This window comes from Streptomyces hilarionis (assembly GCF_024539675.1).
In the GTDB taxonomy this organism is placed as follows: domain Bacteria; phylum Actinomycetota; class Actinomycetes; order Streptomycetales; family Streptomycetaceae; genus Streptomyces; species Streptomyces hilarionis.
Window position 1 is genome coordinate 1 of sequence record NZ_JAHHIT010000064.1, and the last position, 55860, is coordinate 55860.

At 70.6% G+C, this 55860-nt stretch carries 51 protein-coding genes, 1 tRNA gene and 3 pseudogenes (1 of these 55 only partly in view); 19 read left to right on the forward strand and 36 right to left on the reverse strand.

What is annotated here, in order from left to right; all coding sequences use genetic code 11:
• Positions 1-152 precede the first annotated feature (152 nt).
• On the reverse strand, positions 153-1193 hold the full coding sequence (nth, locus tag KMS84_RS16695) for an endonuclease III (RefSeq protein WP_256917018.1): 1041 nt from the start codon (positions 1191-1193) through the stop codon (positions 153-155).
• Positions 1194-1521: 328 nt separating this feature from the next.
• Here nth and KMS84_RS16700 point away from each other — a divergent pair, with 328 nt between their 5' ends.
• Positions 1522-2196, forward strand: a complete 675-nt coding sequence (locus KMS84_RS16700; RefSeq protein WP_020129286.1) for a Crp/Fnr family transcriptional regulator — start codon at positions 1522-1524, stop codon at positions 2194-2196.
• 26 nt (positions 2197-2222) lie between these two features.
• Complete coding sequence (locus KMS84_RS16705) at positions 2223-3050, forward strand: nucleotidyltransferase (protein ID WP_256917019.1); 828 nt, start codon at positions 2223-2225, stop codon at positions 3048-3050.
• Positions 3051-3100: 50 nt separating this feature from the next.
• Here the strand turns inward: KMS84_RS16705 and KMS84_RS16710 are convergent, their stop codons facing one another.
• The 4 genes from KMS84_RS16710 to sp36 all read right to left on the reverse strand — a co-directional run bounded on the left by KMS84_RS16710 (position 3101) and on the right by sp36 (position 5763).
• Complete coding sequence (locus KMS84_RS16710; protein ID WP_256917020.1) at positions 3101-3931, reverse strand: MBL fold metallo-hydrolase; 831 nt, start codon at positions 3929-3931, stop codon at positions 3101-3103.
• Between the two features lie 97 nt (positions 3932-4028).
• Positions 4029-4907: an NUDIX hydrolase gene (locus tag KMS84_RS16715; protein ID WP_256917021.1), complete on the reverse strand. Its 879-nt coding sequence runs from the start codon at positions 4905-4907 to the stop codon at positions 4029-4031.
• A gap of 236 nt (positions 4908-5143) precedes the next feature.
• On the reverse strand, positions 5144-5608 hold the full coding sequence (locus KMS84_RS16720; RefSeq protein ID WP_256917022.1) for a RidA family protein: 465 nt from the start codon (positions 5606-5608) through the stop codon (positions 5144-5146).
• The gene (sp36, locus tag KMS84_RS16725; protein WP_020129281.1) at positions 5605-5763 is read right to left on the reverse strand and encodes a Sp36 family protein; all 159 of its coding nucleotides are present in this window, start codon (positions 5761-5763) and stop codon (positions 5605-5607) included. Before sp36 ends, KMS84_RS16720 begins: the two co-directional genes overlap by 4 nt.
• 120 nt (positions 5764-5883) lie before the next feature.
• On the opposite strand from sp36, the gene bagA reads away from it, so the two are divergent.
• Entirely contained in the window at positions 5884-6861 is a 978-nt protein-coding gene (gene bagA, locus KMS84_RS16730) for an ATPase BagA (protein WP_256917023.1), read from the forward strand.
• A complete protein-coding gene (bagB, locus tag KMS84_RS16735; protein ID WP_256917024.1) occupies positions 6858-8333 on the forward strand; it encodes an ATPase BagB in 1476 nt (491 codons plus the stop codon). Before bagA ends, bagB begins: the two co-directional genes overlap by 4 nt.
• Before the next feature lie 75 nt (positions 8334-8408).
• On the opposite strand, the gene wblA is transcribed toward bagB, so the two are convergent.
• Positions 8409-8747: a transcriptional regulator WblA gene (wblA, locus tag KMS84_RS16740; protein ID WP_069768403.1), complete on the reverse strand. Its 339-nt coding sequence runs from the start codon at positions 8745-8747 to the stop codon at positions 8409-8411.
• 407 nt (positions 8748-9154) lie between these two features.
• On the opposite strand from wblA, the gene KMS84_RS16745 reads away from it, so the two are divergent.
• Positions 9155-11428 carry a transglycosylase domain-containing protein gene (locus tag KMS84_RS16745; protein ID WP_256917025.1) on the forward strand — a complete coding sequence of 758 codons (2274 nt, stop codon included), beginning with the start codon at positions 9155-9157 and terminating at the stop codon, positions 11426-11428.
• Positions 11429-11641: 213 nt separating this feature from the next.
• Here KMS84_RS16745 and KMS84_RS16750 read toward each other — a convergent pair whose 3' ends face one another.
• Positions 11642-12106 (reverse strand): GatB/YqeY domain-containing protein, encoded by a 465-nt coding sequence (locus KMS84_RS16750; RefSeq protein WP_256917026.1) that lies wholly within the window; start codon positions 12104-12106, stop codon positions 11642-11644.
• Positions 12107-12200: 94 nt separating this feature from the next.
• On the opposite strand from KMS84_RS16750, the gene KMS84_RS16755 reads away from it, so the two are divergent.
• From KMS84_RS16755 to KMS84_RS16765, 3 genes are all read left to right on the forward strand, one after another.
• The gene (locus tag KMS84_RS16755) at positions 12201-13127 is read left to right on the forward strand and encodes a metallophosphoesterase (RefSeq protein WP_256917027.1); all 927 of its coding nucleotides are present in this window, start codon (positions 12201-12203) and stop codon (positions 13125-13127) included.
• 272 nt (positions 13128-13399) lie between these two features.
• Positions 13400-14185 carry a Pr6Pr family membrane protein gene (locus KMS84_RS16760; protein ID WP_256917028.1) on the forward strand — a complete coding sequence of 262 codons (786 nt, stop codon included), beginning with the start codon at positions 13400-13402 and terminating at the stop codon, positions 14183-14185.
• Positions 14186-14218: 33 nt separating this feature from the next.
• Positions 14219-14292, forward strand: a tRNA-Pro gene (locus tag KMS84_RS16765).
• A gap of 116 nt (positions 14293-14408) precedes the next feature.
• On the opposite strand, the gene KMS84_RS16770 is transcribed toward KMS84_RS16765, so the two are convergent.
• From KMS84_RS16770 to KMS84_RS16780, 3 genes and pseudogenes are all read right to left on the reverse strand, one after another.
• Positions 14409-15578: a site-specific integrase gene (locus KMS84_RS16770; RefSeq protein WP_256917029.1), complete on the reverse strand. Its 1170-nt coding sequence runs from the start codon at positions 15576-15578 to the stop codon at positions 14409-14411.
• Positions 15578-15760, reverse strand: a complete 183-nt coding sequence (locus KMS84_RS16775; protein ID WP_256917030.1) for a helix-turn-helix domain-containing protein — start codon at positions 15758-15760, stop codon at positions 15578-15580. The genes KMS84_RS16770 and KMS84_RS16775 overlap by 1 nt, the downstream gene beginning before the upstream one ends.
• Positions 15753-16226 (reverse strand): annotated as a pseudogene (locus KMS84_RS16780) (replication initiator); the annotation flags it as partial. The gene KMS84_RS16775 and the pseudogene KMS84_RS16780, both read right to left, overlap by 8 nt.
• A 337-nt stretch (positions 16227-16563) precedes the next feature.
• Between KMS84_RS16780 and KMS84_RS16785 the strand changes: the two are divergent.
• Together KMS84_RS16785 and KMS84_RS16790 are read left to right on the forward strand one after the other, a co-directional pair.
• Positions 16564-17319, forward strand: a complete 756-nt coding sequence (locus KMS84_RS16785; protein ID WP_256917031.1) for a sigma-70 family RNA polymerase sigma factor — start codon at positions 16564-16566, stop codon at positions 17317-17319.
• Positions 17319-17996 (forward strand): hypothetical protein, encoded by a 678-nt coding sequence (locus tag KMS84_RS16790; protein WP_256917032.1) that lies wholly within the window; start codon positions 17319-17321, stop codon positions 17994-17996. The genes KMS84_RS16785 and KMS84_RS16790 overlap by 1 nt, the downstream gene beginning before the upstream one ends.
• Before the next feature lie 595 nt (positions 17997-18591).
• Here the strand turns inward: KMS84_RS16790 and KMS84_RS16795 are convergent.
• The 7 genes and pseudogenes from KMS84_RS16795 to KMS84_RS16825 form a co-directional block, all read right to left on the reverse strand.
• A pseudogene (locus tag KMS84_RS16795) lies at positions 18592-19412 on the reverse strand (integrase).
• Positions 19409-20260, reverse strand: a complete 852-nt coding sequence (locus KMS84_RS16800) for a sigma factor-like helix-turn-helix DNA-binding protein (RefSeq protein WP_256917033.1) — start codon at positions 20258-20260, stop codon at positions 19409-19411. Before KMS84_RS16800 ends, KMS84_RS16795 begins: the two are co-directional and overlap by 4 nt.
• Positions 20261-20435: 175 nt before the next feature.
• Positions 20436-20822 (reverse strand): ATP-binding protein, encoded by a 387-nt coding sequence (locus tag KMS84_RS16805; RefSeq protein WP_308287970.1) that lies wholly within the window; start codon positions 20820-20822, stop codon positions 20436-20438.
• A gap of 111 nt (positions 20823-20933) precedes the next feature.
• Positions 20934-21782, reverse strand: coding sequence for a helix-turn-helix domain-containing protein (locus KMS84_RS16810; protein WP_256917035.1), 849 nt, complete (start codon positions 21780-21782; stop codon positions 20934-20936).
• 436 nt (positions 21783-22218) lie between these two features.
• The gene (locus KMS84_RS16815; RefSeq protein WP_256917036.1) at positions 22219-23925 is read right to left on the reverse strand and encodes an AIPR family protein; all 1707 of its coding nucleotides are present in this window, start codon (positions 23923-23925) and stop codon (positions 22219-22221) included.
• 550 nt (positions 23926-24475) lie between these two features.
• The gene (locus tag KMS84_RS16820) at positions 24476-25276 is read right to left on the reverse strand and encodes an ETEC_3214 domain-containing protein (RefSeq protein WP_256917037.1); all 801 of its coding nucleotides are present in this window, start codon (positions 25274-25276) and stop codon (positions 24476-24478) included.
• 454 nt (positions 25277-25730) lie between these two features.
• Positions 25731-26309, reverse strand: coding sequence for a hypothetical protein (locus tag KMS84_RS16825; RefSeq protein ID WP_256917038.1), 579 nt, complete (start codon positions 26307-26309; stop codon positions 25731-25733).
• A gap of 149 nt (positions 26310-26458) precedes the next feature.
• On the opposite strand from KMS84_RS16825, the gene KMS84_RS16830 reads away from it, so the two are divergent.
• Positions 26459-26854 carry a protein NO VEIN domain-containing protein gene (locus tag KMS84_RS16830; RefSeq protein ID WP_256917039.1) on the forward strand — a complete coding sequence of 132 codons (396 nt, stop codon included), beginning with the start codon at positions 26459-26461 and terminating at the stop codon, positions 26852-26854.
• A 332-nt stretch (positions 26855-27186) separates the two neighbouring features.
• The gene (locus tag KMS84_RS16835) at positions 27187-27573 is read left to right on the forward strand and encodes a hypothetical protein (protein ID WP_256917040.1); all 387 of its coding nucleotides are present in this window, start codon (positions 27187-27189) and stop codon (positions 27571-27573) included.
• A 662-nt stretch (positions 27574-28235) separates the two neighbouring features.
• Here KMS84_RS16835 and KMS84_RS16840 read toward each other — a convergent pair.
• The gene (locus KMS84_RS16840; protein WP_256917041.1) at positions 28236-29861 is read right to left on the reverse strand and encodes an RICIN domain-containing protein; all 1626 of its coding nucleotides are present in this window, start codon (positions 29859-29861) and stop codon (positions 28236-28238) included.
• A 545-nt stretch (positions 29862-30406) separates the two neighbouring features.
• On the opposite strand from KMS84_RS16840, the pseudogene KMS84_RS16845 reads away from it, so the two are divergent.
• Positions 30407-30703 (forward strand): annotated as a pseudogene (locus KMS84_RS16845) (phosphorothioated DNA-binding restriction endonuclease family protein); the annotation flags it as partial.
• A 100-nt stretch (positions 30704-30803) separates the two neighbouring features.
• Here the strand turns inward: KMS84_RS16845 and KMS84_RS16850 are convergent.
• Positions 30804-31586 carry a TIM barrel protein gene (locus tag KMS84_RS16850; RefSeq protein ID WP_256917042.1) on the reverse strand — a complete coding sequence of 261 codons (783 nt, stop codon included), beginning with the start codon at positions 31584-31586 and terminating at the stop codon, positions 30804-30806.
• A gap of 196 nt (positions 31587-31782) precedes the next feature.
• Positions 31783-33060, reverse strand: a complete 1278-nt coding sequence (locus tag KMS84_RS16855; protein WP_256917043.1) for a hypothetical protein — start codon at positions 33058-33060, stop codon at positions 31783-31785.
• 311 nt (positions 33061-33371) lie between these two features.
• Between KMS84_RS16855 and KMS84_RS16860 the strand changes: the two genes are divergently transcribed.
• The gene (locus KMS84_RS16860) at positions 33372-33593 is read left to right on the forward strand and encodes a hypothetical protein (RefSeq protein ID WP_190149351.1); all 222 of its coding nucleotides are present in this window, start codon (positions 33372-33374) and stop codon (positions 33591-33593) included.
• 846 nt (positions 33594-34439) lie between these two features.
• On the opposite strand, the gene KMS84_RS16865 is transcribed toward KMS84_RS16860, so the two are convergent.
• The 5 genes from KMS84_RS16865 to KMS84_RS16885 form a co-directional block, all read right to left on the reverse strand.
• Positions 34440-34625 carry a ferredoxin gene (locus tag KMS84_RS16865; protein ID WP_256917046.1) on the reverse strand — a complete coding sequence of 62 codons (186 nt, stop codon included), beginning with the start codon at positions 34623-34625 and terminating at the stop codon, positions 34440-34442.
• A 25-nt stretch (positions 34626-34650) separates the two neighbouring features.
• Entirely contained in the window at positions 34651-35166 is a 516-nt protein-coding gene (locus KMS84_RS16870; RefSeq protein WP_256917047.1) for a hypothetical protein, read from the reverse strand.
• Between the two features lie 309 nt (positions 35167-35475).
• Positions 35476-35871 (reverse strand): luciferase domain-containing protein, encoded by a 396-nt coding sequence (locus KMS84_RS16875; protein WP_256917048.1) that lies wholly within the window; start codon positions 35869-35871, stop codon positions 35476-35478.
• A 112-nt stretch (positions 35872-35983) separates the two neighbouring features.
• Positions 35984-36826, reverse strand: coding sequence for a TIGR03943 family putative permease subunit (locus KMS84_RS16880; protein WP_256917049.1), 843 nt, complete (start codon positions 36824-36826; stop codon positions 35984-35986).
• Entirely contained in the window at positions 36823-38007 is a 1185-nt protein-coding gene (locus KMS84_RS16885; protein WP_256917050.1) for a permease, read from the reverse strand. Before KMS84_RS16885 ends, KMS84_RS16880 begins: the two co-directional genes overlap by 4 nt.
• A 188-nt stretch (positions 38008-38195) precedes the next feature.
• Between KMS84_RS16885 and KMS84_RS16890 the strand changes: the two genes are divergently transcribed.
• Positions 38196-40079 carry an NAD-binding protein gene (locus tag KMS84_RS16890; protein ID WP_256917068.1) on the forward strand — a complete coding sequence of 628 codons (1884 nt, stop codon included), beginning with the start codon at positions 38196-38198 and terminating at the stop codon, positions 40077-40079.
• Between the two features lie 322 nt (positions 40080-40401).
• Here KMS84_RS16890 and KMS84_RS16895 read toward each other — a convergent pair whose 3' ends face one another.
• Entirely contained in the window at positions 40402-42219 is a 1818-nt protein-coding gene (locus KMS84_RS16895) for a S9 family peptidase (protein WP_256917052.1), read from the reverse strand.
• 147 nt (positions 42220-42366) lie between these two features.
• Between KMS84_RS16895 and KMS84_RS16900 the strand changes: the two genes are divergently transcribed.
• Complete coding sequence (locus tag KMS84_RS16900) at positions 42367-43206, forward strand: SURF1 family protein (protein ID WP_256917053.1); 840 nt, start codon at positions 42367-42369, stop codon at positions 43204-43206.
• On the opposite strand, the gene KMS84_RS16905 is transcribed toward KMS84_RS16900, so the two are convergent.
• The 4 genes from KMS84_RS16905 to KMS84_RS16920 form a co-directional block, all read right to left on the reverse strand.
• The gene (locus KMS84_RS16905) at positions 43176-44204 is read right to left on the reverse strand and encodes a hypothetical protein (protein WP_256917054.1); all 1029 of its coding nucleotides are present in this window, start codon (positions 44202-44204) and stop codon (positions 43176-43178) included. The genes KMS84_RS16900 and KMS84_RS16905 overlap by 31 nt on opposite strands.
• Before the next feature lie 128 nt (positions 44205-44332).
• Positions 44333-45025: a SigE family RNA polymerase sigma factor gene (locus tag KMS84_RS16910; RefSeq protein WP_256917055.1), complete on the reverse strand. Its 693-nt coding sequence runs from the start codon at positions 45023-45025 to the stop codon at positions 44333-44335.
• 354 nt (positions 45026-45379) lie between these two features.
• A complete protein-coding gene (locus KMS84_RS16915; RefSeq protein ID WP_256917069.1) occupies positions 45380-46438 on the reverse strand; it encodes an aspartate-semialdehyde dehydrogenase in 1059 nt (352 codons plus the stop codon).
• Positions 46438-47715, reverse strand: coding sequence for an aspartate kinase (locus KMS84_RS16920; protein WP_256917056.1), 1278 nt, complete (start codon positions 47713-47715; stop codon positions 46438-46440). The genes KMS84_RS16915 and KMS84_RS16920 overlap by 1 nt, the downstream gene beginning before the upstream one ends.
• Before the next feature lie 334 nt (positions 47716-48049).
• On the opposite strand from KMS84_RS16920, the gene KMS84_RS16925 reads away from it, so the two are divergent.
• Positions 48050-48778 carry a sulfite exporter TauE/SafE family protein gene (locus tag KMS84_RS16925; RefSeq protein WP_256917071.1) on the forward strand — a complete coding sequence of 243 codons (729 nt, stop codon included), beginning with the start codon at positions 48050-48052 and terminating at the stop codon, positions 48776-48778.
• Positions 48779-48791: 13 nt separating this feature from the next.
• Here the strand turns inward: KMS84_RS16925 and KMS84_RS16930 are convergent, their stop codons facing one another.
• From KMS84_RS16930 to KMS84_RS16940, 3 genes are all read right to left on the reverse strand, one after another.
• Positions 48792-49457 carry a DUF5063 domain-containing protein gene (locus tag KMS84_RS16930; protein WP_256917057.1) on the reverse strand — a complete coding sequence of 222 codons (666 nt, stop codon included), beginning with the start codon at positions 49455-49457 and terminating at the stop codon, positions 48792-48794.
• Positions 49450-50049 (reverse strand): recombination mediator RecR, encoded by a 600-nt coding sequence (gene recR, locus KMS84_RS16935; RefSeq protein ID WP_256917058.1) that lies wholly within the window; start codon positions 50047-50049, stop codon positions 49450-49452. Before recR ends, KMS84_RS16930 begins: the two co-directional genes overlap by 8 nt.
• Before the next feature lie 91 nt (positions 50050-50140).
• A complete protein-coding gene (locus KMS84_RS16940) occupies positions 50141-50482 on the reverse strand; it encodes a YbaB/EbfC family nucleoid-associated protein (protein ID WP_256917059.1) in 342 nt (113 codons plus the stop codon).
• Between the two features lie 354 nt (positions 50483-50836).
• Here KMS84_RS16940 and KMS84_RS16945 point away from each other — a divergent pair, with 354 nt between their 5' ends.
• Entirely contained in the window at positions 50837-51574 is a 738-nt protein-coding gene (locus KMS84_RS16945) for an SLATT domain-containing protein (protein ID WP_256917072.1), read from the forward strand.
• Positions 51575-51604: 30 nt separating this feature from the next.
• Here the strand turns inward: KMS84_RS16945 and KMS84_RS16950 are convergent, their stop codons facing one another.
• From KMS84_RS16950 to KMS84_RS16960, 3 genes are all read right to left on the reverse strand, one after another.
• Positions 51605-53542, reverse strand: a complete 1938-nt coding sequence (locus tag KMS84_RS16950) for a serine/threonine-protein kinase (RefSeq protein ID WP_256917060.1) — start codon at positions 53540-53542, stop codon at positions 51605-51607.
• A 92-nt stretch (positions 53543-53634) separates the two neighbouring features.
• On the reverse strand, positions 53635-54093 hold the full coding sequence (locus KMS84_RS16955; RefSeq protein WP_256917061.1) for a MarR family winged helix-turn-helix transcriptional regulator: 459 nt from the start codon (positions 54091-54093) through the stop codon (positions 53635-53637).
• On the reverse strand, positions 54090-54770 hold the full coding sequence (locus KMS84_RS16960) for a DJ-1/PfpI family protein (protein ID WP_256917063.1): 681 nt from the start codon (positions 54768-54770) through the stop codon (positions 54090-54092). The genes KMS84_RS16955 and KMS84_RS16960 overlap by 4 nt, the downstream gene beginning before the upstream one ends.
• A 192-nt stretch (positions 54771-54962) precedes the next feature.
• On the opposite strand from KMS84_RS16960, the gene KMS84_RS16965 reads away from it, so the two are divergent.
• A protein-coding gene (locus KMS84_RS16965; protein WP_256917065.1) for an aspartate aminotransferase family protein crosses the window boundary here: on the forward strand, positions 54963-55860 show its 5' portion. The gene runs 458 nt beyond the window's last position; the window shows 898 of its 1356 coding nt (coding positions 1-898); the start codon lies at positions 54963-54965; its stop codon lies off the right edge, out of view.

Sequence of the window (55860 nt, forward strand, 5' to 3'; positions counted from 1 at the left end):
TCGTCGGACGCTGCCGACCCCGCCGGACCCGCCGGCCCCGCCGCCCTCGGCGTGGTCGGCAGCGTCCGACGACGTCCCTCGCATCGGCAGCCCCGCCGGCCGTCCGGCGGCGGCCCGGGGCACGGTCGCCCCCGCCGCCGGCCGCCCTGCCCTCACTCGGCCCCCAGCGGCGGCGCCGGGCGGCCGCCCGCGTCCAGGTAGGCCTGGGGCGGGTTCAGCCGCTGGCCGGGGAAGCCGCCCTTCTCGTACTTCAGCAGCTTCCTCGCCTTCTCGGGGTCCGTCTCGCCCTCGCCGTACGCGGGGCAGAGCGGCGCGATCGGGCAGGCGCCGCAGGCCGGCTTGCGGGCGTGGCAGATGCGGCGGCCGTGGAAGATCACGTGGTGCGAGAGCATCGTCCACTCGCTCTTCGGGAACAGCGCGCCGACGGCGGCCTCGATCTTGTCGGGCTCGGTCTGCTCGGTCCAGCGCCAGCGCCGCACGAGCCGCTGGAAGTGGGTGTCCACGGTGATCCCGGGCCGGCCGAAGGCGTTGCCCAGCACCACGAAGGCGGTCTTGCGGCCGACGCCGGGCAGCTTCACCAGGTCTTCCAGGCGACCGGGGACCTCGCCGCCGAACTCCTCCACCAGGGCCTTGGACAGGCCTATCACCGACTTGGTCTTGGCCCGGAAGAAACCGGTGGGGCGGAGGATCTCCTCGACCCGCTCCGGGTCCGCGGCCGCCAGGTCCTCGGGCGTGGGGTAGGCGGCGAACAGGGCAGGGGTGGTCTGGTTCACCCGCAGGTCGGTGGTCTGGGCGGACAGAACGGTCGCGACGACCAGCTGGAAGGGGTTCTCGAAGTCCAGCTCGGGGTGGGCGTACGGATAGATCTCGGCGAGTTCGCGGTTGATGCGCCGAGCGCGGCGCACGAGAGCGGTGCGCGACTCCGCCTTGCCGACGGCCGCCTTCCCCGCGACCGGCTTTCCGACGACGTCCTTCTGTGCGGCCTTGTCGGTGACGGCCTTCTCGGCGGCGACTTTCTTCGCGACAGCCTTCTTCGGCGCCGGCTTCTTCGGTGCTGCCTTCTTCGCGGTGGCCTTCTTCGCGGTGGCCTTCTTCGTGACGGCGCCGATGACCGCGGGTTTGCCTGAGGCCTTGTCGGCCGCGGCTTTCCCGGCGTTCGGATTCACGTCGTCGGCCGCTTTCTTCGCAGGCATCTCGTTTGTCACCTTTGCCGTTTTCCTACCACCACCGGAGCCATGTTCGCCCACAGCGGAAACGCGACGTGCAACCACCCGCCCAGCCCCCTCGGCCTGTGCTCCCACCGGCGTTTTGGACACTCGGCCAGCCTAAAGCCCCGTACCGACATCCGCCCCGGACCCTGAAGATCGGCCCCCAATTGGACCCCTGCCGCTTACCCCAGGACATGTGTGCGGCATCCTTGTGACAGATCACACTGTTTGGACCGCCCGGCAAAACGGGGAACACGGATCCCTGGTACGCGGGGAGCAAGATCCCCTGAGCAGGTCGACAAGGAGAGAACTCGTGGACGACGTCCTGCGGCGCAACCCGCTCTTCGCGGCCCTCGACGACGAGCAGGCGGCCGAACTGCGCGCCTCCATGAGCGAGGTGACCCTGGCCCGTGGCGACTCCCTGTTCCACGAAGGCGACCCCGGCGACCGGCTCTACGTCGTCACCGAGGGCAAGGTCAAGCTGCACCGCACCTCCCCGGACGGCCGGGAGAACATGCTGGCCGTGGTGGGCCCCAGCGAGCTGATCGGCGAGCTGTCGCTCTTCGACCCGGGCCCGCGGACGGCGACCGCCACCGCCCTCACCGAGGTCAAGCTCCTCGGCCTCGGCCACGGCGACCTCCAGCCCTGGCTGAACGCCCGCCCCGAGGTGGCCACCGCACTGCTGCGCGCCGTCGCCCGGCGCCTGCGCAAGACCAACGACGCCATGTCCGACCTGGTCTTCTCGGACGTCCCCGGCCGCGTGGCCCGCGCGCTGCTGGACCTCTCGCGCCGCTTCGGCGTGCAGTCCGAGGAGGGCATCCACGTCGTCCACGACCTCACGCAGGAGGAGCTGGCGCAGCTCGTCGGCGCCTCGCGCGAGACCGTGAACAAGGCGCTGGCCGACTTCGCCCAGCGCGGCTGGCTCCGCCTGGAGGCGCGCGCCGTCATCCTGCTGGACGTGGAGCGGCTGGCCAAGCGGTCGCGCTAGCGCCCGCCGACCGCCCCGGCCCTGTCGTGACCGACGCGGTCTCCCCCCGTGGCCTGGACGCCGGGGGACACATCGCCCGCGAGGGCTCCCTCGCGCGCGTGACGCCTGATTTCCGGCCGGTCGTCGCGGCGGCCCGGGAGCGGATCCCGGGCCTCTTCGGCGGCCGGCTGCACAGTGCGTACGTCAACGGTTCGATTCCCCGCGGCGCCGCGCGCGTGGGACGCAGCGACGTCGATCTGCTGATCGCCCTGCGCGAGGAGCCCACCGAGGCGGACCGGGCCGCCGGACGGGCCCTGATCCGCTCCCTGGACGAGGAGTTCCCGCAGATCGACGGGGGCGGCGCGCTGCTCTTCAGCCGCGCCCGGCTGCTGAGCGACCTGGAGAGGCACGACCTGGGCTTCTTCGTCGCCTGTCTGTGCACCCCGCTGCTCGGCGAGGACCTCGCCGCACGCCTGCCGCGCTACCGCCCCGACACCCTGCTGGCCCGCGAGACCAACGGCGACCTCGCCCTGTTCCTGCCGCGCTGGCGCGAGCGCATCGCCTCGGCGGACGACTCCGAGGCGGCCCTGCGGCCGCTGGTGCGGTTCATGTCCCGGCGCCTGGTGCGCACGGCGTTCACCCTCGTCATGCCCCGCTGGAACGGCTGGACGAGCGACCTGCACGAGATGGCGGACGCGTTCGGCGCGTACTACCCCCCGCGCGCGGGACAGGCGCGCACGGCGGCCCGCCTCGGGTACGAGCCGCGGGGCGACCGCGCCGTCCTGACGTCCTACGTGGACGATTTCGGCCCCTGGCTCGCCGACGAGTACGCGCGCGTGCACGGTGTGAAGGCCCCCAGGCCCGAGGACGCCTAGACCGCGGCTCAGGTCCAGTCCAGGCCTGGCCCGGTCCCCCGCCCGGCCCGTCAGATGAGCCCGTGCTCCGTCAGGTACTCCAGCTGCGCGCGCACCGACAGCTCGGCGGCCGGCCACAGGGAGCGGTCGACGTCGGCGTACACGTGGGCGACGACGTCGGCGGGGTCCCTGCGGCCGTTCTCGACCGCCGTCTCGACCTGGGCGAGCCGGTGGGCGCGGTGGGCGAGATAGAACTCCACGGCGCCCTGGGCGTCCTCCAGCACCGGCCCGTGGCCCGGCAGCACCGTGTGGACGCCGTCGTCGACCGTGAGGGACCTCAGCCGCCGCAGCGAGTCCAGATAGTCGCCCAGACGGCCGTCGGGATGCGCGACGACGGTCGTGCCGCGTCCGAGGATGGTGTCGCCCGTCAGCACGGCCCGGTCGGCCGGGAGATGGAAGCACAGGGAGTCCGCGGTGTGCCCGGGCGTCGGCACCACCCGCAGTTCCAGGCCGCCCACGACGACCACGTCCCCGGCGGCCAGGCCCTCCTCGCCGAGCCGCACCGCCGGGTCCAGGGCCCGCACCTTGGTGCCCGTCAGCCCGGCGAAGCGGACGGCGCCCTCGGCGTGGTCGGGGTGGCCGTGCGTCAGCAGCGTCAGCGCCACGCGCTTGCCGGCGCGCTCGGCGGTGTCGACGACCGCGCGCAGGTGGCGCTCGTCCAGCGGGCCCGGATCGATCACGACCGCCAGCTCGGAGTCGGGCTCGGCCACGATCCAGGTGTTCGTGCCGTCCAGGGTCATCGCGGACGCGTTCGGCGCGAGGACGTTGACCGCGCGCGGGGTGGCGGGGCCCGAGAGGACTCCGCCGCGCGGCTGGCCGGGGAGGGCGGCTGCGTCGGTCATGCGGAAGGGCCTTCCATCGGGCGTCGTCGCACTGTCGTCGGGCGGAGCGGGGCGGCTCGTCGCCGGATCCGGCCGGTGGCGGTGCTCGGGGCGCCCGTCACGCCGGGTCTCCTCCGGGCGCGGCCGCCGGGACGTGGCGGGTGAACTCGTCGTGCCCCGGCCAGGACAGCACGACCACGCCGTCCTCCAGGCGGGCCTGCGCGAGGACCGGGCTCAGATCGCGGTCGGGGGCCGCGGCCAGCGCCTGCGCCGCCGTGGCGAACGGGACGAGCCGGCGCAGCGTGGCGATGGTCGGCGGCATCATCAGCAGCTCGCCCCGGTCGTACGAGGCGGCCGCGTCCGCCGGGCGGATCCACACCGTGCGGTCGGCCTCCGTGGAGGCGTTGCGGGTGCGCTGGCCCTCGGGGAGCGCGGCCACGAAGAACCAGGTGTCGTAGCGCCGCGACTCGAACTCCGGGGTGATCCAGCGCGTCCAGGCGCCGAGGAGGTCGGAGCGCAGCACCAGGCCGCGCCGGTCGAGGAACTCGGCGAAGGACAGCTCGCGGGCGGCCACCGCGGCGCGGTCGGCCTCCCAGTCGGCGCCCGTGATGTCACTGACCACGGAGTTCGGGGTCGGTCCGGCGAGAAGGACGCCGGCCTCCTCGTAGGTCTCGCGCACGGCCGCGCAGACGATCGCCTGGGCCGCCGTCTCGTCGACGCCCAGGCGCTCCGCCCACCACGCGCGTGTGGGGCCCGCCCAGCGGACGTGCCGGTCGTCGTCGCGCGGGTCGACACCGCCGCCGGGGTAGGCGTACGCGCCTGCCGCGAAGGCCATGGAGGCGCGTCTGCGCAGCATGTGGACGACGGGGCCGCCGTCGGTGTCCTTCAGGAGCATGACCGTGGCCGCACGCTTGGGGACGACCGGGGTGAGCGTGCCGTCGGCCAGCGCGCGGATGCGTTCCGGCCAGTCCTGGGGGAACCACTGCCCATTCGCCATGGGCGCGAGGCTATCCCGTGGCGCGCGAATGTTCGAGAGGTACCCGAGGTCAGGGGCCGTCCACGGGACTCCCGTGACGTTCCCGGCAGCCTCGCCTGGACCCCTGGACCCCCGGCCCCCTGGACGCCGGGAGGGCCGCGGAACGCGTCCAAGGCTCTCCCGGGCGCCGCACGGCCCTCCAGGGCTTCCTCGTCCACGGAGGACGCTCCTACCGCCGGGGGCGGGCGCTCGTACCGCTACGGGACGAGTTCCACCTGGATCTCGACCTCCACGGGCGCGTCCAGCGGCAGCACCGCGACGCCCACCGCGCTGCGCGCGTGCACGCCCTTGTCGCCGAAGACCTCGCCCAGCAGCTCGCTCGCGCCGTTGAGGACGGCGGGCTGGCCGGTGAAATCCGCGGCCGACGCCACGAAGCCGACGACCTTCACCACGCGCGCGACGCGGTCCAGATCGCCCGCGACCGACTTGACGGCGGCCAGGGCGTTCAGCGCGCAGGTGCGGGCCAGCTCCTTGGCCTCCTCCGGGGTGACCTCGGCGCCGACCTTGCCGGTGACCGGCAGCTTGCCCTCCACCATGGGCAGCTGACCGGCCGTGTACACGTACGGGCCGGACTGCACGGCGGGCTGGTAGGCCGCCAGCGGCGGCACGACCGCGGGCAGGGTCAGGCCCAGCTCGGCGAGCCTCGCCTCGATCGCGCTCACGCCTTCGCCCGCTTCAGGTACGCGACGAGCTGCTCCGGGTTGTTCGGGCCGGGCACGACCTGGACGAGCTCCCAGCCGTCCTCGCCCCAGGTGTCCAGAATCTGCTTCGTCGCGTGGACGAGCAGCGGCACGGTTGCGTATTCCCACTTGGTCATGGGGGCGACTGTATCCGCTGCCGCCGGAGGGGCCGTTCCCCAGGCCATGTGGCCGATTGCCGCCCCCGTTGTCCACAGCCTCCCGGTCGCCTCGGGCGCCGACTGGTTACGCTCGAAGACGTGAGCAGGCTCCAGGTCGTCAGCGGCAAGGGCGGGACCGGCAAGACGACGGTCGCCGCGGCCCTCGCGCTGGCCCTCGCCACGGCAGGGAAGCGCACGCTTCTCGTCGAGGTGGAGGGCCGGCAGGGCATCGCGCAGCTCTTCGAGACAGAGGCGTTGCCCTATGAGGAACGCAAGATCGCCGTAGCGTCGGGCGGCGGGGAGGTGTACGCCCTCGCCATCGACCCCGAACTGGCCCTTCTGGACTACCTCCAGATGTTCTACAAACTGGGGGGCGCCGGACGGGCCCTGAAGAAGCTCGGCGCCATCGACTTCGCCACCACGATCGCGCCGGGCCTGAGGGACGTGCTCCTCACCGGCAAGGCGTGCGAGGCGGTACGGCGCAAGGACCGCGACGGACGGTTCGTGTACGACTACGTCGTCATGGACGCACCTCCCACCGGTCGCATCACCCGCTTCCTCAACGTCAACGACGAGGTGGCCGGGCTGGCCAGGATCGGCCCGATACACAATCAGGCGCAGGCCGTGATGCGGGTGCTGAAGTCCCCCGAGACGGCCGTGCACCTGGTGACGCTGCTGGAGGAGATGCCCGTCCAGGAGACCGCCGACGGCATCGCCGAGCTGCGGGCGGCGAAACTGCCCGTGGGGCGGGTCATCGTCAACATGGTGCGCCCCGAGGTGCTCGACGAGGACGGGCTGGAACTCGTCCGGACCGTCACGCGTTCTTCGGTCGCCCGGTCGTTGTCCACGGCGGGGCTGGGCGGGGCGCGGCGCGGCGGGCGCGCCGAGCGGCTGGTGGACCCGCTCCTGAAGCAGGCCGAGGAGTACGCGGAGCGGTACGCGCTGGAGCACGAGCAGCGCGCGGTCCTGGGCGACCTGGACCTGCCGCTGCACGAACTGCCGTTGCTCGCCGAGGGCATGGACCTCGCGGGCCTGTACCAGCTCGCCACGGAACTGCGGAAGCAGGGGATCGCATGAGCGCGGACCGGACCCACGACCAGGCGGGCGCCCGACGCCGCCTCTCCCCCGCGCCCGTGCTGGAGCTCGATCCGCTGCTCGACGACCCGACGACCCGCATCGTGGTCTGCTGCGGCTCGGGCGGGGTCGGCAAGACGACGACGGCGGCGGCGCTGGGCCTGCGGGCGGCCGAGCGCGGCCGCAAGGTCGTCGTCCTCACCATCGACCCGGCGCGCCGGCTCGCGCAGTCCATGGGCATCGACTCGCTGGACAACACCCCGCGCCGGGTCAAGGGCGTCGAGGGGGACGGCGAGCTGCACGCGATGATGCTCGACATGAAGCGCACGTTCGACGAGATCGTCGAGGCGCACGCGGACCCGGAGCGGGCCTCGGCCATCCTGGGCAACCCGTTCTACCAGTCCCTGTCGGCAGGGTTCGCGGGCACGCAGGAATACATGGCCATGGAGAAGCTCGGGCAGCTCCGCGCGCGGGACGAGTGGGACCTGATCGTCGTCGACACCCCGCCGTCGCGCTCGGCGCTGGACTTCCTGGACGCGCCCAAGCGACTCGGCTCGTTCCTGGACGGCAAGCTGATCCGCGTCCTGCTCGCGCCGGCGAAGGTGGGCGGCCGCGCGGGGATGAAGTTCCTGAACGTCGGGATGTCGATGATGACCGGCGCGCTGGGCAAGCTGCTCGGCGGCCAGCTGCTGAAGGACGTGCAGACGTTCGTGGCGGCGATGGACTCGATGTTCGGCGGCTTTCGCACGCGCGCGGACGCCACGTACAAGCTGCTCCAGGCGCCCGGCACGGCGTTCCTGGTGGTGGCGGCTCCCGAGCGGGACGCGCTGCGGGAGGCCGCCTACTTCGTGCAGCGGCTGGCCGCCGAGGACATGCCGCTCGCCGGTCTGGTGCTCAACCGCGTCCACGGCAGCGGCGCCGCCCAGCTGTCCGCCGAGCGGGCGCTCGCCGCCGCGGAAAATCTTGAAGAGCCCGGCATTGTGGATCAGGACGGCGGGAAGGCTGGACTTCGTAACTCTCCCGACCCGCAAGGCAGTTCAGAAGCATCCGCACCCGATCCGAAGCGCGGTTCCCCCACCGACGCGGACCGGGGCACCGACCCGGACCACGCCACCGACACGGCTTCGACCACCCGCCCCGGCACGACCACGGACGGCGACGACCCCACCGGCGCCGCGGACACGCACAGGGAACCGGCGACGGCGTCCGAGGACGCCGACCGGACGGCGGCGGCCGAGGCGGACCGGGCCGTGGACGACCTCACCGCAGGCCTGTTGAGGCTGCACGCCGAACGCATGCGCCTGCTCTCCCGCGAGCAGCGCACGCGCGACCGCTTCACCGCGCTCCACCCCGAGGTGGCGGTGACCGAGGTGGCCGCACTGCCCGGAGACGTGCACGACCTGGCCGGCCTGCGGGACATCGGCGACCGGCTCGCGACCGAGCGGCCGGAGCTGCCCGAGGCCGTCGACTCCTGATCGGAAGCCCGGGCCGAAACCCGCGCCGACGCCGGGCCTCCGAGCCCGAGCCGACGCCTGGTCCGGGGGCTGTGCTCAGCCCACCGCCGCGTAGTTCTCGTACATCTGGTCGTCGTCGAGCGGCAGGATGCCCGCCCCCCGCTCGTACTCCGAACGCGCCGTCTCCAGCAGCCGGCGCCAGGAGGTCACCGTCGGACGCCTGCGCAGCAGTGCGCGGCGCTCGCGCTCCGTCATGCCTCCCCACACGCCGAACTCGACGCGGTTGTCGAGCGCGTCCGCCAGGCATTCGGTGCGTACCGGACATCCGGTGCACACCGCCTTGGCCCTGTTCTGCGCTGCTCCCTGAACGAACAGTTCATCCGGATCGGTAGTGCGGCAGGCGGCCTGCGCACTCCAGTCGGTTACCCAGCCCATACCGGCGCCGTCCTCTCCCGAATCGAGGCTCCCCCACGGCGGCAGCGGCATATTCACCGCCGCCAGTTGAGGACGTTACGGAAGGTGGGCACAGCGCAACACCCCCTTCGGGCCCAATCTTGAATGGCCCGAACGGACTATGGGTAAGCGGCAGATCACCCGGGGGAGTGAGCCCGCGACATATGTGACGCATCTGACGAACGGGACAGTTCAGCCGAGTCACAACGGACGCCGAGTGACACACAAGGCGGATTCGGACACGCCCCCACCAAAAATTCCGGGGAACATCCGGAACGATTCGGGGTCGCCGGACGTATTGATACGTAGCCCTGCTGCTGTGACAGTTGAGAGCAGCTTAGGCCAAGGCATTGACGCGTGTCCGGCGAATCAGAACGTAGGCTGCCCTCATGCCAAAGAAGCGCTCGGGCGGTGGTCTGTCGCCAACGCAGCAGGCCGCCAAGTTCCTCGGTGTCAGTGTGCTCGCGGGAGCGGTGCTGGCCGGTATCGCCCTGCCCGCCTTCGGCGCGCTGGGCCTGGCCGCCAAGGGATCGGTGGAGTCGTTCGACGAACTCCCGGTCAACCTCAAGACGCCACCGCTGAGCCAGCGCACCACCATCCTCGACTCCGAGGGCGGCCAGATCGCCACGGTCTACTCCCGTGACCGCACGGTCGTCGACCTGAAGAACATCTCGCCCTTCATGCAGAAGGCGATCGTCGCGATCGAGGACTCCCGCTTCTACGAGCACGGCGCGGTCGACCTGAAGGGCGTCCTGCGCGCGCTCAACAAGAACGTGCAGAGCAGCGGGGTCGCCCAGGGCGCCTCGACGCTCACCCAGCAGCTCGTGAAGAACGTCGCGATCGAGGAGGCCGGTGACGACCCGACGAAGGTCGCCCAGGCCACGCAGCAGACCATCGGCCGCAAGATCAAGGAACTGAAGTACGCGATCCAGCTCGAGGAAGAGCTCAGCAAGAAGAAGATCCTCGAGAACTACCTGAACATCACGTTCTTCGGCGAGCAGGCCTACGGCGTCGAGGCGGCCTCCCAGCGCTACTTCTCCACCCACGCCAGAGCCCTCACCCTGCCCCAGGCGGCCCTGCTGGCCGGCATCGTCCAGTCGCCGAGCCGCTACGACCCCGTCAACGACGAGGCAGAGGCCACCAAGCGCCGTAACACCGTGCTGGCGCGCATGGCCGAGGTCGGCGACATCTCCGCCGCCGAGTCGGCCGAGGCGCAGAAGGCTCCGCTGGGCCTGAAGGTCAAGAAGCCGAAGAACGGCTGCATCACCGCCGTCCAGGGCGCGAGCTTCTTCTGCAAGTACGTGGAGCGCGTCTTCCTCAGCGACCCGGTCTTCGGCAAGACCAAGGAGCAGCGGGCGAAGGTCTGGAACCAGGGCGGCCTCACCATCCGCACCACGCTCGAACCGCAGGCGCAGAAGTCGGTCCAGTCCTCGCTGAAGGACCACGTCTACAAGTCGGACAAGGTCGCGGGGGCCGCCACGCTCGTCGAGCCCGGCACCGGCAAGATCCTCGGGATGGGCCAGTCCAAGCCCTACGGCTACGGCAAGAACGAGACCGAGTACAACTACTCCGTCGGCTCGTCCATGGGCGGCTCGAACTTCGGGTTCCCGACCGGATCGACCTTCAAGCCGTTCGTGGCCGCGGCCGCGCTGGAGGAGGGCCGGCCGCCGAACCAGGAGTACTCGTCGCCGTACCAGATGCAGTACCCGAGCCCGGTGCAGACCTGCGGCAGCAGGCCGTGGGTCAACACGAACGGCGAGAAGCTGGAGAACGAGAGCGAGTCCGAGAAGGGCCCCTTCCAGCTGCGCAAGGCCATGGAGCTCTCGGTCAACACCTACTTCGTGCAGATGATCTCCGACATCGGTCTGTGCCCCGTGGTGAAGATGACCGACGCGCTGCACGTCGTGCAGGGCAACGGCGACAAGCTGCCCGAGGTCCCGGCCATCGCGCTCGGCTCCAAGGGCATCTCCCCGCTGACGATGGCCACGGCCTACGCCGCCTTCGCCTCGCGCGGCATGTACTGCACCCCCGTCGCCATCGAGTCGATCACCCAGAAGGTCGGCGACCGGACGAAGTCGCTCGAGGTCCCGAAGTCCACGTGCTCCCGGGCCATGTCCGAGAAGACCGCGGACACCATAAACACACTGCTGAGCGGCGTGGTCGACTCCGGCACGGGCCGGCAGGCCGGACTCTCCGGCCGCGACAACGCCGGTAAGACGGGTACGACGGACTCCCGCAAGAACGCCTGGTTCGTCGGCTACACCCCGAAGCTCTCCGGAGCCGTCTGGGTCGGCAGCGCCACCCAGAAGGTCCAGATGACCGACATCTGGATCGGCGGCCGCCATCACGACCAGGTCTACGGCGGCGACACCCCCGGCCCGATCTGGCGCGACGCCATGACCGGCGCCCTGGAGGGCAAGGACTCCGGCCAGTTCAACCTCGTCAGCATCCCGAACCCGCCCGACAAGAACCGCGACAAGGGCGACGGCGACGGAAACGCCAACGGGGGCAACGGCGGCAACGGAAACGACGGCGGGAACGGGGACGACGGCGGCTTCCTCACCGGCCTGCTCACCAACGGCGGAAACACCAACGGCGGCGACACGGGCGGCTTCTTCCAGGGCCAGAGCAACGGGAACGGCAACGGCGGCCGACGCCGCTGATCCGCCGTCACCGGAACGACGAACGGTCCCTGCCCCCAGCGATGGGGGGCAGGGACCGTTCGTCGTCCACGACGCCGTGACCCTCACGGGCACCAGCGGGACACCGGCGCGACCCGGCGACCCGGCGGCCGGGTGACCGGGTGACCGGGTGACCGGGTGACCGGGTGACCGGGTGACCGTGGCGGGGAGCCGGGGCGGGTCGGCGCGGCGGAGTCAGCCCGCGAGGTGCTTCTTGACGACGGCGGCGACCCGACCGCCCTCCGCCAGACCGGCCACCTTGGGGTTCACGATCTTCATGACGGCGCCCATGGCCCGCGGCCCCTCGGCGCCGCCCGCCCGCGCCTCCGAGACGGCCTGGGCGACGATGCCGTCCAGCTCCTCGTCGCTGAGCTGCTTGGGCAGGTACGTGGCGAGGAGCTCGCCCTCCGCCTTCTCCCGCTCAGCCGACTCGGCGCGCCCGCCCTGCGCGAAGGCGTCCGCGGCCTCGCGCCGCTTCTTCGCCTCCTTGGTGATCACCTTGAGGACCTCGTCGTCGGAGAGCTCGCGCTTCTCCTTGCCCGCGACCTCTTCCTTGGTGATCGCGGCGAGCGTCAGCCGCAGCGTCGACGAGCGGAGCTCGTCGCGCTCCTTGATCGCGGCGTTGAGGTCTTCGTGCAGCTTCGACTTGAGCGTGGTCATGGGTCCGATTGTCGCAGGTGCGGACGTCCGGCCGCCCGCCGATTTAAGGGGCGGCCGGGCAAAGGAGGTTGGCGGCGTCTGACACGATGGAGGTATGCGCGCGCGATACGGAGTACCTCTGTCCATTGCTGCGGCCGGCGCCGCCGGCCTGGCGTACGCGGCGGGTTTCGAAGCCCGCTCCTTCCGCCTCCGACGGGTCACCGTCCCCGTCCTGCCCGCCGGGATGCGCCCTCTGCGTGTGCTGCACGTCTCCGACATCCACATGGTGGGCGGCCAGCGCAAGAAGCAGCACTGGCTGCGCTCGCTGGCCGGTCTGCGCCCCGACTTCGTGATCAACACGGGCGACAACCTGTCCGACCCCGAGGGCGTCCCGGAGACCCTGGACGCGCTGGGCCCGCTGATGGAGTTCCCGGGCGCGTACGTCTTCGGCTCGAACGACTACTACGGCCCCAAGCTGCGCAACCCCGCCCGCTACCTCCTCGAGAAGGTCCAGGGCCGCCACGGCCTCAACGGCAACCCGCCCGCGACCGACGTCGTCCACAACCCGTGGGAGGACCTGCGGGACGGCTTCGACGGCGCGGGCTGGCTGAACCTCACGAACACCCGGGGCATGCTGAAGATCGAGGGTGCGTCGGTGGAGCTGACGGGCCTGGACGACCCGCACATCAAGCGCGACCGCTACGCCCGGGTGGCCGGCGGCCCGTCCGCGTCGGCCGACTTCTCGATGGGCGTGGTGCACGCCCCGTACCTGCGGGCTCTGGACCCCTTCGCCGCCGACGGCTACCCCCTGATCCTCGCCGGCCACACCCACGGCGGCCAGGTGTGCATCCCCTTCTACGGAGCCCTGGTCACCAACTGCGACCTGGACACCGACCGCGTGAAGGGCCTGTCGACGCACACGGCCGAAGGCCGCACCTCCTACCTGCACGTCTCCGCGGGCTGCGGCGCGAGCCGCTACACCCCGGTCAGGTTCGCCTGCCCGCCGGAGGTGACCTTGCTGACGCTGGTGGAGAAGAAGTAGCAGGGAGCAGCACGTCCGGCAGGGGCCCGACGGGGACGGGTCTCCGGCGGGGTGCCCGGCCGGGGGCGAGTATCAGTCGGGGCGAAGGACGTGCCCCTCGGACGGCCCGGACAGCCGGACGGCCCAGACAGCCCGGACGGCCCAGCCCGCCTGGACGGAGAAGCGGGCCCGGACGGAGAAGCGGGCGAGCGGACGAACGGACGAAGGAACGATCATCCCCCGAACAGCCCACCCGTATCGCCCGTTTCGTCACCCTTGCCTAGCGTGAGGGCATGACCGCGCCGATACCCAGGGACCTCCCGGATCTGCCCGCGATTCCGCGGACCCACGCGCTCCTGCTCTCCTCCGTCCCCGCCTCAGCGGTGGTGCCTCCCGTGCGCCGGCCCCTGGCCGCCGTCCTCCGCCTGCTGCTGGCCGGCACGGCGGCGGGGGCCGTGACCCTCGCCTTCCTGCTCGGCAGCCCCCTGAGGGTCCTGAGCCACTTCGCCGTCCAGAGCAACATCCTGCTGGCCCTGGTCACGCTGCTGTCCGCCCGACGCGCATGGACCGCCCGACGCCCCCTGCCCGCGGCACTGACCGGGGCAGCACTGCTCTACGTCGTGATCACCGGCCTCGTGTACCACCTGGTCCTGGCCGACGCGACCGTCCCCTTCTCCGTGACCTCCACCAACACCGCCCCCACGGGCTGGCACGCGGTCGCCGGTCACCTCCTTCACACCGTGACCCCGGTGGCCGCCGTCCTGGACTGGCTGCTCCTGACAGCACCGGGCCGCATGCGACTGCGCCGGGCCGCGACGTGGATGCTCTATCCCCTCGTCTACCTGGCGTTCTGCCTCGCCCGGGCCCAGGTGATCACGGCGGGCAGACCGGGCCGCTATCTCTACCCGTTCCTCGACGTCGAGGCCCACGGCTACCGGCACACCCTGGCCAACGCCCTGCTGCTCGGGCTGGCCTTCTACGCCCTCGCAGTCGTCCTCGTGGCCCTCGACCACGCCCGCCCGGACCCGATCAGCCACCGCGCCAAAACCGGATTTCGTCTCCAGCCACCGGTGGGCTAAAGTAAACGACGTCGCCGCGGCAAGCAGCGACATCGGGGTGTAGCGCAGCTTGGCAGCGCGCTTCGTTCGGGACGAAGAGGTCGTGGGTTCAAATCCCGCCACCCCGACAGCTAAATAGCAGATCAGAGGGCCCTTACCGAATCGGTAAGGGCCCTCTGGCGTTGCTGCGTGTCTAACTGCGCGACTATCGATTCCTGAGTGCTCGCCTGCGTGACTACGACAGCTACAGCCGCCGCGGATCGGTGCCGAAGATACCGTCCATAGCGCCGGCCCCGGTCTGGATGACGGGCCGGATCTGCTTCCGGTAGAACTCCTCCGTCACAGCCGTCCCAGAGTGCCCGACGAGCCGCGAAATCACCTCCAGCGGGACGCCACGGTCGGACAGCAGAGACACGAAGCTGTGCCGGAGCTCCCGCGGAGTCCACTCATCGGCATCGAGCCCGTCGACGTCCTTGAGCGCCTGGCGAAAGGCGCGGCGGACGTTGGCGGCGTCGAGCGGCTTGCCGACGGCCGAGGAGAAGACGAGCCCGTGTTCCTCCCACTTCTCGTCAGCGGCGAGCCGATCCCAGCCCTGATCTTCGAATTGCTGCCAGAGAGCATCGACGCAGCGCGCCGGCAGAGCGAGCGTGCGCCGCGACTTCCGGGTCTTGGTGTCCCCGCTCTTTCGGACCGAGCGCCACACGGCGATGTGCGGAGGCTGCGGCGGGTCGGCATCCGGCTTGCCCTTGAGGAAGACGTGGTCCCAGGTGAGCGCCCGAAGTTCCTCGGTCCGGGCACCCGTAAGGAGGGCGAGGACGATGTACGCGTGCATCGAGGTGCCCTCAGCGCCCCTGAGGACGGCATCTGCCTGCGCGAAGGTGAGCGCCTTGGACGGCCGCCCGGCTTGGCCTTGAGGTACCGAGCACAGCTCGACGACGTTGCGCTTCACCTTGTCCCGCGCCATGGCTCGTTTGACCGCGCGGTTCAGGTGCGAGTGGATCGCCTGGAGGGTGCGCGTGCTGAGGGTCTGCGCCTTCGTAGCGAGCCAGCGGTCAACGTCCTCCGCGCTGAGGTCACGGAGCTTGCGAGCACCCAGCGACGGGATGACGTGCTTCTCGGTCAGGAGCGTGGTCGTTGCGAGGGTGCTGGGGTCGAGGCCCGCCAGGCCGTAAGCGAGCCAGTCATTCACCGCGTCCTTGACCGTGTAGTTGGTCGGCGCGATGGCGAGGCCGTCTTCGTGGTCCCGCAGCACCTCCTTGAGCTTGTTCTTCGCCTCGGTCTTGGTCTTGCCACTCCCCCGCTTGACGATCGGTTTCCCGCTCGGGTCGAAGCCGAGGTTCGCCGTAGCGATCCACCGTTGTCTGTTCTCGTCCCAGTGCAGGCCGCCGTCACCGCGGCTACGACGCAGAGCCATCAGGCGGCACGCTCCATCTCGTCAGCGATGAAGTGGCGCAGGGCGGACGCCGGAATGCGTCGGCAACGGCCGATGGTGACCGAGGGCAGCCGCCGCGTACGGATCAGGTCGTAGACGGTGGACCGGCCGAGCTTGAGATGGCCCATCACCTCGGCGACGGTGAGCAGTTCGTCATCACGCATGGTCGGGCTCTCCTTCTACGTTGTGAGGGGCAGGGCGTGAGGCAGCGAACAGGGCTTCCGCCTTGGTGAGGCCGGTACCGGCGAAGCGCCAGTGCGAGAGGACGAGGACGGTGTCCGGGTCCGGGAGGGGGTGGCCGGCCAGGGCCGCGCGTTCGCGGGTGAGTTCTTCGTTGTGGTCGGCGCGTTCCTGGCGAAGGGCACCGAGGGTGACGGAGTACGCGCGGGATTTGGTGGAGAAGTGGCCGCGGAAGCCGAGCATGTGGGCCCACTTGCGCAGCCGGAGCTCTTCGACTTCGGGCAATCCTCCGAGGTGCCAGCAGGTGAGGATCATCCGGCGGGCGTGATCGGTGACGTCGGTGCCGATCAGATCGGTGATGGGGTTGCGGATGGTGCGGTCGAGGGTTCCCGCGGTCTCGGCGCCCTTGGTGGCCGACTTGGCGATGTAGGCGGCGACGGCCCGGCTGCTGCTCACCGGTCTGACGGTCCTTCACCTTGACCTCAGGCAGCGTGGTGACGAGGAGCGTGCGGCCGAGACGTCTACGGGGATGACACGCATTTCGTGAACCTCACTTGATTCGGCGATGCGGACAAACCGCACCGCCCGCGCCCGGATAGCCCCCTAGACGACTAGGGAGTCACTCACCCCACCGTCTAGGGGGGGGCGCCGGCAACAGCAGGCTGGCGATCCGTCAACTGTTTAGGGGGCTACACATTAAGTTGCACCCCTGGGGCATGCGCCCCCACCCCACCACCCGCGGATCTGACCGAAAAACCCATCGCAGCAAGCCATTTGACGGCGTGTGATGTACGTCACTCCGGTAAGTGCCGCGATCCTGACGCCTGCCGCGACACCCCTGCGCACGGGCTACAAGCCGCACCGCAACGAGGGGGTTGTCACGCAACATGGATATTTCACGGAGCGGCACATGACGCCGCCCCCGCAAGAGGATCAACATCGGGCTGTCCTCGCGTTCAACGGCTTCTACAGGACGTGGTACTCCCGCGGCGTGGGCTACGCAATGCGGGCATACCGCATGCAGCAGGCCGATGCCGAAGAGGCGTCGAGCGACGCCATGGCCAGCGTGTATGCCATGTGGGGCGCTACCGACAATCCAGCCGCAATGTTCCGAACGATCCTGCGACGACGAATCATCGACCACCTGCGTGTCGACATCCAGCGCCGGAGTCGGGAAGCCCAGACGCTGGACGACGAGGCAGGAGAAGAGTCGCTCCCTCGGGATGTAAGGGATGCGGTCGCCTTTCTGCACAATCCGGAGACCATGTACACCGAGGCGGACCAGCACAAACGCATCCTCGGCATCATCAACAGCATGCCGATGGCGTTGCGCACGAGCCTCGTACTGGCCGCCGAGGGCTACACGACCAGTGAACGCGCCGAGATCAAGGGCGTATCCGAAGGTACGGAGCGCTCGCATCTCCATCGGGCTCGGATGCGGTTCCAGGAGTTACTCCTGACGGGCCTACCTCAACCGAAGAAGCGCGAAGAGTGCGAAACGAAGAAGGTCGAAGAATCTGCGAAGGAGGGGGAGGGAAAGTGATGTCGGACAGTGAGGTTCCGCGGCGGAGTGCCTCGGCGGAAGAGCCCGTCGAGCTGAAACTCCCCCAAGAGATGCAGGCATGCTGGGACGACCCGCCCAGCTCTCTGAGCGAGCAAGAGCTGATGCGGATGACGCCAGACCAGGATGGCGACCATCTGCTCGCAGCCATCTCGGACGTGCTCTGGGAGCCGATCGAGCTCGACGAGGCAGCTGGCGCAACTCTGGAACGCCTCAACTGCATCATGACCAAGGGCGAGACCCTGCGAGCACGTTGGGCGGAGACTGCCGCACTGGAGGAGACCTTCGCCGTACCGTCGCCGACCTTGCAAGAGCGTCAGCGGTCTGCGCGGCAGCACAGGAAGCAATTGCTCCAAGAGCGAGTTCGCAGGCAGAAGCGTCGCCGCATCCTCGTGGCTGCAACGAGTGCAAGCAGCGGACTACTAATGCTCGCACTCATGGCGTACGCGATTGCCGTCATGACGCTGGACGGCTCGATCAGCCCCTGGCCCGCCGTCATGGTGTCTGGATTGGCCGTCGCCAACACCACACTCATGCTGCGGCTCTCCCGTTCCATGGTGCGCACCAGCGTGAGGTCGTCGAAACCGCCACGTCGAATGCACCACAGGCACAGCACTGCTGAGCCTTCAGAGGAGGCAACGATGATCACGCCTGATTAAGCGATGCCGGACGGGTGCGCTGCGGGTTTCCTAGGCGCGCAATGCACCCGCCCTTTTGAGCACCGCCCCATACAACCGAGCACGGCCAAGCACTCAGAAACCATGGAGCTAGATATGCCTTCCCAGAATGGCACGACGAAGAACGCCTTGGGCGCGAACGCAACGGAAGTCACACCGTTGGAGGCAATCTCCAGTGGTACGGGGGAAGCCGCGGGAGACGCTCCTGAGCGTCGCGTCCGACTGGACGTCCCCATCCCCAGGTTTCCCACGATCCCTACACTCACTGCAGTCGGCAGCGGCGGCGGCCTGACCGCCGCCATCGCGACTGGACACGTTCAGCCTGTCGTGGTGTGGCCCGCAGTCGTCCTGGCCATCGCTGGCATGGCATATGACGTCGCGCTTCGAGCCCTGGCTCGGGAGCGCCGCGCGCGCTAGCGCAGCAGGCGCCGACTACACCTTCATGGCAGTTACCGGGGCTGTCTGCTCTTAGTGAGCAGACAGCCTCGTCGTCGCTATGTCGGAGCGCCTGAAGCTGCAGGATTCGGAGGTGGCGTTCAGGGCAACGGCCGCACGGCTGCCACTCGGCGCCCGTCTGTTACAAGTCCCAGTGCACAACGGTCGCGTCGTCCTGGGCCTTGTCCCATGGCCATCGCCGACCTGCTGGATCGCTAACCTCAGCTTCGCGGAGGCTGCGCATCAGCTCGCTGGGCCCGGAGGTAGTGAGCATTAGCAACATTTCGCGCTAATTGATGAGTTCGAAGCGATCAACTAATCGTGTCGCGCCGTCACTCAGCAATGTGGCAGACGCCAGCGACGCCAGTGGCACGGTCCCAGTAGGGGCGTGATCGGCCGCTTGCGGATCAGGTCCAGCGATCCAGAAGCCGCCGAACCGATTACGGAGCCCCGTCAGAGCGTCGCGGTAGTCGGCCAAGGCGGCGGCATGCTCGGGTGAGCCGGTAGGCAGTTCGTCGACCGGGCCGCGAAGTCGTTTCCCGACCTCGTCCAGGCGCTGGTCTGTGATCGCGGTTGTCTTCCCGTCCTGGTCGGCGAGGAGAAGCGTCGAATCGCCGAGCACTAGGTATTCCAGAGCTTCCGCGCCTGCCCGGACCGCGACCACCGTGCTGGTTGGACTCGCGGGATAGGACAGGTCGCAGCTGTCCTCGTGCAAGGACCGAACAACCCGGATCGAGTCGGCCAGGCAGTCAGCGAGCGGCCGGGCAGGGTGTGCGGTGATGCTGCTCAGCAGCAGCCCCCCCCCAGCGTTGAGGAGAACCAGGCGATGCCGTGCGTGCACCCGGTTTCTCCCCCAGCGACGCCGGCCCCGTCCAGCAGTACAGCCGCCCCGGAAGCGGCGGCGGCGAAGTCCTCGTTCGCCTGCCCAGGTTCGGCGGGCAGCGAGGCGAGAGCGACGTTCACGCCGTCGTCTCCTCGTCGTGCCGGTAGATCGGGGTGAGCAGTTCCACGGACTGAGGCTCGTCCCTCTCAGGGTCGTATTCGACGCTTACGAGCGTGGAGAAGTGATGCTCGCCCACCTGGCCCCAGAGCGTGTTCAGTTCCGAGGCGAGCAGCTGGACGACGCCGAGGGAGCCTGCGGTGTGGATACTGGCGATCGCGAGCACGGAGCCGTTGCCGTCCGGGCGGGGCAGCCTGCCGAGGTATCCGACATCGTGCGGGCGCTGCTGCTCGGCGTCGGCTCCCGCGCGGTAGGCCCTGCCGGTACGTCGGTCCAACAGCGCCCACGGCTCGTTCTCGGGATGTTCCCAGCTGAGTACGGGATCCTGCGCGTAGAGGTCACTCATGTTCTGGGACATGCCCGGTCCGCAGACGACGACCAGGCAGTCACGGTTGAGGTCGACCTCACCGCTCACCAGGACGTGGCCGGAGCTGACTTCGAGCCCGTACGACTTGGCCAGCTCTTCGAGCCGCTTGGCGGAGTTCACGTCCGCCATGGCGACGACCGGGCGCTTCTTCTCGTCGTCCCACCGCAGCGGAGTCACGACCGTGACGGCGCCCGCACCGAGGAACGCACCCTCGGGCGCCGGGCCCGTGTGACGGATCTGGTGAATCCGCCCGCGGCTCAGGCCGGCCTTCTCAGCGATCTGCGCGTACGACAACCCCTGCGAGTGGAGGTCCTGAACGACACGACGGCGGAGCCGGGCGAGTTCGGTCACCTCCTGCTGCGCGTCGGCCAACCGTGTCGTGACCTCACGCAGGAGCAGGTACGGATCATCGATCGCCATGATCCGCTGCAACTCGTCCGACATGACCACACCTCCTAGAAGTAACCAGGAGTCTAGGGCCCTAGACGGAATGGGCGGGAGTCGCCTGCCCGAATGAACCCCGATCACATAGAAGCCGGCCCGACGCCCAGGCACTCCCCGGGGGCTCACCCCCCACTGCCCGCGAGGCCGCCACCGATCACCGCGAGAAAGCCACCCATCACGAACCAGTCCGCACCAGCTCGGCCCAGACGCAGCGGGCACCCGCAGGCCGGTCCTTCACACCCCAGTTCTTGGCGCAGGCCGCAATCAGCATCAGCCCGCGGCCGTCCTCTTCCACGTGCCTGGTGACGCTGCGAACCATAGGTTCCTCGTCGCCGCCCTGGTCGACGACTTCGATACGAACCAGGTCATCCGCGAAGTGGACGAGCACGAGGAACCATCCTCGGTACCAGCCGCTCCGCGTGTGCTTGACAGCGTTGGCCGCCAGCTCGCCGACGACCAGGACGGCGTCGTCGAGCAGCTCTGCGGTCTTGTCCTCCAGCAACGCGGCGACGAAGTGACGGGCCGGGCAACCTGCCAGGTCAGGCCGGGGAACATCCGACACCAGCTTTTGGGCATGAGAAACACTCCTCCTCGTCTAGGGGGCTAGACGGCTCAGCGAGCAGAGTATTCCCACACGCGACCAGCAGGCCAGGCATCTTGAGGAATTATTCCTCTAATGGGTGGTGGAGTCCTCCAACTCCTGGAACTCCCGCATCACACGAACAAGGAGCTCGCGCGCCTCGCGGCCGAAGACGGCCGCCTCCTCGAAGCGCCGGAAGGTCTCCTCATACGCGGCAACCTCGTCGGAGTCCTCGACGACTCGCTCACCGCGGAAGGCTTCCACAACGACCGCCCGCCGGTCACACAAGGTGAACCCGTGCCGGGGCATGACCGGCACCGCACGACGCCACGGGATCACCCCTAGGCGCACGGTGCTCAGACTCTCGACAGCGAGCAACCGGTCAAACTGGGCGAGCATGAGCGAAGGATCCCCCGGCCAGGTTCGCAACGCCGCTTCGGTCAGCACGAACACCGACTCACGGCCCGGCTCGTACAAGAGGCTCTGGCGCTCGACACGAGCAGCGACAGCGCGACCGACGGCTTCCGGCGTCGAGTACGGCGCACTCGCGAAGACCTGCCTGGCGTACTCGGCGCTCTGAAGCATGGCCGGCAGAACCACGCACTGGAACGACCGGACCAGACGAGCAGACCGCACCGCGTCATCAAGGACGGCACCGGAGGGAACCTCCTCGCTGGTCTCGACTGCGTCAGGTGCAGCTTCCACCGCTACCAAGAGCTCCCGCACTTCGCGAGACGCCGACTCGTCGAGGTCGAGAGCGAGCAACAGGCGCCCCAACACGTCGAGACTGGGGACCATGCGTCCGTTCTCCACCTTGGACACGGTTGGTTGCCCCACGCCCGCACGCTGCGCCAGAACAGCACCAGTCAGGCCGGCCTCTGTACGAAGCCCTCGAAGACGCGCCCCAAGCGCCCTCATCAGCTCTCGTCGCTCACTCCCCATACCGAGGGTTCTACACCACACGGCAGCCAGAGCCGGACCCGCCAGCGATGGCCGTCACGACCGAGCGCCCAAGGCATGATTCAAAGTTTCTACTGGTTCAAGGCGGCTCGCTCCGCTCACCGCGCGCGGCCCGGCCCCCGGCCGGGCCTGCGCTCCAGTCTCCGCCCCGCTCCAGCCCGGCCGGCGCCCGTGCCGCGCGCAGCAATCAGCCATCTAACGCCAGAGAAGGGGTACGTCGTGGCTGGGGCGGTCGGCTCCACGGCTTTACGCAGCAACTTTGGCGCGAGCCTCGAAGATCATGGCCCCGAGGTCGTGCTTTACCGGGCATGTCCACAGACTGCCCGACGCGCCGCAAGCTTACGGGGCCATGATCACTCACGCCAAAGCAGCTCCAGCCCAAAGCCGCTCCACCGGCCTCTTCCCTTGCGCGCAAGCGCTATTTGAGTAGCTCAGAAAGGTACTGCTCAGTGAAGTCCCGCGTACGCCCAAAATCACGGTTGATCTCTTGACCGCCAGCAAGTTTTGCCAGCGCTTCGGCGCAAGTCTGGACGGCTTCGAGATAACGATCATCATCCCACAAGAAAGCATTGAAAGGCTTACAGTCCTTTTCTGCCTTCTTGTCGATGCTTTCAACTCTTTCTTGAGTGCTCGATCCAGAATAAATGGTTCGCACTCCGGCCAGAAGGTGATACCGGGCAGGCTTCAACTCTCGTGCGATCGCTCCGCTCCTGAAGAAGTGATCGAGCTTACAGAACGCGTAAGCGGCGGAATAATAGTAGGCCTCGTTGTGGGAATCCGAGAAGACGTCGTTGCCCACACGGTTGCGAAGGTCACCGTAATAACGTGCGGCCGTGTGAGGAATCCTGAGGTAAAGCGAAGCGAAAGCCTGCATTAGATTACGGAGGGAAATTACCCTCCACGTGCCGCGAACCTGAGCAGAACCTGACCATTGCCGCGAACGTCGTTCATAGTAGATCCGCTTACCGGGCTCTGCCTCAAACGAATTGAAGTAGGATTCGATCCTCTTTTGCAGCTCCGATAGGGCGAAGAGGTTTTCCTTGGTTACCTGGCCCTGCTTGTTGGTTGCTTTTGTGATGCTCTTAGCTACGTCATCATCCAAAGTAACAATCAAGCGAAATGGGACGTATACGCCCTCCAAATTTTCTCGCTCGGAATGAAGGATGTGACTGGTCTGACACCCATTTACGACCTGGAAGTCAATCAGGGTCAGGCGATTGCCCGTGGACTTGAGGTCGTGCGCAACTACTGTGACCCCGTTGTTGAGGACGCAGAACCGGCTACGGTCACCTGATGCCAGCGTCTGTCTGATATCCGCGTTTACATCGGTCTCACCTTGAAAGTCTCGGACGTTATCAAAGAAGAGTGTCTTGCGGATTTCCCCTTCGTCGTCGGTTACGAGTTTAATGAACTCGCTTCCCGGAAGAACCCCAAGGTACGCCTCACGCACCCCTTCCACCTCAGGCAGCGTGGTTCGATTCTCGAACTGAACTGTCACTTCAAGGGCGGAGTCGATAGCGCGCCAATTCCTCTGAACTTCACTGGCACCCCACACGTGAAAATCGACGCGCGAGAACAAGTTGGACCCAAGGAGCCGCTTTTCGGTGTCCTTCATCTTTTTTACGATGGGACCACGGTTGTTCCATGCACCAAGGGTCACATAATAGAGGCGGCATACAGGGTTCTCGCGAAAACGACTCGATTCATCAAAAACCCTGTGGAGCATCTTCTGCTGGAGTTCCAGGTTGGGGTGCGGAGGCTCATCCTCCGTAAGCAGAGTAATCGAGGCGTCCGAGAAGATGCTCAGATCACCCAAGTCAAAACTCGCCGACGTCTTCACTTGCGTCAACGTGATCGAGGCTTCGATTGCCCCGCCACCCGAAAGCGCGTCTTCCAATTCCGCCATATCGGCAACGAGTTCACCGTTGATGGAGAGTGCAAAGCCATCGATTCCGAGCGTTCCGTCGTCACCGCAGGAGAAATCTTCAACGCTGAACTGCTGATCGTGGTGGCGTGAGAGGACGATGAAGTTAACGAAGCGCTCGAAGGCGACGTATTCTTTCAGATGCCCGACTCCCGCATCCTTTGCCCAGCTCTCCATCAACCCGCGAGTTACCCTGTCCATTGCCCCTCCGTGTCACTACACTCGCCCCTCGCCGAGCCTGGCGATGAATGTCTACCGTACCTACGTTTCCGCAGTTACGTGTCCGGAAGCGAAGTTTCCGGCCTGAGGTAACAGCCGACGACGGACGGGTGTGCCAGCTCCGTGACAAATCAGGTCGGTACTCGCGGGGAACACCGGGGCCGGCGGCTGATCAGGAGGCACTGGGCCCGCCCCACCGCTGCTCGACGATGCGACCGCCCGTAGGGTTTCCCCGAGCCTCCCAAGCTGACGGCTCAGGCACCATCATCGCGTGCTGGCCGTCGTGGCTTGCTCTGGCCGACAGCACTGGCAACGTGGTGGACGCCGGTGGGGGCGCAGCGAGACACACGCGCGCCTGGTCGGTCGGCGCGCCCGCCATCGTGGCTGGCTGTCGTCGGCCGAGGTTCGTGCCACAACCGTGCCAGATACAGGGGTCAGCCACGGTCAACGCCGGTGCTCCGCGGTCGAGTAGCCGCCCGCTGCCTCGGCCAGCGAAGCCGCAGATCAGGTGCGAGATCACCCAGCCTCTCTCCTAAAGCGGTGGTCGTGGGCCTTCGGATCGTCGCTGTAGCCGCCTAGGAAGTCGACGCCGGACCGTCTCCCAGGCCGCGGGGCGCCCCTCCGCCCTTCGCAACTCCCGTCGAACCTTGATCTTGGCGAGAATCCCCGGGGGCTTCTCGAGCATGCGTACCAGGTCGTAGTCAGGGCCACAGCGCGGATCCTCGGGGCAGATGTTCAGCCGTTCCATACCCTGAACCATCAGGCTGTTCACAACCGCACGGGCGCGGTATGCGTCGAGCGCCTGCCGTTGATCCGCTGAGAGGCTTTCGATCAGATCGCCCCGGAGGAACGCCGAGTTCTCAGGGCCGAACCGCTCCATGGCTCCTGCTTCGCCAGCCCGATGACCGGCACCGGAGACGCCGCACATCCATGTCATGTAATGCCCTGGGTTTCCCAAGTAGTACGTCTCGTAATACTCGTGCCGTCGAGCACCCTTCCACGAAGCGATCTCTTCGGGATGCGGCAGGTCAAGGGCATCGCCGACTTGGGCGAGATGTGTACGCCCCAGGCGCACGTTAAGGGCAGGACCATTGGAGTACCAGGAGGAACCTATTCGGATCTTGGGCTTGAAGCGCTTACTGGTGGTGGTGAGAGAGTAGGCGACGACGTCTGACTCGCCGCTCCAGGTCGTCAAGTAGCCCTCGGCCGCCAAAGGCCATACACGTTCTGTCAGGCCTAGGCGGCTGCGCTTTCCGGGAGTGATGCTCAACACCGGCACCCTGAGTTCAAATGCCGGCTCCCCGAAGAGGGCTTCGACGTAGGCCGGCCGCACGACGGAGCTGCTTGAAGTTCTTGGACCAGGTGCGTCGCCTGCCCGGGCCCTTCTTCCACCACTTGGTCACCGTTCCCATGAGGGTCAGTGCCGCCACCACCCCACCCATGATCTTGCCCATCTCGGCAAGAGTGCTCAGCCAATCCACGGAAGGCATCTTGCATCCGAGCGGCGCTCCGCGTGCCACGTTCCACCAATTCTGTGCTGGTTACGTGCTCACCGCCATGTATGCCGGGCCGTTTCTGGGTCGCCTCGGCGCCGTCAGAGGGTGCTCAACGACGACCAACGCCGACAAACGACGACGGCTAAGTCGCAGGTCGCAGGTCGCAGCGTTGATCGATTACATGGCCCCAGGTCAGGGGCTCGGCCCTTCACTTCTTCGGCTACTGATCGCCCGCGGCGGCACTTGACTCGCATAGTGAGACTCCGCCGCACGCGATGCCAAGATCTGGGTTCACGAGGCGAGGAGGGCCGCAACCTGGGCTATGAGCCCGACAGCAATGAGGAACCAACCGAGCACCTGTTCATGTAGGCCTTCGAGGGCATCACGCTTCGTCTGTTCATCGAGCGCCGAGATCTGCGTTCCGAGGTGCGAAGCAACTTGTTGATCTCCCGTGTCTCGGACCTGTTCCTCCTGTCTCAGGTCATGTCGCACGTCCTGCGCCAACTGGAAGACGCGGTTCAGCCGACGCTCAACCTCTGCCGTGAAGGCTGCTGGCTCCTGCGTTACGTCTGGCAAAGGCCCGAACTGAACGAGGCCACGGACACTCATGGCGGCCTCCGCGGACAGAGCCGTGCCGAGGGTGGCTGTGATGGTTGGAGCGGCTCGTCGAAGTGCGCGGCGAAGGGCACGGGTGAGACCAGCACGCCAGCGCTCAACCATCGCAGCTTCAGTTGCGAGCACGCGCTTGAAGAACGAATCGCCAGGGGCAGCGACACTCTTGAACGTTCGGCGAAAGCCGTCGGCAGCATTGAGCAGCCCTAGAGCCGAAAACCCAACGCTGATCATGTTGAACGTCGTTTCAGCGGACACGAGATCATCATGATGTCGGGTAGCAGATCAAGTCACGCGGGCAGGGCGCCCGGTCACACCGGAGGCCAGCCCCGAAGTACGCCCCAAATGCCCTGAGCTTCCCAAACTGAGGGTCTTCACGGCACCATGGTCCGCTGACCATAGGGGGCATGGTGGGGAACAAGGAGACAGAGCAGGCCGAGATCACACACGTGATGGCCTTGGAACGAGCCGCCGGCCGCGATCCGAAGGACGTCCGCACCTCGGGTCTCCCGTATGACGTCGAAAGTCTGCCTCGCCTGATCGAGGTGAAGGCCTTCAGCCGCACGGCGCGCAGCGAAGCGCTGCCGCTGGAACACCAGCAGGTGGAGGCCGCCAGGGCGAACCCCAAGCACTACTACCTCTACGTGGTCGACAACCTTGCAGGCGCAGAAGGAGCCGAGGTCGATGTGCGCATCCTGCATGGAGAGGCACTTTCGGCGCTGATCGAGCGAACCCAGCCCCAGATCACGTACTGGCCCACGTTCAGGGCAGCCGGGTACGACCAGGCGGAGCGGCTGCATTGAGTGCTGCGGTACAGCAGCGAAGTACAGCAACCACCGTGACCGCAGGCGCCCACCAACGACCGTCAACGGCTGGCAGACCAGCCCACCGGACTCCGATGACCTCCCAGACGAGAGTTCGGGACGAAGAGGTCGTGCCAGAACCGTGCCAGGTCGTGCGGGGAACCACGGGGAAGGGCGGGGACCAGGTCGCCGGCCAGTCGGGTGCCGCAACCGCTGCGCCACAGGTCAGCCAGCCAATCGCCCCTGGAAGCTCCAAGCTTCCCAAGGTGAGGTCACACCAAGACACCGCAGTTGGTCCGCCAAGGCCGGCCACCCTCACGGACGATGACCGCATGCATTACTTCAACGGGACAGGTTGGCTCGCGATCTTCACCGGCACGGAGACGATGATTGGTCGGACTGTGGATGTGGACGCTTGGGACATGGCAACAGGCGTAGCCCTTGTGGTCGATCCGCAGCGCGGTACTCGGCGCCTGGTCACGGACTACCCAGACTTCTCGCACCTGGAGCGAGCCGACCAAGTGGTGGCCGCCATCCCCGGAGGAGGCTGGCGCGCGTACTGGAAGGACGAGGGACCCGACAGCGGGCCGTTGACCGAGCAGGTGCTTGCATGGCTCGTCACCTCCAAGGGACGGGCCACCCCGATCACCGTCGACGAGCACGGACACGTGGACGACGCTGAGAGCGCCGACCGCCTCATTCCGCCTGGGGAGGCGTGAAGGCGCCTGCACAGCGTGAGTGTCTAACTGCGTGACAACGCCGACGAACACCGGCGGACGACCGCGGACGTGTGCGAACCATCAGCGCAGGTGATAGCCACCCCAGCCCAGGGCAGCACCCCCACCCAAGTTGCTTCGGGACGAAGAGGCCGTGGGTTCAAATCCCGCCACCCCGACACAGGTCAGAGGCCCATTCACGTGATCGTGAATGGGCCTCTGTCGTGCGTGCGGCAGCGGAGTACAGCAACCGCTATGACTCCGGTAGGTGGACGTCGAGCGAGGCGCAGGTGTGGCGGGTGTCGTGCGCGCGGATGCGACGGACGCCGGCGCGCTCACAGCGGCGGTCGAACTCCCGGGTGCAGTTCACTGCGGAGGATCGTCCGGGCGTCGTCGACCGAGTTGCGAGAGAGTCTGTCGGCGGCACTCCCCCCCTGGCGCAGCACCGGCGTCGCTTCTCGGGGCGCTTGGCGTCCTTGTCCTGGGCGCGGCGCCGGCAGGTGTCCGAGAGCTTGTTGCGGTCAGCCGGTCCAGCCGCTTCGAGTCGGGGAGCGGCACGATGGAGAGTCGTGCGGTCGTCTCGTACGCGGCGGTGGTCAGCGGCCGGAGGTGGGGCCCCAGCAGCTCCCCCATCTTTTCGATGGGGGAGCGTTCGTCGCCTCTGCCTACTTGAGCGTTGTGCCGCCCGCGTCGTGGAGAGCGGTCGTCTTCCTGATCAGGTTTCCGCCGTCGGTCTCGGGCGTCGTCTGCTCCGTCCATCCCGCACCGAACAGCAGGCCGGCGATGTGGGCGTTCGCCACCTTGTCCATGTGGCCGAAGAGCCAGTCCACCTTGTCGTCCTTGAAGTGGCCGGGAGTGTTGTTCCCCGCCATGTTGCCCACGGGGATCTGCCACAGGACCACCGGCTTGCCCACGGACTCGGCCATCGTCTTCCAGAACTTCAGCGAGGCGGCGGCCTTCTGGTCGGTCCAGAAGTGGTCACTGCCGCCGTGGGCCGGCTGTGCGTACCAGCCCGCGTCGCGGTCCGACACATCGGTGACCAGGAAGTCGGCGTTCTTCGCCCCGAGGTCCGCGTAGTCCTTGACGCACTTCTGGAGGTTGCTCTGCCAGTCGAAGCAGGAGAGGTGCAGGCCCACGGCGGTGTTCGGCGCGTACTTGTGTGCCATCGAGATCAGGCACCGGGCGAGTCCGGCGGCGCTGTTCTCCTGCGATCCGCAGTCCGTCGGGTTGGCGCCCGAGACCTGCGAGGGAACCTGGTGCAGATTGCCGAGCGATCGGGCGAAGCCCCAGAAGTCGGGCTCCAGGTCGATCATGTCGTGCGAGTTTCCGATCTTCTGGAGGAAGAACCGGTAGTCGTTCAGGTACCGGGTGAGCAGGTCGAGCCTGTTGATGGCCTTGACCTCGCCCGGTCCGTCGCCCTCGCCTGCCGCGTCCCCGAGGTCGCGCAACGAGTACCAGGTCCACAGGTACTTCTGCGGTCGCGACTTGCCCTGGTAGGTGGCCTTGGCCGCCTGGGCGTCCTGCCAGGTCACCTGATTGCCGGGCGCGGTGGTGTTGCCGCCCCAGCAGCCCCACCAGCCCGACCACTCATCCTTGCAACGCGCTGCCGTATAGGCGGCCGACGAAGGCGCGGGCCGGCTGTGGATGTAGGCGTAGCGCACGTCGAACGGCGCGGCGGCCGCCGATGCGTCTGACATCGAGCCGCCGACGAGGATCTTGTTGCCGCCCATGAAGCGGGTCAACGAGCTGCTGCCGCCGGCTGCGGGGGACGACGGCGTTGCGGGGCTCGTGCCGACGCTTCCGGCCGGGACGAGTTGCCACTGCTGTTCGGCGCCGCCCCGGTCGCGGTTCTGGACGACGTTGCCGCCGTTGGCCTTGGCGGCGTTGCGAACGCCGACGGCCATGCCGCTGAAGCGATTGACCAACCGCACGTAGCCCTTCGACGACTTGGCCAGTTTGAACTGCTGGTTGGCGGCGTTCTGATCCTTCCACTGGACGATGGCGGATCCAGCGGTCTTCGACCAGCCGAGGTCGTCCAGCACCTTGCCGGAGGTCCGGTTCTTCAGCCGGTAGTAGCCGTCACCCGCGTCGACGAACCGCCACTGCTGGTCGGCCCCGCCGTTGCGCGCCCACTGCACCACCGCCGCGCCGTCGTTCTTGGCGGAGCCGCGGTCGTCCAGCACCTTGCCGCTGTTGCGGTTGACCAGCACGTACCACTTCTTCAGATCCAGGGTCTTCTGGTCCGCCGAAGCCTGGCTGACCACGACAGCCGAGCCGGCCACGACCACCATGGTGAGACCCGCCCACAGACCCCGACGCGCGAGCAACCGACGCCCGCGGTGCTTCGGGCGGCCACCGCCGACACCGTCGTCGGCACGGTGGGCGCCGCCGCGGGACGCCCCCGGTGACGTGGGTGGACCGGGGACATGTCGGTGCTCTCGTTCCAGGGACATGTCTGTGCTCTCTTTCAACTGGTGCATCTGACCGGACCGCATGACCGGACAGCACTGAGTGGTCCGAGAGACCGAAAAGGTTGCCGCGAAGATCCACAATTCTTTCGCCACGCCGGCAGGGGGTGCGACCGCCGGTCACCCGGCACAGCCGGGAGAAGCAGCCACAGGGCGGCCGACGCGGGTCGTGGGTTCGCATGCCGCCACCCCGGCACAGATCAGAGGCCGCATGCGGATTTCCGTGTGGCCTAGGGCGAGGCGCCGTCCGCCTCACGCTCCTCGAAGGGGAACTGCCGCACTTCCCCTTCACAGGGACAGCGCGTGCATGCCGCCAGGAGTGCGGCCCGTGCGGCGTCGTTCATGCCGGGAACACAGCCGTCGTCGCGGCCACGGGCGAGTTGCGGTACAGCGCGGTCGAGGGTGGCTTCAGGCGGCTGCTGAGCGGGCACGGGCCGGCGCGTGCGACCACGCCCGCGTATCCCTTTCACCACCTGGTCAGTGACGAGGTGTGGGAGGTGCGCACCGACCGGGGGCCCGGCAGCCCCGGGTCCGGGGTCACCGCGTTGCGGACCAGTGGCGCGGCCGGGCGGCTCGCCCCCGAACTGCGGGCGGCCTTGCGGCGGGAGCCCTCGTTGCTCGGCCGGATGACCCGGGTGCTGCTCGACCTGCGCTTCCCGCCCTCGCCGGCCCGGGTGTCCTGGCACGCCGAGCAGGTCTTCCGCGGCTCGCCCCGTCCCGGCGGCGGCGTGTGATCTCCCGCCGCCGGAAGTGCGACGTCGGCGCTCAGACGGTGAAGGCCGCGCGGAAGCGGTCCAGGGCGGATTCGGTGTCGTCGGAGGCCCACGCCTCCATCGCGACCGTGCCCCCGTAGCCGAGTTCCTTCAGCGTGCGGGCCACGGCGGGGTAGTTGATCTCGCCGGTGCCGGGTTCGCGGCGGCCGGGGACGTCGGCCACCTGGATCTCGCCGATCAGGTCCAGCGCGTGCGCCGTGCGGACCAGTTCGATCAGGTTCCCCTCGCCGATCTGGGCGTGGTAGAGGTCCAGGTTCATCCGCAGTCCCGGCCGGTCCACCGCCCGGACCAGGGCCAGGGTGTCGGCGGCCCTCGCGAACGGCACTCCGGGATGGTCGACGGCCGTGTTGAGGTTCTCCAGCGTGAACACGACGCCGGCGCTCTCGCCCAGCTCCGCGATCCGGGTGAGCGTGCGCTGGGCGGCGAGCCACATCGCGCCGGTGGCCTCACCCGACACCGGCGACACGGGCAGGCCCCGGGCGTCCAGTCCGGTGCCGTGCAGGTTCAGCCGGGGACAGTCCAGGCGCTCCGCCGCCCGCACCGACTCCTCGGCCGTGCGCAGGAGTTCGGCCGCACCTTCCTCGTCGGTCAGGCTGCCCCTGACGTACCCGGTCATGGAGGAGAACCGGGCCGGGGTGCGCGACAGGGCGTCCAGGTCGTGCCGGGTCCAGTCCCAGATCTCCACCTGGAAACCGGCGTCGTGGACGCGCCGCACCCGTTCGTCCATCGGCAGGTCCAGAAAGACCATCTCGGCGCAGACCGCCAGTTCGTACATCTCGGCACCTTTCCTTGTCCCGCAACCCGACGACGTCGTCGTCGGGCCCGTTCCTCTCCTCATGCGCATCTCCCCATCGCTGCTCGCCGACCGCTGCGAGGCGCTGATCCTGCACGGCCCCCAGGCAGCCTCCCGCCGTCGCCCGGCGGAACCCGCCGGACAGCTGCCGGTCGTCTCCGGGTGCCGGGGACCGGTGTCAGCGGGCTTCCTCCGGGTCGGCCGACGTCTGGGGAGGAACGTATCTGCCGTCCTCGAACGGGGTGAACCACGACCCGAAGGCCGTCGAGGCGGCTTCCGGCGCGACTCCCGCGGTGGCTCTCTTGGGGGCCGCGCGGGCGCCGTCCGCCGACTCGTCGTGGAGCCACTCGTGGGTCAGGTCGTGGGTCAGGCCGCCGTACGTCTCGTAGGCCTCGTAGACGTGGTCCGTGAACGCGTCGAGCGCGGCGGACACCTCGTCGTCGAGGAGGCCGTGCAGCTCCAGGGTCGTGGTCGCCTGGTTCAGCAGGAACCTCAGGGCGATCTCCTCGGCGACGCAGTGCAGGCGCCGGAAGCTCCCGTCGGTGAAGCGGGTGGTCAGGGCGATCACCGTGACGAGGAAGCGGCGGGCGAAGGGGGCGTCGTACTGGAGGGCGTAGCGGTCGGGAAGGCGTTCCAGGTGCCACAGGGGGCCCTCGCACTCCGCGACCGTGGCGTCCTCCTGGGTGAGGACCTGGATGTCCTCGAACAGCTCCTCCACCAGGACGTCGGTCGCGTAGACCAGGGCGCCGGCGGCGAGGCGGGCGCTCTCCGCGCGTTCCGCGTGCCGGTCGGCCCCCGTGACGCCCCTCGCCCCCGCCGCGTCCTTCGTCTCCGTCGCGCCCCTCGCCTCCGTCTCGGGAGCGGCGGGTCCGCCGTGTTCCGTGGACGGCGCGGGTTCCGTGGCGGGGCGGGCGCCGAACGTCGTCAGGGGGAAGGAGCGGAGTTCGTCGGCCATGGCGAGGATGCGGGCGCGCACGGCCGTCGCGCTCTCGCCGTCGTCCCGGCCGCCGTCGTGGGCCTCCCCCGCGTCCTCGGGGGCCGGGGCCGCCGTGTGGCGGGCCTTGCGGGCGGCGGGGTCGTCGGGCGGGGCGTCCGGCCCCTCGGCCGCGTCGAGGCTGGCCCGGGCCCGGTCCTGGTGCAGCTCGACCTCGCACCGTTCGATCGTCCAGTCGGCCAGCAGCTCGGTGCGTTCGAGCAGCTCGTCCACGAGGACCTGCACGGAGTCCTCCGCGCACTCCAGTGCCGGAGCGTCCACGACGACCTTCAGCAGGGCTCCGCCGGGATGGACGGACACGATGGTGTCCAGGAGGTCGACCTTCACGCCGTCGGGCCCCTCGACGGCCCGGACGGAGTCGAAGCCGTCCTCGATGAGCGCCACGGCGCCGGCACGCTGAAGCGGATCCATCTCCGGAGTGCCCTCCGGGATGCAGGTGTCCACGGTCACTACGTACGTCACGTGTCCGAGCCTGTCAGGAGAGGGCCTTCCCGCGCGAGGGAGTGGCCCGGTCCGGGAAGTGAAATCCGGTCCACGGGGGCCGTCCGGCCGGTCCGCGCGCCGCAAGTGTGCCGGATGCAGAAAATCAGTCGAAGTAAACAAGGCGTCAAGCAGTCGGGCCGTCCGGCCCTCCCCCGGCATCGAAACCGCAGGTCAGTGACGCGTAGCCGGAGATCCTCGGCGGAGCGGGAGCGGGCGTCGGCCGGGTCGCGGGCGAAGAGCGCACGCGGACGGCTGCCTCGAACCGACCACCTCAGGCCATACTGGAGGCAATGACAAAGCCAGCTGCACAGAAGCGCTACTTGCCTACCAGCCCCTTCAAGGCTCCGGTCGCCCCACCGCCCAAGCAGTTCGCCGTGGGCGACCAGGTCACGCACGACATGTACGGCCTCGGCCGCGTGATCGGCATCGAAGACGGCATCGCGGCGCTCGTGGATTTCGGGTCGGCGCAGGAGCGGATCTTGAGTCCGTACGCCAAAATGAGCAAGCTGTAGTACCGCTGTGCCCGGTCACGGCACACCAGGCTCCCCAGGGAGCCTGTATCGAAGGGGAGACCTCTCATAGACCTGACCTCGCTGTTCTCCGCCCCGGAGGGGGCCCGCTCGCACTCCACCGCGGCATCGCCGCCTCCGGTGACGAACCCGTTCCAAGCACCGGACTTCGGGGATGACGAGGCGTACGCGGCCTCCTTCGCAGCCGAGGACGCGGAGGTGTCCGGCTCGAACGCGCACACGGCCCGTCGGAGGGCCGGCTAGTCCGCACGGCCACGCCCGGCACGCACGGGGCGAGCCGGTCCGCCCGGAGAACGGCTGCGCCCACGGCCGTTCCGCGTGATGCGGGGACGGCGGCGTGCGGCCGGCCTGCCTTGCGGGCCGTCAACCGGACGTCCGTCCACCTGCGGGTCCAGTCACGCACTTCTTCGTCGGTCCGCGTCGGTCCGCCGGTCCGCGTCGGTCCGCCGGTCCGTGTCGGTCCGCATACCTGCGGCACGCCCGTCTGACGCACGCGCTGCCCCTCTGAAGCACGCGCTTGCCCGTCTGACGCCCGCGCGTCCGCCTGCCGCCCGCCCGCCTGCCGCTCGTGTGCCGCCCGCCCGCCTGCCGCAGGCCTGACGCGTACCTGCTCTCGAGCGGCTGAACCCCCGCGGGAGTGATCCCGATCACAACCGCAGGACAGGTGAGAAGTCGACTCCCGCCGGACCAGCGCCCTTGTTAGCCTTGGCCATAGCCCGGTCGCTGGTGCATCCCCCGTCGCCAGCGACCGGGTCTTTCGCTGCTCGGCGGCCGTCTGCGCCCTCGGGTGCGCACGCCCTCGAAGGAGCGGTCCGCAGGCGGTGGTCGTCAGCCGAGGCGGATGGCCTGCGACGGGCAGCGTTCGGCCATGTCCCGCACCTGCGGGTCCTCGCCCGTCTCCTCGCGCCCCGGCAGGACGGCCCCGAGTCCGTCCACCGCGGTGAAGACGGAGGGCACGCGGTGCGCGCACTCCCCGGAGCCGTAACACACCTCGGGGTCCACGGAGACTCTCATACGGTCTGACTGCCCGTCGGACGCGTCACTCAACCGGTCTGCCCGCCAGAGCCATCCAGTGCGCGAGCCGCCGCAGCGTGGTCTCGTCGACGCGGTCGACCAGGGTCCGCACGGCCGCCTCGTCGTCCGCGCCGAGATCGTGGAGGCCCGCCTTGTTCAGGCCCGCCACGAGGACCTGGTGACGGCGGTCCTCCAGCCGTTCCGCGTGCCTGGCGTGGCCGGGCGGCGCGGACTCGCCGGCCGTCGGCGGCGCCGCGGGCTCGGGCGCGAGGGGGGCGACGGCGTTCGCCGCGGTGAGGTCGAAGCGCTGCCACCCACCGCCGCCGGGACCCCAGAGGGCGACCGTCACCTCGCCCCCCTTGGTCCGCCGGGTCTGCGTCATCTCGCCGATCGCGTAGACCACGGGCGTGCGGTCGGGGGATTCGGCGGCGCAGTGCCAGGACGCCGAGAGCGGGTCGTAGAACATCGCCGCCCAGCGGGGAGTTCCCGGCGGCTGCGGGCTGTGCGGAGGCCGGGTCGAACGGTCCGGGTCGGCCGCCATGGCGCTCACCCCTTCTGCGTCGGCACGTGTTCCGGTGCGGCAGACCATAACTGACGGGTCGTCAGGTCTCCAGGTCTGCGGGTCTCCAGGTCTGCGGGTCTCCGCGCCTACGGGTCTCCGGGCCTCCAGGGACCCGGCTGACGGACATCTCTCACGGACACGTCTGACGAACCCGGCCGGCAGGCACGACTGTCGGGGTCGGCTGTCGGGGTCGGCTGTCGGGCACGACTGTCGGGGTCGGCTGTCGGGGTCGAGCGGCAGGGCCGTGCCCGACGCACGTGCGTCACCAGGCCGCCGTCGCGGCGGAGTTCAGACCCCGCCGACGCTCTGGCGGGTGAGGGTCGCCTCCCGGTGGTCGTTGCAGCGCGGGAGGGGGGCGTCGTCGGCGCCGGGATGCCTCTGGTGCGCCTGGAGGGCTGCGCTGACGAGGGTCATGAGCAGGTCGATGTCCGTCTCGCACTCCAGATGGACGGTGACCCACGACGAACCCGGCAGCAGCCGGATGGCCGTCGAATGCCTGAGGTCCTTCTCGAACCGGCGGATCGCCTTGGCGGTGAGATGCAGGTCGACGCTGCGGTCGGAATGGAAGTGCACGATCTCGACAAGGCCCGAGCGCAACGCCCGGCCGGTGCCGCAACTGGGCCGGCCCTCCGCGAGGTCCGGCCAGATCGCCAGTCGTGTCATGGCACGCGAGGCCGCCGTCATGGCCCCATCATGAGGCGCTCACCGCCCGGCCACCAGAGGTTGAGGAAGGCTTAACCGAGCTGATCGCGACCCGCGGCCGCCCCACGGCACCGGTCCGTTCCGCCCGGAACCCTCAGTTGTTCCAGGACTCGTCGTAGGGGTCCTCGGGCGTCGGGGCCGGTGTGGCCCGAGTGACCTCGAGGAAGGGGATCGGGCCTCCGTTGACCGGGTCGCGGGCGGTGCGCGGCGTGTAGACGCCGGTGACGGTCAGCCAGGCGTCGGGCTGGAGCACCGGGGGGATGCGGCCGGTCAGGCCGATCTTGACCGGCTGGGCGTCGGCGGCACAGCAGTTGAGCGCCATGCGGACCAGATAGGGGGTGCCGTCGTGGTCCAGGGCCACGAACCCGGTCAGCCGGACCTCGCGGCCCGCGAGGGTGCGGCCGTGGTCGTAGAAGGCCCGGCCCGCGTAGTCGACGACGCCGAGCGGGAGGGGGTCCGTGGCGGGGAGGGACGGATAGGCGAGGGGTTCCTGCAAGGCCGTCCCGGTACGGGTCGCGCTGTACGAGCCGAGGGCGGGCGGGGCCACGAGGATCAGCGCCAGGAGGGGCAGGACCAGCAGCCAGGCGACCCGGGGCTCGGGGTGGGCGTGGGCGGCCGGTGCGGTGGCTCCGTCGTCGGGCCGGGGAGCGAGCGGTGCGCCGGCTTCGTCGTCGGTCCGGGGGGCGGCGGACGGGGCCCGCGCGTCCCGTTCCCGGCCGTCGGCGGACCGGCGGGCCGGTCGGGGGCGGTGGCGTTTCGTCCTGCGGCGCTCGTACCAACTCGTGGCCAGCGCCGTCACGATGAGGACCGCGCCGGCCGCGAGCAGCAGCGGGCGCAGGCCCGCCTTCACGTAGCGCAGGTACAGGTCGGTGGCGCCGGCGTGCAGCAGGGCCGCGCCGAGGAGGAAGAGGACGGCCGACTGGGACTGTCGGTTCACAGCAGCACCCACCCCGTGAGCAGCGCCGACGCGATGGCCAGCGCGAAGGTCGCCGGGGCGAAGCGCAGCGCGAAGCCCCGGCCGAACGTGCCCGCCTGCATCGCGAACAGCTTGAGGTCGATCATCGGGCCGACGACCAGGAAGGCGAGCCGGGCGGTGAGGGAGAACTGGGTGAGGGACGCTGCCACGAACGCGTCCGCCTCCGAGCAGATGGAGAGGATCACCGCGAGGAGGGCCAGCGTCAGCACGGCCACCGCAGGGTTGTCCGCCGCCGTGCGCAGCCAGCTCGCCGGGGCGACGGCCTTCAGCGTCGCCGCCGCCAGCGCGCCCACGACCAGGAAGCCGCCGGCGTGCATCACGTCGTGCCGGACGGAGTCCCAGAACGCGGCCCCCCTGGTCTCGCCCTCGTGCGGCGCGTGGGCCGGCAGCCGCAGCCAGTCGGTGCGGCCCAGCCGCTGCCACAGCCAGCCCATCGCGCACGCCGCGAGCAGACTGGCGGCGAACCGGGCGAGCACCATCTCGGGGTTGCGGGGGAAGGCCACGGCCGTCGCCGTCAGCACGATCGGGTTGATCGCCGGCGCGGAGAGCAGGAAGGCGAGGGCCGCGGCCGGGGTGACGCCCCGGCGGACCAGCGCGCCGGCCACGGGGACCGACGCGCACTCGCAGCCGGGCAGCACCGCTCCGGCGAGTCCGGCGACCGGCACGGCGAGCGTCGGGCGCGAGGGCAGTGCGCGGGCGAAGAAGCTGGGCGGCACGTAGACGGCGATGGCCGCCGACAGCAGCACCCCGAGCACCAGGAACGGCAGCGCCTGGACCACCACGGCCACGAACACCGTCATCCAGCTCTGCATCACCGGCGCGGACAGGGCCCGTCGGACCGGGCTCTGCAACAGCACCATCAGGAGCAGGACCATGGTGAGCACGAGCGGGGAGCTGAGCCGCGCGGGCCGGGCGGACGGCCCGGCCGCCGCCCCCCGCTCACCGTGCGGCTCCCGCCGGTCCGGCTCACCCCGCCGGTCCGGCTCACCCTGCGGGGCCTGCCGGTTCCGCTCGTCCGGACCGGCGTGGCCGGTCGTGCGGGCCCGGTCCTCCGGTCCGTCGGGGAGGGACGTGCGGGCACGGTCGTCCTGCGGGGCCGGGGGCGTGCCCTCCTCGTGCGGGGCCGCTTTGGCGATGGCCACGGTTCGGGCACCTCCGGCTTCCGGGTTCTCCCTGTTGCCTGTCTCTCGCATTCCCTCCCCTTTCCTACGGCGGTTCCGCCCCGGGTGTTCACGTCCGTCGTGGAACCTCCCGTCCCGGTGAGGCAGTCTTCTCCTTCGTGGGGAGCGTTCCGAATCAGGGTCTGCCGCCGGGCGCCGCCGGCGCGCACATGGTGGTGTGCGGCGACGACGGTCTGGCGCACCGGCTCGCCGCCGAGCTGCGGGGCGTGTACGAGGAACAGGTCACGCTCGTCGTGCCTCCGGCGGAGCGCATGGTCCGCCCTCCGGTCGTCGGGCGGGCCCGGGCGGTGTCGGCGGCGCTGCTCGACCGGGTGGTGAGCGCGGCCGTCAACCGGGCGGCGGGCAACGGCGCGCAGGCTCAGGCCGCGGGCGAACCCGTGGGCGGCCAGCGCACGTTGGAGGCCCTGGAGGCCACCGAGGCCGTGCTGGCCGAGGCGGGCGTGGAGCGGGCCGCCGCGCTGGCCCTCGTGTACGACGACGACGAGACGAACATCCGCGCGGCCCTCACCGCCCGACGGCTCAATCCCCGGCTGCGACTGGTGCTGCGGCTCTACAACCGGCGGTTGGGCCAGCACATCGAGGAACTGCTGGACCAGGCTGCCGCGTTGGCCACCGGCGACGGCTCCGACCTCTCCTCCGCGCGCGGGGACGCCTCGACGACCGTCCTGTCCGACGCCGACACCGCCGCGCCCGCCCTCGCCGCGACCGCCGTCGTCGGCACCAGCAAGGTCGTCCAGACGGACGGGCTGCTGCTGCGCGCCGTCGAGCGGCCGCCGTCCGGCGCCGGGGAGGCGGGCGAGCCGGGGCGTCCCACCCTCGCGCTGCTGTCGGCCGACGGCGGCGACCCGGCGTTCGCGGACGGCTCCGAGGCCAGCGGAGAGCAGGGCCCGCTGCTGCTGCCGGACGCGGCGGCGGTCCGGGAGGCGGCCGTGTCCGGCAGGCGCGGGTCGGTCGTCCTGGAACAGGTCGCGTACTCGGCCGGGCCTGCGCTGCCCGCCGGGCGGGGCGTCGGGGTCATGGCGCCGTTCGCCTCGTTGTTCTCGCGGCGGCTGCGGTGGTCGCTGGCCGGGCTGGTCGGGTGCGTGTTCGCGCTGGCGGTGGCGTTGTGGCTGGCGACCGGGATCCACCCGCTGGGCGCGCTGTACCTGACGCTGCTGGACCTGTTCGCCATCAACGATCCGGCGGTCGGGGCCACCACCGAGCGTCAGGTGCTCCAACTCCTGTCCGGGCTGGTCGGGTTGCTGCTGCTGCCGGTGCTGCTGGCAGCGGTGCTGGAGGCGCTGGGGACGTTCCGCGGGGCGGGTGCGCTGCGCCGGCCGCCCCGGGGGCTCGGCGGGCACGTCGTGCTGCTCGGGCTGGGGAAGATCGGCACACGGGTGCTGATCCGGCTGCGGGAGCTGAACATTCCGGTGGTGTGCGTCGAGGCGGGGCCCGACGCGCGCGGACTGGCGGTGGCACGGCGGCTGCGGGCGCCGGTGGTGCTGGGGGACGTCACGCAGGAGGGGGTGCTGGAGGCCGCGAAGATCCACCGTGCGCACGCGCTGCTCGCGGTGACCAGCTCCGACACGACGAACCTGGAGGCCGCGCTGTACGCGCGCTCGCTGCGGCCCGATCTGCGGGTGGTGCTGCGGCTGTACGACGACGACTTCGCGACCGCCGTGTACCGCACCCTGCGGGCCGCGCATCCGCAGGCGCTGACCCGCAGCCGGAGTGTGTCGCATCTGTCGGCCCCGTCGTTCGCCGGGGCGATGATGGGCCGGCAGATCCTGGGGGCGATCCCGGTGGAGCGGCGGGTGCTGCTGTTCGCCGCGCTGGAGGTCGCGGGGTACCCGCAGTTGGAGGGCAGGACGGTCGGGGAGGCGTTCCGGGCCGGGTACTGGCGGGTGCTCGCGCTGGACACGGGGCGGGAGCGGCAGGGTGGGCCGGGGCTGGTGTGGGATCTGGCCGACGCGTATGTGCTGCGGGGGTCGGATCGGGTCGTGCTGGCGGCCACCCGACGGGGGTTGGCCGAGTTGTTGCGGCGCAGGCGGTGAGGGGCGGGGCCGGGGGTGTCCCCCGGCCCCGTGAGGGCCGATGGCCCGCGGACGGTGGCTCGTCGCCGTCCGCGGCGCGTGGCCGTCCACGGCCCGTGGAGACGGTGGCCAGTGGCCGCCGCAAGGCACCTGGTCCCCCGGCCCGTGGCCCCGGACCGCCGGGGCCGGTGGGCGAGCCGCGGCCCAGGATCCGCCCGAGCGGGCGGGGGCCGCGGAGGGTTCCGCCCCCGGGCGGGCGGCGGGGCGTCGTGGGCGGGAGTCTTCGCCCCCGCCGCCCCTTCCCGTCCCGTCCTCGGGGGCTCCGCCCAGGGCCGGCTCGGGGTCAGGACGGGAGGTGGCGTTGGGCGAACTCCAGTTCCAGGCGGACCTGTTTGATGCGTTCGTCCACCACCAGGGAGCCGTGGCCCGCGTCGTAGCGGTACACCTCGTGGACCGCTCCTCGCGCCTCCAGGCGCTTGACGTAGTTGTCGATCTGGCGGATCGGGCAGCGGGGGTCGTTCACGCCGGCCGAGATGTGGACGGGGGCCCGCACCTTGTCGACGTACGTCAGCGGGGACGAGGCCTCGAAGCGCTCGGGGACCTCTTCCGGGGTGCCGCCGAGCAGCGTGCGGTCCATCGCCTTCAGGGCCTCCATCTCGTCGTGGTAGGCCGTGACGTAGTCGGCGACGGGCACGGCGGCGATGCCCACGGCCCAGGCGTCGGGCTGGACGCCGAGGCCGAGGAGCGTGAGGTAGCCGCCCCAGGAGCCGCCGGTGAGGATCAGCCGGGCGGGGTCGGCGAGACCGGAGCTCACCGCCCACTCCCGTACGGCCTCGATGTCCTCCAGCTCGATCAGGCCGACCCGGTGCTTCAGCGCGTCCGTCCAGGCGCGGCCGTAGCCCGTGGAGCCGCGGTAGTTGACGCGGACCACCGCGTAGCCGTGGTCCACCCAGGCCGCCGGGGCGGCCGCGAAGGCGTCGCTGTCGTGCCAGGTGGGGCCGCCGTGGATGTCGAAGACCGTGGGCAGCGGGCCGGTGGCGTCCGCGGGCTTCTGGACGAGGGCGTGGATGCGGCCGCCGGGGCCCTGCACCCAGACGTCCTGCACCGGGACCGAGCCGGGGGACTTCGGGCCGGGGGGATCGAGGACCACCTCGCCGGTGGTCGAGCGGACCGCGGGCGGCAGGGCCGCGGAGGACCACAGGTACTCCACGCTGCCGTCGGGGCGGGCCGTCGCGCCGGAGACGGTGCCCGGCGGGGTGGGGATCCGTTCCAGTCGGGCGCCGGCCAGGTCGTAGCGGAACATCTCGCTGCGGGCCTCGAAGCTGTGCACGATGAGCAGGCCGGAGCCGTCCGGGTACCACTCGGCGCTGACGTCGCCGGGCAGGCCCAGGTCCAGGTCCGTCTCGGAGCCCGTCGTCACGTCCCAGACCAGGGGCTCCCAGCGGCCGCGGCGCTGGTGGCCGATGAGCAGGCGGGGGTCGCCGTCGACCGGGGCGAAGCCCAGGACCTCCAGGCCGAGCTCCACGGTGCCGCCGCGGGTGTCGTCGAGCTCGGCGACCTTGGTGCCGTCCGGGCGCAGGACGCGCAGCGCGGAGTGCATGGCGTCGCCGTGCTCGGTGTGCTCGACGGCGATGAGGCCGCCGTCGTGGGAGAGGTCGCCGACGCCCGCGGACTCCCGGTGGCGGTAGAGCTCGAAGGGGGGCTCGCCGGTGCGGGCGACGTGGATGGTGGTGCCCTCCTCGTCGGTGGAGCGGCCGACGACCGCCGTGCGGCCGTCACGGCCGAGGGCGAGGCCCGCCGGGTAGGAGGCGTCCAGGCCGGGTGTGGCCAGTTCGTCCTCGCCGCCGGCGAAGGACTGGCGGCGCCAGACGCCGAACTCGTCGCCGTCCTTGTCGTCGAACCACCAGATCCAGGCGCCGTCCGGGGAGAGCACGCCGTCCGTCGTGCCGTTGGCCCGGTTGGTGACCTGTCGTCGGTCTCCGGTGGCACGGTCCCAGGCGTACAGCTCGTACGTCCCGGTGGCGTTCGACACGAAGAGGGAGTGGTCGGGGGCGTCCTGCGCCCAGTCGGGCAGCGACACCCGGGGCGCGCGGAAGCGCTTCTCCCAGTCAGGCATGTCCTCGTACCGTTCGGGTGCGGCGGACCCGTTGCTCTCAGTCATGGCCCCATACTGCCCGCCCGCGCCCACAAAGAGACGCCAAGGTCCCCAGCCTGTGGACGACTTCCCACCGTCTTCGCACCCGCTTCCCACCGAAGAGGCTCACCCCCGCGGCGCGCGGGCCCTTCCGGGCCCCGTACCGTGGGGGGCGTGTACCGGTTTCTGCTGACGCCCCGATGGTGGGGGATCAACGTCTTCGTGCTGCTGGCCATCCCCTTCTGCCTGTTCATGGGGTCCTGGCAGCTGAGCCGGTTCGAGGCGCGGGTGGACGACCACCGTGACGCGAAGGCGCAGGCCCAGTCCGCCCGCACGGACGCCGCCCGCCCGCTGGCCGAACTGCTGCCCGTGGACAAGGCGACCTCCGGCAAGCAGGCCACCGCCACCGGCCGCTACGGCAGGCAGCTGCTGGTGCCCGACCGGGAGCTGGACGGGAAGAGCGGCTTCTACGTGCTGACCCTGCTGCGCGTCGACGGCGGCCGGGCGCTGCCGGTCGTGCGCGGCTGGCTGCCGGGCCGGGCCGACGCGGCGAAGGCCCCGGCCGCGCCCGCCGGCGAGGTGACCGTCACCGGGGCGCTCCAGGCCTCCGAGCAGCCCGGCGACGACGGGGTGAGCGCCCGGGGCGGTCTGCCGGCCGGACAGACGGCGGCGATCAGTGCCGCGTCACTGGTCAACCTGGTGCCCTACGACCTGTACGACGCGTGGATCACCCTGGACACCGCCGCTTCGGGGATGACGGCGGTGCCCGCGAAGGCGGCGTCCGACACGGGCCTCGACCTGAAGGCGTTCCAGAACCTCGGCTACACCGGCGAGTGGTTCGTCTTCGCCGGGTTCGTGGTGTTCATGTGGTTCCGGCTGCTGCGCCGTGAGGTGGAGTTCGTCCGGGACGCCCGGCTCGGGATCGTCCCGCAGGAAGCGGCGGTCGCCGGTTCGCCCGTGGTCGCCGGGTCGTCGGGGCGTGCTCAGGACGACGCCAGCACGCCCGTCCGGTAGATCGTCCCGGCGCACGCGTCCGGCACGGTCGCCTTGGCGGGCGCCGCGCCCTCCACGCTCTTGTACGACACCACGACGCTTCCGTCGGCCGTGCCGTCCTCGGTGTACAGCTGGGTCGTCGCGCCCGAGGCCGTCTCGCCGCCGGTCGTGCCGACGGGGGCGCTCGGCGAGGGGGACGGGGAGGCCGTGGCGCCGCCGTCGCCGCCGCCGGTCCCGCCGGGGGTGGGGCAGGTCTCGGCGGGGGCCCAGGCGAACTTGACCTCGTAGGCGGAGCCGGGCGCGAGGGTGAGCCGGGCGACGTCGAGGGAGGGGTCGGGCAGGCCGGCCGCCACGTCCCCGGAGGCGTGCGCCGCGACGGTGATCTTCGCCGCGTCGGCGGCGCCCTGGGCCTCGTACGTCAGGGAGACGGCGCCGCCGACGGTGCAGGCGGCGGCCGAGGAGTTCTGCACCCGGAAGGCGCCGTAGACGATGCCGGCCGCGTCGGGGACGGCGACGGTGGGTTCGGCGGCCGTCAGCTGGGCGGGCAGACAGGCGGGGGCGTCCGCCGCGGAGGAGGCGCTGGGGCCGGTGGAGGCGGCGCCGCCCGTGGACTCCTTGCCCTGACCGGAGTCGGTGGCGCCGCTCCTCCCCGGTTCACCGGTCTTGCCGGAGGAGTCGCCGACCTTGCCCGAGGAGCCGCCGTCAGGGTTCTTGCCCTGGTCGACGCCCCCTTGCGCCTGGGAGGCCTGGCCGGCGATGGAAGGGTTCGCGTCGGAGCCGCCCGCGTTCGACACGTGCAGGACGGCGGGGACGGCGGTGCCGAGGAAGAGGGCCGCGGCCGCCATGCCGACGGCGGCCTGCCGCTTGCGGGCCCGGCGGACGGGGACGGCCCGCCGCAGGTGGTCCAGGGCGCCGTCCCGGGGCTCCATCTCCTGGACGACGTCGTGCAGCATCCGGCGCAGTGCGAGCTCGTCCGAGTCGAGCCCGTCGGGGCCCTGGTCGTCGAGGCGGTGGTTCACGGTTGAGTTCCCAGCGTGCGATGGCTTCGGCTCTTGGGTGGGCGACGGCGGCTCGTGCCGCGCGAGGGGCTCGTCGCGCTCGGGACCGTCGGGGCCGTCGCGCGGGTCCCGCTCTCCGGCTGCTCCGCTCACGCCGGCTCCTCCATGGCGATGCGCAGGGCCGCGATCCCGCGCGAGCCGTAGGCCTTGACCGAGCCGAGGGAGACGCCGAGGGTCTCGGCGACCTGGGCCTCGGTCATGTCGGCGAAGTAGCGCAGCACGAGGACCTCGCGCTGGCGGCGTTGGAGGCCCTTCATCGCCTTGATGAGGGAGTCGCGCTCCAGCTGGTCGTAGGCGCCCTCCTCCGCGCTGGCCATGTCCGGCATCGGCTTGGAGAGCAGCTTCAGGCCGAGGATGCGCCGGCGCAGGGCGGAGCGGGAGAGGTTGACGACCGTCTGGCGCAGGTAGGCGAGGGTCTTCTCCGGGTCGCGGACGCGCTTGCGCGCGGAGTGGACGCGGATGAAGGCCTCCTGGACGACGTCCTCGCAGGAGGCGGTGTCGTCGAGGAGGAGGGCGGCGAGGCCCAGCAGGGAGCGGTAGTGGGCCCGGTAGGTCTCGGTGAGGTGGTCGACCGTGGTGCCGGCCGCCACGGGGGTGTCCGCGGTGTCGGCGGTGGTGGCGCCGTCACGCTGACCGGGGACGCGGGTGGGCCGCGCTGCGGGCATGGGCGCGATCACCGGCATGCCGCCGGGCGCGCCGGCGGTGCGGGGTCGTACGGCGCCACGGAGGGGCCGCAGGGCCGCGCTGCGGGGCGCGACCGGGAGTTCGAGTACCTCTGCCACGCCAGTTGGACACACTTCCCCCCGTGGGGGTTGTACGCGTCCGGCGTCTCATTCGCGTCGGCCAAGGCCCCGCGCACCCGTCTCATGTGCCCCGCTCTTCCCCTGTAACCCCAGGAACGGGCGTCCCCACGCCCGGACCACGGCCGTCCCCATACGCTGTGATCGTTCACACGTCCGCGCACACCGAAGGGTGACCGCAAAGACGCTCCCCGCCCTGCGCACGGTTGCGGGGACGGGGAGGGAAATCTTCGGATGCCAAAGGTGTCCGATACAAGTGGTTCGGACCGTCGACCGGCTCACATTGCTTGAACGATCTTACAATCCGACACAACGCCGGTCAGCGTCGTCGTTCCGTCAGGACAGCTCGGCCGCCAGCAGCTCGGCGATCTGGGCCGTGTTCAGCGCGGCTCCCTTGCGCAGGTTGTCCCCGCACACGAACAGCTCCAGCGCCGTCGGGTCGTCCAGGGCCCGCCGCACCCGGCCCACCCAGGTCGGGTCGGTGCCGACCACGTCGGCGGGCGTGGGGAACTCCCCCGCCGCCGGGTTGTCGAAGAGGACCACGCCCGGAGCCGTCGCGATGATCTCGCGGGCCCCGTCGACGGTCACCTCGTCCTGGAAACGGGCGTGCACGGTCAGCGAGTGCGTGGTGACGACGGGGACGCGCACGCAGGTCACGGCCACCGGCAGCTTGGGCAGCCCGAGGATCTTGCGGGACTCGTCCCGCACCTTCATCTCCTCCGACGACCAGCCGTCCTCGCGCAGCGACCCCGCCCACGGGACGACGTTGAGCGCGACCGGCTCCGGGAAGGGGCCGGTGTTGTCGCCGACGGCCCGGCGCACGTCGCCCGGGTGCGTGCCCAGCTCGGTGCCGGCGACCAGCGCGATCTGCTGCCGCAGCGTCTCCACCCCGGCCCGTCCGGCCCCGCTCACCGCCTGGTACGAGGACACCACCAGCTCGCGCAGCCCGTACTCGGCGTGCAGCGCGCCCAGGGCGACGATCATCGACAGGGTCGTGCAGTTGGGGTTGGCGACGATCCCCCGCGGCCGGTTGCGCACGGTGTGCCCGTTGACCTCCGGGACCACCAGCGGCACGTCCGGGTCCATCCGGAAGGCGCCCGAGTTGTCCACCACGACCACGCCCCGGGCGGCGGCGACCGGCGCCCAGTGCGCGGCGACCTCGTCGGGCACGTCGAACATCGCGACGTCGACCCCGTCGAAGACCTCCTCCGACAGGGCCAGCACCTCGACCTCCGCACCGCGCACGGCCAGCTTGCGGCCGGCCGAGCGCGGCGAGGCGACGAGTCTGATCTCACCCCAGACGTCGGCCCGCTGGGACAGGATCCGCAGCATGACCGTGCCGACCGCCCCGGTCGCCCCCACGACCGCGAGCGTCGGCCGGCGCGTTGCCGAGATCAACGCCCGGTGCCCCCGTAGACGACGGCCTCGTCGCTGTCGGAGTCGAGCCCGAAGGCGGTGTGCACGGCGCGCACGGCCTCGTTGACGTCGTCGGCGCGGGTCACGACCGAGATGCGGATCTCGGAGGTCGAGATGAGCTCGATGTTGACGCCCGCGTCGGCCAGGGCCTTGAAGAAGTCGGCCGTGACGCCCGGGTTGGTCTTCATCCCGGCGCCGACCAGGGAGATCTTGCCGATCTGGTCGTCGTAGCGCAGCGAGTCGAAGCCGATGCCGGAGCGGTTCTTCTCCAGGGCGTCGATGGCCTTGCGGCCCTCGGCCTTGGGGAGGGTGAAGGAGATGTCCGTCAGGCCGGTGGCGGCCGCGGACACGTTCTGCACGATCATGTCGATGTTGATCTCGGCGTCGGAGATCGTGCGGAAGATCGCGGCGGCCTCGCCCGGCTTGTCCGGCACGCCGACGACCGTGACCTTGGCCTCGGAGGTGTCGTGCGCGACACCGGAGATGATGGCCTGCTCCACCGGCTTGTCCCCTTGCTCGATCGGTGCACTGCTGACCCACGTGCCCTGGAGTCCGCTGAAGGACGAGCGGACGTGGATCGGGATGTTGTAGCGGCGGGCGTACTCCACACAGCGGTGGAGCAGCACCTTGGAGCCGGAGGCCGCGAGCTCCAGCATGTCCTCGAAGGCGATCCAGTCGATCTTCTTCGCCTTCTTCACCACGCGCGGGTCGGCGGTGAACACGCCGTCCACGTCGGTGTAGATCTCGCAGACCTCGGCGTCCAGCGCGGCGGCCAGGGCGACGGCCGTGGTGTCGGACCCGCCGCGCCCCAGCGTGGTGATGTCCTTCTTGTCCTGGCTGACGCCCTGGAACCCGGCGACGATGGCGATGTTGCCCTCGTCCAGCGCGGTCCGGATGCGGCCCGGCGTGACGTCGATGATCCGGGCTTTGTTGTGGACCGAGTCGGTGATGACGCCTGCCTGGCTGCCGGTGAACGACTGGGCGCTGTGGCCCAGGTTCTTGATCGCCATGGCCAGCAGGGCCATGGAGATCCGCTCTCCGGCGGTCAGCAGCATGTCGAATTCCCGGCCGCTGGGCATCGGTGACACCTGCTCGGCGAGATCGATCAGCTCGTCCGTCGTGTCGCCCATCGCGGAAACGACGACGACCACCTGGTGGCCGTTCTTCTTCGCTTCCACGATCCGCTTGGCGACGCGCTTGATGCCCTCGGCATCGGCTACGGAGGAGCCTCCGTACTTCTGCACGACAAGGCCCACGTGCGCTCCTCGCTCAGTTTGTCTCTTTTCCGCACATACGCCCTTGTACTGCGGTCGGCTCAGTCTAACGAGCGCCCGACATCCGCCTCCGGGGTGCCGCATGGTGAGACTCGCGGGCCCGCGGAGGACGTGCGGACGCCCGTCGTCGGGACTTCCCTGCCCACTGGCGGCGAACTGATAGCTGTGACTTAAGTTTCAAGCACTGTCGTGCGGCTGCGCACGCACTCCTGGGGGACCTCACCGGCCCGGGCCCGTGCGGCCCGCGCACCGGGGACGTCCGGCGCCCGGCCGGTTCTCACGGGGCGGCCGCCGCCGTCGTGTAGGCATGTACACCATGACGAGCGGGACGAGTGAGGCGCTGCTGGCGGGGATCGTGCTGCTGGGTTCCTGCGTGCAGTGGCTGACCGGTATGGGCTTCGCCCTGGTGGCCGTGCCCGCGCTGGTGCTGCTGCTCGGCCCGGCCCAGGGGGTCGTCCTGGCGAACTGCGCGGCGGGCGCGATCAGCGTGGTGGGACTGGCCGGCGGCTGGCGCCGGGTGCGCCCGGCCGCGATGGTCCCGCTGTGCGCGGCGGCCGCCTGCACGGTCCCGGCGGGCGCCTGGCTGACCCGCCGGCTCCCGCCGTCCGTCACCCTGTCGGTGATGGGCGCCCTGGTGACGGTGGCGGTGCTGCTGGTCATGCGCGGCGCCCGCGTCCCGGCCCTGCGCGGCGGCCGGGGCGCGGTCGTCGCCGGAGCGGCCGGCGGCTTCATGAACTCGGCCGCGGGGGTCGGCGGCCCCCCGATCTCGCTGTACGCCGTCAACGCGGGCTGGACGGTACGGGAGTTCGTCCCGAACGCGCAGTTCTACAGCGTCGTCGTGAACGCCTTCTCGGTCGCGGCGAACGGCGTGCCGGAGCTGAGCGGGACGCGGTGGGCGTGGGTGGGCGGCGCGATGGCGGTGGGCGCGCTCGCCGGCCGGGCCCTGGCGGGCCGCATACCCGAAGCGCCGGCACGGCGGCTCGTCCTCACCCTGGCGCTCACGGGCGGGGTCACGGCGATGGGAAAGGGACTGTGGGGACTGTGATCGGCGGGGACGGTCACCGCTGGGTCTGGCCCAGGCGCAGCGGGGCCCCGATCTCCTCCGCCATCACCCGGCCCGCCTCGAACTCCAGCGTCTCGTCGCCCAGGGGCGACTGGTCGGTGTCGAGACCGTCCAGCTCCTCCAGGGGCTGGTCCAGCCGGATGTGGGCGAGCACCGAGTGCAGGGCGCGCAGGGTCGCCGAGGCCGTGGAGCCCCAGTTGGAGAAGTAGGAGAACTGCCACCACCACAGGGCCTCGGTGGTGCGGCCGGCCCGGTAGTGGACCATGCCGTGGCGCAGGTCGGCGATGACGTCCGCGAGGTCGTCGGAGATCCGGGCCGGCACGGGCGCCTTGCGGGGCTCGTAGGGGTCGAAGACCTCGGAGTAGACGTCGACCGGCTCCAGGAGGCGGGCGAGGTTCTCGCGCAGTTCGTCCGCGTCCGGCTCGAAACCGGGATCGGGCTCGTAGCGCTCGTCGGGGACGATGTCCTCGTGGGCGCCGAGCCGGCCGCCGGCCAGCAGCAGCTGGGAGACCTCCAGCAGCAGGAAGGGGACCGCCGAGCCCGGCTCGTCGCCCTTCGCCACCTCGGTGACGGCCACCAGGAAGCTCTCGATCTGGTCCGCGATCTGGACCGCGAAATCGTCCGGGTTCTGCTCGGTCGCGTGCAGCGTGGCGTCAGACATCTAGGAGTCGTCTCCCCTCGAAGGCGCGGCCGAGGGTCACCTCGTCCGCGTATTCCAGGTCGCCGCCCACCGGGAGGCCGCTGGCCAGGCGGGTGACCTTCAGGCCCATGGGCTTGATCATGCGGGCGAGGTACGTGGCCGTGGCCTCGCCCTCCAGGTTCGGGTCCGTGGCCAGGATCAGCTCGGTGACCGTGCCGTCGGCCAGCCGCGCGAGGAGCTCCCGGATCCGCAGATCGTCGGGACCGACCCCCTCGATGGGGCTGATCGCGCCGCCCAGGACGTGGTACTTGCCGCGGAACTCGCGGGTGCGCTCGATCGCGACGACGTCCTTGGGCTCCTCCACCACGCAGATGACGGCGGGATCGCGGCGGCTGTCGCGGCAGATGCCGCACAGCTCCTCCTGCGCCACGTTGCCGCAGGTCGCGCAGAAGCGGACCTTCGCCTTGACCTCCAGGAGGGCGTGGGCGAGGCGCCGTACGTCCGTCGGCTCCGCCTGAAGGATGTGGAAGGCGATCCGCTGCGCGCTCTTGGGACCGACGCCGGGCAGCCGCCCCAGCTCGTCGATGAGGTCCTGGACCACGCCTTCGTACAACGGACTGCCGTCCTTCCTGGGGTTCCTTGCCGTACGTACGGTAGTCGGCCGGGGCCGGTCCGCGTAAGGGCGGACCGGCACGCGGCCCGGGTCAGAAGGGCAGACCCGGGATGCCGCCGCCGCCCAGCCCCTGGGTCAGCGGGCCGAGCTTCTGCTGCTGGAGGGCCTGCGCGTTGTCGTTGGCCGCCTGGACGGCCGCGACGACCAGGTCGGCGAGCGTCTCGGTGTCCTCCGGGTCCACGGCCTTCGGGTCGATCCGCAGGGCCCGCAGTTCGCCCGAGCCGGTCACGGTCGCCCGCACCAGGCCGCCGCCCGCCTGGCCGTCGACCTCCGTGTTCGCCAGCTCCTCCTGGGCACGGGCCAGGTCCTGCTGCATCTTCTGGGCCTGCTGGAGCAGCTGCTGCATGTTGGGCTGGCCACCACCGGGAATCACGATCAGCTCCTGGGTCTACGACGGTCGGGCGTTCCTGCGAGCGGTTTCCACCCCGCTCGGCACGAGCCTACGTGGTCTGTGCGGGTGTCGCCCCAGCACTCTTTCGAGTGAGTTACGTGGGCGGTCTATACCTGATCAAGGCCCACTTCCAGGCGTAAAAGCGAGGAAACCTTCCTCTCAGCCACCCATTGGGCGGTAGGAAAGGTCCCGCGCGGCGGCATCGGTGTCGCGGGGGTCACGCGACGTGACCGGCCGGGACGGTCGCCGTCGTCGGGCCGGGCCGGCGTCATCGGGATCGGTCGGGATCCACCGATCGGGATCAGTAGGGAGTGCCGGGTGGTTCAGCAGCCGGAGATGCAGCCCGAGGGTCCGCCCCAGGACGGGCGGGGTGAGGGCGCGGCCGGGCTGCGGCCGGGCGACCTGACCGGGCGGGCGCTGCCGCTCGGGGACTGGGGCGAGCCCGCGGATCGGCTGGACGAGCTGTACCGCTGGGTGGAGCGCGGCGCGCTGGAGACGGCCGCCTGGTACCTCGGCGACCGGGTGTGGAAGCGGCGGGTCGCGCGGGTGCTGCGCGCGGGGGCGGCGACCGGGGCGGTGTGCGGCGCCGCGCTGCCGCTGCTCGACCTCACCCGGGTGCTGGGCGAGGTGGCTCCCTGGGGCTATCTGGCGCTGCTGCTGGCGGTGTCCTGTGTCGCGGTGGACCGGTTCTTCGGGGTGACGTCCGGCTGGATGCGGGACGTGGCCACCGCGCAGGCCGTGCAGCGCCGGCTTCAGGTGCTGCAGTTCGACTGGGCGTCGGAGAGCGTCCGGGAGGTGCTGGGCCCCGCCGAGGGCACCGCGAGCGAGGCCGCCGAGCGGTGTCTCGCGGTGCTGCGACGGTTCTCCGAGGACGTCACGGACCTGGTGCGCACCGAGACGGCCGACTGGATGGTGGAGTTCCGGGCCGGTCCGACGCCCATGGGCATCCAGGCGGCGATCGCCTCGGCCGGCCGGCCGGACGTGGGCGGCGGGGGCCCGGGCCGCTTCCCCTCCCCGCCCGGGGTGAACGCCCGCCCCAACATGCCCCGCCAGCGGCCGCCGGAGCCCCGGTGAGCGGGCCGGGCCGGGGTCGCCGGGCCGGGCTCAGCGCCTGGTGTAGGTGAGTTTCTCGCCCGTCCCGGTGTTGACGCGTTCGAGCCTGCCGTCGGCGAGGAGGGTGACCTCGGAGGCGGCGCCGGGGCTGCACGAGGAGAGCGGGCGGCCCGCGGTGACCTTGGAGGGTCCGATCCGCAGCGGCCCGTCGGCGCCGGGCAGCCGGGTGAGGGCGGCGCTGAACTCGCAGTGGTACGACTCCCCGTCGGCGACGAGGGCGAGCACGGCGTCGCCGACCTCGCCCTGGGTGATGGTCAGCCGGCGGGTGTTCGTCCCGCTGTCGTTCTCGATCGTGGTCGTCCAGCCGCCGAGGAAGGCGGCGGGCACCGCACCGGCCGAGGAGGACGGGGACGGGGAGGCGGACGACGCCCCGGACGCGGACGGCGAGGGCGTCCCCGCCGAGTCCCGCGCGGAGGGCGAGGCGGAGGACCCGGCCTCCCGGTTCCCGCCGGACCCGCCGCCGTCGCCGTTCATGAACGCGTACACCGAGCCGCCCGCGGCGACCGCGACCACCAGGGCGATCAGGACGAGCAGCAGGGTGGTCCGGCCGCTGCGCCGCGAGGGCTCCTGCGTGCCGGGGTCGGCCGGCCCGTACGGGTCGTACGGCGGCGCGGCCGCGCCCGTGTCGCCCTGGGCGTAGGGGTTGTACGGCGCGGGGATGCCGGGGGCCGCGGACCAGCCGTCCGTCGGCCCGGACCCGGGCGCGGGCTGCGGGTGCTGCTGGGCGTGGCCGTACGCGGGGTGCGCGGGCGCGTCCGCGCCCGGCGGGGGCGCCTGCGTCGGGATGCCGTCGGGGCCCGCGACCAGGGTGCGGCGGGGGTCCGGCGCGGGCAGGTGGCCGCGCGGCCCGGAGTGCTCCTCGGCGGCCGCCGCGCCCGCCTGCCGGTGTCCGGACCGGGCGGCCGGGAGACCGCCGGCCGGACCGCTCCCGTCGGCCGGGTCCGCGGAGCGGCCGGGGTGGGCGGGGCTATCGGGGTAAGCGCGGTGCTCGGAGGTCTCGGAGTTCTCGGGGTCCTCCACCTCGAGGAGCCGCACGGCGTGCCGGCCGAGCTGGGCCACCAGCGCGCTGGGCAGCCAGGGGTCGCGGGAGCGGCCGTCGGAGACGGTGTCGTCGACCCCGGTGAGCTCCAGGACGCGGACGAGGGAGGGGCGGGCGGCCGGGTCCTTGCGCAGACAGGCGCGGACCAGGTCGGCGATGCCCTCGGGGACGCCCGCGAGGTCCGGCTCGTCCTCGGCGATGCGGAACATCAGCGCGTGCGCCCCGTCCTCGCGCGCGCCGAAGGGCAGGGCGCCGGTGGCGGCGTAGGCGATGACGGAGCCGAGGCAGAAGACGTCGCTGGCCGGGGTGACCCCTTCGCCGCGCACCTGCTCGGGGGCCATGAAGCCGGGTGAGCCGATGACCGCGCCGGTCTGGGTCAGCCCGCCGTCCGCGGCCACGCTCTCCAGCGCCCGCGCGACGCCGAAGTCGATGACCCGGGGCCCCTCGATGGTGACCATCACGTTGGACGGCTTGAGGTCGCGGTGGACGATGCCGGCCGCGTGGATGTTGGTGAGCGCGTGGGCGAGCCCGGCGGCGAGGATGCGCACCGACCGCTCGGGCAGCGGGCCGTGGTCGTGGCTCACGACCTGCTGAAGGCTCGGCCCGGCCACGTAGCCGGTGGCCACCCACGGCACGGCGGCCTCGGTGTCCGCGTCGAGGACGGGCGCCGTCCAGAAGCCGCCGACCCGCTGGGCGTTGCGCACCTCCTGGCGGAAGCGCGCCCGGAACTCCTCGCGCGTGGCCAGTTCGCGCCGGACCAGCTTCACGGCGACCGTGCGCCCCCGGTCCGAGCGGGCGAGGTACACCCGTCCCATCCCGCCCGCGCCCAGCCGCGCGAGCAGCCGGTAACCGCCGATGCGCTGCGGGTCCCCGGGGCCCAGCTTCTCCATCGCAGCGCCGCCTTTCCGCCACATGTGTGATCGAGACATGTGTGTGGAGGCGAGAATAATCCGGCCGTTCGGGGGATAGGGCGGCGCGGTGTCTACGGTTGCGTAACAGGCGGCTCCAGCCCGTCCAGCACCTTGGACAGGCGTTCCAGGACGTGGACGGCCTCGGCGAGCTCCGCCTCGCCGAACTCCCTCGCCAGCCGGTCGGCGAAGGCCGCGTGGCCGGGATCGATCGCGGTGACCGCGGCCCTGCCCCGCCCGGTGGGCGCGAGCAGCTTGGCGCGCCGGTGGGCCGGGTTGTCCCGGTACTCGGCGAGGCCGCCCTCCACCAGGAGGTCGGCGATGCGCTGCACGCTCTGCCGGGTGATGCCCATGGCGCGGGCGATGCCGGACACGGGAAGCGGCTCGCGCAGCACGGCGCCGAGCACCTGCCAGCGGGCGGCGGTGAGGCCGCCGGGCCGGGCCAGCTCCTCGGCGACGGCGAGGAACTGGCCGTTCAGCCGGAAGACCCCGAGGGCGCTGCGGCTGAGCAGTTCCTGGCGGGGGCGGCTCACCGGCCGGCCGTCGCCTTCTCCAGGTCGGCGTAGGCCTGCGGGTCGGAGTCGTGGAACAGCCGGTACCAGGCGTCCAGGCTCTCGCCCTCGTAGACGCCGAGGAGCCGCAGGATCTCGCGCGCGAAGGCGACGGGTTCGGTCGGGCCGGCGGTGACCAGGGCGCCGCCGCCCACCGCGTCCGCCGCGCCCTCCCCCGCGTCCGTCACCGCGTCCGCCTCGACGTAGCGTGCGCCGCCGCCGTAGCCCGTGGCGGCCAGGTGGAACGAGGCCGCGCCGGTGTGGTCCCGCTCGTCGAGCAGGCCCTCGCGGGCGAGTCCGGCGGTGGCGCCGCAGATCGCGGCGACGGGCACGCCGGCGTCCAGGAAGGCCCGCGCGGCCCGGGCGAAGGGGGCCAGGTCGTCGGTCGCGTCCCACAGGTCCGCGCCCGGCAGGATCAGCAGCGCGCTGTCCTCGGGGCGCAGGTCGGCCAGGGCGAGATCGGGCCGCACGCGCAGGCCGCCGATGCTGACGACGGACTCGCGGGTGGGGCCCACCGTCCTGATCTCGTACCCGGCGCGGGCGAGGTACGCCGTGGCGTGACCGGTCTCCCAGTCGGCCAGCGAGTCGTAGACGGCGAGATGCACGGGCAGGCGTCCGCCGCCGTCACCGGGTCCGCCGCTCGTGGCTGTGCGGGTCATGGCTCCTCCTCGGACGGGAACGGGTGGAACAGATGACAGTATGCTGACAGTTGGACAGAATGCTGTCAATGGCGGGCTCCCGGGATCGTCGCCCGGCGGCGCCCACGCCCGACAACCTGTCGCGTTATCGGCCCGTCCACGGAACAGGACGCCGATACCGCTTCCGCATCGCGGACATTTACGCTCACCGGCATGACCCCTCAGACCGATCCCCGGGCCGGCGCCGCCGTGAAGGCCGCGGACCGCGCGCACGTCTTCCACTCCTGGTCCGCCCAGGAGCTCATCGACCCGCTCGCCGTGGCCGGCGCCGAGGGGTCGTACTTCTGGGACTACGACGGCAAGCGCTACCTCGACCTCACCAGCGGGCTCGTCTACACCAACATCGGCTACCAGCACCCGAAGGTCGTCGCCGCGATCCAGGAGCAGGCCGCGCACCTGACCACGTTCGCGCCCGCCTTCGCGATCGAGGCCCGTTCGGAGGCGGCCCGGCTGATCGCCGAGCGGACCCCGGGCGACCTGGACAAGATCTTCTTCACCAACGGCGGGGCGGACGCCGTCGAGCACGCCGTGCGCATGGCGCGGCTGCACACCGGCCGGCCCAAGGTGCTGTCCGCCTACCGCTCGTACCACGGCGGCACCCAGCAGGCCGTGAACCTCACCGGCGACCCGCGCCGCTGGGCCTCCGACAGCGCCACCGCCGGGGTCGTGCACTTCTGGGCGCCGTTCCTGTACCGCTCCCGCTTCTACGCCGAGACGGAGGAGCAGGAGACCGCGCGGGCGCTGGAGCACCTCGAGACGACCATCGCCTTCGAGGGCCCGGCGACGATCGCCGCCCTCATCCTGGAGACGGTCCCGGGCACGGCGGGCATCATGCTGCCGCCGCCCGGCTACCTGACCGGCGTGCGCGAGATCTGCGACCGGCACGGGATCGTGTTCGTGCTGGACGAGGTCATGGCCGGGTTCGGCCGCACCGGTGAGTGGTTCGCGGCCGACCTGTACGGCGTGACGCCGGACCTGATGACCTTCGCCAAGGGCGTGAACAGCGGATACGTGCCGCTGGGCGGCGTCGCCATCTCCGGCGCGATCGCCG

Excerpts from the sequence above, each read along its gene's own strand:
- nth (WP_256917018.1), bottom strand. The coding sequence starts at position 1,193 with ATGCCTGCGAAGAAAGCGGCCGACGACGTGAATCCGAACGCCGGGAAA.
- KMS84_RS16710 (WP_256917020.1), bottom strand. The coding sequence starts at position 3,931 with ATGACCGACGCAGCCGCCCTCCCCGGCCAGCCGCGCGGCGGAGTCCTC.
- KMS84_RS16715 (WP_256917021.1), bottom strand. The coding sequence starts at position 4,907 with ATGGCGAATGGGCAGTGGTTCCCCCAGGACTGGCCGGAACGCATCCGC.
- sp36 (WP_020129281.1), bottom strand. The coding sequence starts at position 5,763 with ATGACCAAGTGGGAATACGCAACCGTGCCGCTGCTCGTCCACGCGACG.
- bagB (WP_256917024.1), top strand. The coding sequence starts at position 6,858 with ATGAGCGCGGACCGGACCCACGACCAGGCGGGCGCCCGACGCCGCCTC.
- wblA (WP_069768403.1), bottom strand. The coding sequence starts at position 8,747 with ATGGGCTGGGTAACCGACTGGAGTGCGCAGGCCGCCTGCCGCACTACC.
- KMS84_RS16745 (WP_256917025.1), top strand. The coding sequence starts at position 9,155 with ATGCCAAAGAAGCGCTCGGGCGGTGGTCTGTCGCCAACGCAGCAGGCC.
- KMS84_RS16750 (WP_256917026.1), bottom strand. The coding sequence starts at position 12,106 with ATGACCACGCTCAAGTCGAAGCTGCACGAAGACCTCAACGCCGCGATC.
- KMS84_RS16755 (WP_256917027.1), top strand. The coding sequence starts at position 12,201 with ATGCGCGCGCGATACGGAGTACCTCTGTCCATTGCTGCGGCCGGCGCC.
- KMS84_RS16760 (WP_256917028.1), top strand. The coding sequence starts at position 13,400 with ATGACCGCGCCGATACCCAGGGACCTCCCGGATCTGCCCGCGATTCCG.
- KMS84_RS16770 (WP_256917029.1), bottom strand. The coding sequence starts at position 15,578 with ATGGCTCTGCGTCGTAGCCGCGGTGACGGCGGCCTGCACTGGGACGAG.
- KMS84_RS16775 (WP_256917030.1), bottom strand. The coding sequence starts at position 15,760 with ATGCGTGATGACGAACTGCTCACCGTCGCCGAGGTGATGGGCCATCTC.
- KMS84_RS16785 (WP_256917031.1), top strand. The coding sequence starts at position 16,564 with ATGTACGTCACTCCGGTAAGTGCCGCGATCCTGACGCCTGCCGCGACA.
- KMS84_RS16790 (WP_256917032.1), top strand. The coding sequence starts at position 17,319 with ATGTCGGACAGTGAGGTTCCGCGGCGGAGTGCCTCGGCGGAAGAGCCC.
- KMS84_RS16800 (WP_256917033.1), bottom strand. The coding sequence starts at position 20,260 with ATGTCGGACGAGTTGCAGCGGATCATGGCGATCGATGATCCGTACCTG.
- KMS84_RS16810 (WP_256917035.1), bottom strand. The coding sequence starts at position 21,782 with ATGGGGAGTGAGCGACGAGAGCTGATGAGGGCGCTTGGGGCGCGTCTT.
- KMS84_RS16815 (WP_256917036.1), bottom strand. The coding sequence starts at position 23,925 with ATGGACAGGGTAACTCGCGGGTTGATGGAGAGCTGGGCAAAGGATGCG.
- KMS84_RS16830 (WP_256917039.1), top strand. The coding sequence starts at position 26,459 with ATGGTGGGGAACAAGGAGACAGAGCAGGCCGAGATCACACACGTGATG.
- KMS84_RS16835 (WP_256917040.1), top strand. The coding sequence starts at position 27,187 with ATGCATTACTTCAACGGGACAGGTTGGCTCGCGATCTTCACCGGCACG.
- KMS84_RS16840 (WP_256917041.1), bottom strand. The coding sequence starts at position 29,861 with ATGGTGGTCGTGGCCGGCTCGGCTGTCGTGGTCAGCCAGGCTTCGGCG.
- KMS84_RS16850 (WP_256917042.1), bottom strand. The coding sequence starts at position 31,586 with ATGTACGAACTGGCGGTCTGCGCCGAGATGGTCTTTCTGGACCTGCCG.
- KMS84_RS16860 (WP_190149351.1), top strand. The coding sequence starts at position 33,372 with ATGACAAAGCCAGCTGCACAGAAGCGCTACTTGCCTACCAGCCCCTTC.
- KMS84_RS16865 (WP_256917046.1), bottom strand. The coding sequence starts at position 34,625 with ATGAGAGTCTCCGTGGACCCCGAGGTGTGTTACGGCTCCGGGGAGTGC.
- KMS84_RS16870 (WP_256917047.1), bottom strand. The coding sequence starts at position 35,166 with ATGGCGGCCGACCCGGACCGTTCGACCCGGCCTCCGCACAGCCCGCAG.
- KMS84_RS16875 (WP_256917048.1), bottom strand. The coding sequence starts at position 35,871 with ATGACGGCGGCCTCGCGTGCCATGACACGACTGGCGATCTGGCCGGAC.
- KMS84_RS16890 (WP_256917068.1), top strand. The coding sequence starts at position 38,196 with ATGGTGGTGTGCGGCGACGACGGTCTGGCGCACCGGCTCGCCGCCGAG.
- KMS84_RS16895 (WP_256917052.1), bottom strand. The coding sequence starts at position 42,219 with ATGACTGAGAGCAACGGGTCCGCCGCACCCGAACGGTACGAGGACATG.
- KMS84_RS16925 (WP_256917071.1), top strand. The coding sequence starts at position 48,050 with ATGACGAGCGGGACGAGTGAGGCGCTGCTGGCGGGGATCGTGCTGCTG.
- KMS84_RS16930 (WP_256917057.1), bottom strand. The coding sequence starts at position 49,457 with ATGTCTGACGCCACGCTGCACGCGACCGAGCAGAACCCGGACGATTTC.
- KMS84_RS16945 (WP_256917072.1), top strand. The coding sequence starts at position 50,837 with ATGCAGCCCGAGGGTCCGCCCCAGGACGGGCGGGGTGAGGGCGCGGCC.
- KMS84_RS16950 (WP_256917060.1), bottom strand. The coding sequence starts at position 53,542 with ATGGAGAAGCTGGGCCCCGGGGACCCGCAGCGCATCGGCGGTTACCGG.
- KMS84_RS16960 (WP_256917063.1), bottom strand. The coding sequence starts at position 54,770 with ATGACCCGCACAGCCACGAGCGGCGGACCCGGTGACGGCGGCGGACGC.